Consider the following 57106-nt stretch of genomic DNA (forward strand, 5'->3'; position numbering starts at 1 on the left):
TACGTTACGCCTGGGGCTTTTTGACGATCCAGTTTTTCAGCGGTTGGACGTTGCCCTGCCACATCTCTGGCTGGGTAAACAATCGGCCTAAAGCAGGGTTCCCTAAAGAAGTCCTCGACTGGTCAAAACCTCTACCCGCCGACCAGCATGCTATGCCGAGTGAAGAACTGCTCAAAGAAAGCGCCGAGATCCGGAAGGCCTTCACCAAAGGTCAGAATCTGTTGGATTACTTCAAGGTGAAATTTGCCGAACCGAACCAAGAGACTGAGGCCACCACCTGATGAGCCGTTTTGTTGAAGCATAATTACGATCGACTACCTCATGCCGGACATGCATTTTATGGTTATCCGGCATGACACCTACTTCTCCACAGTACGACAAGTTCGATATTCGACAGCAGCGCCCCATCGCTGGTGAATATCGACGCTTTACTACTGGCGATGCGGTGTTTTTCTCGCCACTACCCGTTCCGACCGGACAAATCCCAATGGATCTCGGCGGAAGTTTTGTTGAAGTCAACGACACCTATCTGGACTTGGGTAGCAGCAATCTCACCAAGTCTTTCCAAGCACGATTAGCTGTGTCACTCCCAACAGTCGTAGTTATCGTTTGTCTATTTGTTCTCCCAACATTGATGGGCTTCGCAGCATTCATAAACCCATTCGGCAGAAGCTTCTGGTTTTACTTCAACGATTTTTTTGAGTTCGGAATATCACTAGCGCTCTGGTGTGGAGGGGGAGCAGCGCTGATTGGCCTGTACGCGATTATCAGCACCACAAGGAACAACGCCCGCGCCAGACCCATCCGATTTAACCGTCAACGCCGAGAGGTCTGTTTCTTCCCGAATGGCTCCGACGAAGCCGTGATCCAGCCTTGGGAAGACACGGTTGCGTGGATCTCAGTCAGCACCGGATTCACTGGAGTAGGCGTAATCAGTAGCTACACCTTTGGCATGGCCCTAGATAATCCCAAGGCCGATACGGTGCACTTTCTCACACAGGAGGTCATGACTCCTGTTCATGGACTAGGCAAATGGGAAGCCATACGTACCTACATGGAAAAAGGACCGGAGTTCTGCCCTGGTAAAGCACCCTACGAGGGTCGCCACACCTTCGATAAAGAACGACAAGACATGCACGAGGAATACCAGCACAACGAACGTTCCGCATTAGGAGTTGGTTGGTGGTACCTGACACACTTGATCACTTGGTGGCGTTTTCCGTACTGGGTAGCAGAATGGGACCATCGTTTCAGCATGAAATCTCTGCCGGACTCCATTGCTGAGTGGTCAAAACCCCTTCCGCCTAAGCAGTGGGCCAAGTCGAGCTCAGCTTTGAACGAGCAAAGTGCGAAGATCGAAAAAGCCTTTGCTCAAGGACAGGATTTCATGACGTACTTTAAGACTAACCTCAGCAAAAACGAGGAAAAGGCGCCGGTAGATAGTTCGGCATTATGAAGTCAAAGGGCGCGACGCAACGGCTGCGATTTGCTGGATGTCATAGGCTGACGTTTACAGGCACAGCTTTATATAAAAAAAAACGGGCAATCTTATGATCGCCCGTTTTTTATACATTCACCGCCAACAAACTCTCCCCAACCTCATACTTAACAACCACCCGCTTCCTATAAAGCCGCTCATTCTCCAACACCTCACTCCCCTGCCCTTTACTTCGCCGCCCCTGAACCGAATGGCAGTACCCGACCTTCATCAGGAAACCGATCGAAGCTGTGGTTTGACCGCTCCACCACTAAAAGCGGCGAATGAATGGCCACCAAATGACAGGTCCATGCCTTCGACGTAACCGCGTTTGCGGGTCGGGCGGCAGAAGGAAAAGTATTCACCCGACGCGATGGCTATGCCGTTATTGATGACACGGCCTGTTTGAGGTTGATGACTTTGTTGTGTTGCAGCGCAATTTCGGAGTTGCCGAGTTTACGAATGAGCTTGGAGGTGTGTTTGAGGTAGCGAAACGACATGCGGGATTCGGCGTTGACGTACTGCTGCAGGTGCATATCGCACCCGGGAGGTGTTCGCCCAGTGTAATGGCCTCGGCAATCCATGCACTGGTAAAGAGCCCTGCCACTGGGCGAACGGGAAGTATTTTAATAGAAGTTGGCGAAGTTGTCCGTACACATAATCATGAAATTTATCGATACAACATTAATTAAATGTCATCTTAAATATTATTTGTACGACAACAAAAACTCACCAGTTCGACCATTAAAACTGATTGTTCTTATACAAAAAAACTGTACGAGAACAATCAATATATAGAGCTAATACTCAACTTCAGTGTTTGCTGGTCACTGTGAGGATATCGGTGTAGGTCACGACGACACTCTGTCCAACTTTCAGGTCTTTCAATTTTGCTTGAACTTCGGGCCGTACAACGTCGATGGTTTTGGACTGACCAGCAGGGTTTTCGAAGGTCAGCTGGTTCTTCTTCAGGTCGATTTTGGTGATTTTCAGCTGAACCTGCACCTGACGGTAGGCTTCGCCGCCCGGGTTGTCGCTGCCGGGCGCGGCTCGGACTTCGCCGGTGCGCTCGACAGTGCCCGGCAGGCCTTTGTCGACATCGGTGTCGAGGTAGGCGGCGACAGCGCTGGTGACCTTCACGTCGACTTGATCGCCGACTTTCAGGTTATCGAGGTTTTTCGCCTTTTCAGTCAGTTGCACATGGACCTGGCGACCTTCCGGCCCTTCCAGGACGACCCGGTGATTCGCCGCATCGACCGATACGACTTTGGTGGTGACCTGATCCGCTTCCACAACGGCCGACAGCGGAATGTCCGCGGCCATGGCGCCAAGGCTGCCGGTGGAAAGCAAGGTGGCGAGGGTGATGGCTTTGGTCAGTGCGTGAAGTTTCATAGGCGGTACATTCCCTGTGATGAATGGCAGCAGACGGCTCTGGCTCGAGGGTCAGCGCCGACTGTGCAACTCAGCATAGACGCAGTTCAGGGAGTTTTTGCAGTTTCTTGCGCGGTGGATTCACCGCTTTGCGTGCCCTTGCCGCTTTCCTTGCGCCGGGTCGGATCGGTGGGGCGCAGGGCATCGTTGTCGCGCTCGACTTCGCCGGGTGGTCGTGGTTCGTCAGGGTGTTCGGCGGTGTCGGGGGATTGGGGTTTCATGGTGGTTCTCCTCAGGCTTGGGGATCATCGACCTCTTGGGCGACGTTCACCGCGGGCGAGTCTTTGTGGGATTGCTCGGCCTTGGCCTTCAAGGCCTGCCATTGTTCCAGGTCGATGGCGCCCTGCCCCAGCAAATCGTCGGCCACCCGCAGCAGTTCGCTGTAATGGGCGTCGGGGGATTGCTGCCAGTAGGCCTTGTCTTCGAACAGGCGTTGCCAGGAGTCGAGGTCGGGGGGTTTGAGGTCTTCGCTCATGACGGGCTCCATTGAACGGGCTTGTTAACTTAGGAGGCCGTCGCCGAACCGAGAGTTCCGACTCAATACCCGGTCATTTCGAGGTAGCCGGTGCCACCTTTGAATTGCACCGGGCCTTCCCAGTAAGGAATGCGCAGATCCATCCAGGCATTGGGATTGAGCGCGGTGATGGAGATGTCGAGGTGTTTGGCGGGAATCTTGATCGACCAGCGCACCGGCATATCACGCCCGGCGACTTTGGTGGTGTCTTGCGGTGTGAGGCTGATGTCGGAGGCATGCAATGACTGAGTCTGGCCTTGGGCATCGATCCACGTGCCCGTGAGGTAAGGCGCGCCGTCCTTTTGCCGCATGCGGTACAGCATGACCTGTTCGCCGCTGTCCAGGTGCAGCGAAAACCAGTCCCAACCCGTTTGGTTGGCCGTCAACGGCTGGCTGCTCCATTCCCGATCAAGCCAGGCCGGGCCGCTGACCTGATAAGTCTTGCCATCGATTTCCAGCGCGCCACTGGCCTGGAAAAACGGCTGGCTGTAGTAATACGACGCCTGCCCTTGTTCGGATTTCTGACTGAATCCCTTGTCACCCTGAAGCACCAGAGGTCGGGTGGACGTCAGCCGCAGTTGGTAGCTGAAGCCCTTGTCCCGCGCGCTGAGTTGCAGATCGGCCAAGGCATCGGCGCCTTGGCTGCTGAAACGCCAATCGTCGATCCAGGCAGTGAACGGTGCGAGGCTCACGCCCGCCTGACCCACGCCGCCACGGGCGTAGCGTTCGGCCGCGTGATGGGCGGTTGCCGACGTCACGGCCGCGTGCCCCAGCCAAATGGTCTGATTGCCCCAGCCAGGCTGCTCCGGAACAGCTTTCAACGCGCTGCGAAACAACGTCCATTGCACGCCAAACTCGCGGCCCTGATCGTCCTTGAGATTGGCGGTGACGTACCACCATTCGATGCGAAAGCCGTCGTGAGGACCGTGGTCTGCCGGAAAGCTGAATTCTCGCCCGGGCACTACCGGTGTGAATACGGAGGCGTCACCACCCAGACCTGCGAAGCCCTTCTCGTCAGGCGCCGAGTTGTCGCAGCCGCTCAACAAAACCAATAGCAACAAGCCGACCTTAATCCTCATGCGCAAACGTCCTCAGCAGGTCCGCCGGTCGCGTGCGGTACAGCGAATACAGCGGCCACGCCGATGCCAGCAAGGTCGCGAGCAACGCCAGTCCCATCAATTGCAATAGCTGGAGCGGGAACACCCGCAACGGCAAACGCCAGCCGAACGCCTGCACGTTGATCACCGTGTCCAGGCACCACGCCAGCGCGATCCCCAACGGCAACGCCAGCACCAGTGTCAGCACCGCCAGCAGCCAGGTTTGCCCGAGGTTGAGCAGCATCAATTGCCGGCGCGTCACGCCCAGCGCCCACAGCGGCGCGAGTTGGCCGAGACGGCTCTGGCTCTGGGTCAGCAGGCTGATGAACAGCGCCACACCGGCAACGGCCAGGGTCAGGCTGTTGAGCGCGGCGGTGGCGGCGAAGGTGCGTTCGAAGACTTGCGTGGACCAGCCCTTGAGCCGCGCCTGATCGACGATGCGGCTGTCGTCCAGGCTAAAACGGGCCTGCAGTGTTTTGAGGAACGGCGGAATCAGCGCCGGTTCGATGCGCAGGTTGAAACGATTGGGCGTGAGCTGTGGCCAGCCGCGCAGCAGATGGTTGGCGTTCACCAGAAGATGGCCCTTGGGATTGCCGTAGTCGGCGTAGATCCCGACGATCCGCGGCGACCACGGGCCGCCCGGCGTGGGGATGGTCAGGTGATCGCCGAGCCGCACCTTCAAGCGCCGGGCCAGTTGCTCGCTGAGCATCAGCGCATCGTCCTTGGCCAAGCGGTCCCAGGGGTTGTCGCCCAATGCTTCCAGCAATGGCCAATGCTGGCGATAGGTCGGGTGATCGATCACGCCGAAGATATCCGCCGGCCAGCCTTGTAGCTGGATCGACACTTGCCAGTTGGGCAGCACGGCGGTCAATGAAGGCTGCTGTTTGAGCCAGGTGTGCAGTTCTCGGGACTGGGCCGGATTTTGTGGATTGATGTAGAGCTCGGCGGTCAGGCGTTGTTCGAGCCAGTCGCTGAAGGTCTCGCGGAAACCGGCGGTCATGCTGCCGGCGCCGATGTTCGCCGCCAGTGCCAACAGCAGCGCCATCAGCGCCAGACTCAGCGCCGGCAATTGCTGACGGCAGTCGGCGAGAAACCATTGGCCGAGCACCGAATGACTGCGGCTCAACGCCAGGTTCAAGATCAGATTGAGCACCACCGGCAAGGCCAGCGCGGCGCCGACCAACAGCGCCGCCATCAGCACAAAACCACTGGCCAGGCTGTCACCCCAGAACAATGCGATAAGTGCGATGACCGCAGCCAGTGCCGCGACCCAACCCTGACGCCGCAACCAGCGCGCGTGCGCCTGATGCCAGGCTTGCGGATCGGCCAGGGCCAGCAACGGCAGACGCGCCGCCCGCAACAGACTGTTGGCACCAGCGAGCAGCGCGCCGAGCAGACTCAGGCCCACACCGCTGAACCACCACCACGGACTGAGGCTCAATTGCCCCGCCACTTCCGCGCCGTATAACCCTCGCAGGCTGGCGGCCACATCCGGCAACAGCACACTGGCCAGCAAGTAGCCGCTGGCGACGCCGGCAATCCCGCCGATCAGCGCCAATGCCCCAAGCTCAACCGCAAGACAGGTAATCAGCATACGAGCGCTGACCCCGCAGGCGCGCAGGGTTCTGAGCAATCCCCGGCGTTGCTCCAACGCCAGTCCGATCGCGGCGTGGACGATGAACAGGCCGACCACAAAGGACAGAAAGCCCAAAGCATCGAGGTTCAAATGAAAGCTTTCAGTCAGCCGCGAGAGATTGTTTTCTTCATCGCTGGTTTTGAGCTGCAACTGGCCTTTGTATTGATCGGGCAGTATCGCGCTGAAATCCTTGGGCAGCAGCAGGCGCGACAGTTGCTCCGGCAGGCCGAGAATCTGCTGCGCGAAGCCTATGTCCACCAGCAACATGCCAGGGGCCATGTCGGTCTGAACATGCAGCGGCGGCAATGCCACGCCGCTCACGCTCAGCGGTTGTTCACCTTCCTGCAGACCCAACGTCTGCAAGGTTTGCGGTGAAATCCAGGTGCGGCCCGGAGGGGTGAAAAATTCGACAATCTGCTCGATCGCCAACGACCGCCCCGCCACCGCCGAACCGGCCGGCAGCGACACCGGTTCGATGCCCATTAGCTGCAAACGTTGATCTTCATGGCCCTTGAGCGTCACCCGCCCTTGCAGCACGGGCGAGACCGGCCAGCCCGCGCGGCGCAGGTCGACAAACAGTTGCTGGGAGAAAGTCGCGCCACTCGGCGAGTTGAGGCTGGCCTGTGGTTCACCGCCGATCAACTGACTGGCTCGGGCATAGCTTTCCCGCGCCTGACTGTTCAGCGCCTCCACGCCGGTCAACAAACTGGTGGCGAGCCAGAGCCCGGTCAGCACACTGAAAAATTGCACCGGGTGCTGCCACCAATGGCTGAGCAGCGCCCGCAGCGTTTCGCGAAAGACTCGCACCTCAGTGCTCGCCCGCGCCAGCCAGACGGCCGCGGTGCAGCACCACTTTTTCCGCTAGGCGTGCGGCAACGCGGTGGCTATGCGTGACCATCAACAAAGTGGTCGGGCTGTCGTTGAGCAATTCCAACAGCAGCTTCAAGACCTCATCGCTGGTGGCCTCGTCGAGGCTGCCGGTGGGCTCGTCGGCCAGCAGCAATTTGGGCTGCGACGCCAGGGCGCGGCCCAACGCGACGCGCTGTTGCTGCCCGCCGGAGAGTTGCTCGGGATAACGCCGCAGCAAATCACTCAAGCCCAGCCGCTGCACCAGATGCGCCTGCCAGCGCGGGTCATGCCGCCCCGCCAGCCGCGCTTGAAACGCTAGATTGTCTTCGACGCGCAGGCTGCCGATCAGGTTGAACTGCTGGAACACCAGGCCGATTTCAGTCCGCCGCCAATTGGCCAGTTGCCCTTCGCTCATCTGATCCAGACGATGCTCGCCGCTTTGGATGCTGCCCTGATCGACCTTGTCCAGCCCGGCGATCAAGTGCAGCAACGTGCTCTTGCCGCTGCCCGACTCGCCCATCAATGCCAGGCTGCTGCCGGGTTTCAATGTCAGGTCGACACCTTGCAGCACCGGCAATGGACCTTGCGGAGTGGCGTAGCTTTTGAAGACGCCTTGGACCTGAAGCATGAAGGGAGGCTCGCTGAAGTCAGAGCGCCTAGGATAGCGGACGGTAGCGGCACCGCGTTATCGTTCTTCGCGGGCAAGCCACGCTCCCACAGGACCGCGTCGTTCACAATATTGGTGAACAACGCAGTCCTGTGGGAGTGAGCCTGCTCGCGATGAGGCCAGTTCAGACAACCCAAAACCTCACTGCCCCACCGCCACGCTCGTCGCCGCCTGCCCCGGTGTAACAATGCTGTTCAGATCAATGTGCTTCCACTCAGGTTTGGCCCCCAGCCGCGCATTGAACCGATAGTTGAACGTAAACTCGTCCGCCGTCGGCACGCTCAATGGCTTGCCATACACCGACTCGATCCCCGCCAGGTCATACCCCATCAACTGCAGCAGCGTCGGGAAGATGTTGTAGTGACTCGATCGGTCCTTGTTCCCGGCCAGCGCCTTCTGCCAATCCAGTGTGCGCAACTGATCCCCTTGAATCACCACCAGCGGCACCAGGCCCTCCTCCTGCACCGGATCACCGCCACAGTGCAAATTCAACCCCGGATTGCCCCGTTCATGCAGGTCCTGCCCATGGTCCGAGGTGTAGATCAGCAGCGCATTGCTCATGTCCGCCTGGGCAAACACCCGTGAGAAAAACTCCCCGACGTTCCACAGCAACGTGTTCTTGTAGGCATTGCGATAGAGCACCCAGTCATCCGGCTGACCGTTGAAACCATCGCGCTTTCCGGTGTCCGCGATCTCGACAAACTGGCCCCGAGGCAAGGTCGGACGATAGGCCATGAACGCATCCGGGTATTTGTCGTGCACCGGGAAATGCGCGCCCACCTTGTTGATCACCACCAGCTCGGGCTTGCCGTCGTTGAGCAGCTCGATCAGCTTCGCCGCAGCCGCCATGTCACGGTCACGCACGCTGGTCTGGTCGAATTGCACAAATTCGTCGATGTCCTTTTTCTCGGCTTCGTTCATCAGGTTCTGCAAGTTGCCAGCCGTACGCTGGGCATCGATGTAGACGGTGCGCAGGCCGGCCTTCTTCGCGTACTGCCAGATCGACGGCATCGTGCTGTTGATGCGCATGTAGTCGGCGCGGGTGCCGCCGTAGCGCAGGGTGATGTTGGTGTCGGCGCTGCAATTGGCAATGGACGCGGCGTAACCGTAGTTGAAGATCGCGACGCCCGGGCGCGGTTCCTTGAGGTTGCTGTGCACGCCAAACGGCGCGTTGATGTCCAGGTAATTGCCGGAAATGCTTTCGTCGATGATCAGCACGATGTCGTGCCCCGGCGATGAATCGTTGCGCGCCAGCTTCACCGGCTCGCGCGGGCCGACCGTGTTGTGCAGGGCTTCATAGGTGAACAGATTCAAATAGGCCAGCGGCGTGTACATGATCGGCAGGCCACGGGCGCCCTCGCCCGCTCGCACGAACAACACCGCACTGAGCAGCAGCACCCCAAGCACCGGCGCCGCCACCAGCAACGCGCCGGGCAGCGGCATGCGCCGACGCGGTTTGAGTCCGATGCCGAACAGCAGCAGCAAGCCGCCGAGCACCCCACTGATGATCGCGTCGCGATACTGGTACGCCGCCTCCTGGATAAATCCGCCGGAGTACACCATCGACACAAAGCTGCTGTAGGTCAGGTAATCGGCCGTGACGCGCGTATAGACATCGAAAAACACCGCCGAGAAAAACATCGCCAGGGCAAACACATGACGGATCAACGTCTGGCGGATGTACGCGGTCATGAAAAGCGCCACGGTCAGCGCGATAAACATCCCGCCAAAGAGCAGCACCGGGAAACCGATCCCCATTGCGCTCAGGCGTTCCAGGTAATAGTCGTAGTTCTTAACTAAATAGAGAACTAAGAGCAGTTCTTTGAGGTATCGAATCATAGTATTTCCGATTCTCGCGGCCGTTCGTTGGCCAATAGATTGTCGGCCATTTTTTGACACTAGCACCGGGCCATCAAAGCGCAAGAAATGTCGGGTTTTTACACAAAGCGTCAAAAAAACGTTGACTCAAATCTGACACACCCGACCGGCTGTAACCCCCGTGTTTCAAGCCCTACGACCGTTTATCGTTTTCTTCCAAATGTAAAAAACCCGTCAAAACCGCGGCAAATCCAGCAGCGGCAAGCACTTGATGGCAAAACGCCCCAAAAATGGGCCTGTTATAGCCACTTAACATGTCATTTTGCTGACACGTTTTCCCAACGCTGGGCTATACCCCTTTTGACAGTCTTATTTAAGTTCTTTCAACCGTCTTACGAGGCACGCCAATATGGACGTGAGCGTATTTGGTACGGGCTACGTCGGCCTGATACAAGCAGCGGCACTGGCCGATGTCGGACATCGTGTCTTATGTGTCGACATCGATCCTAACAAGATCAAGCAACTGCAACAGGCCGTCCCGCCAATCAGCGAACCGGGGTTATCCGGCACGCTGGAAGAAAACATCAAGGCCGGTCGTCTGCTGTTCACGACCCAGGCCAGCGATGCGGTCGAACACGCCGAGCTGATTTTCATCGCCGTCGGCACGCCCGCCGATGAAGACGGTTCCGCCGACCTCAGCCACGTGCTGAATGTGGCCCGCCAGATCGCCAGTTACATGGAGGCCGATCGCACCCTGATCATCAAGTCCACCGTGCCGGTCGGCACCGCAGACCAAGTGGCTGCCACCGCCAACGAAGAACTGCTTCGTCGCGGCAAGAGCGCCCTGAATGTGCGGGTGGTCTCCAACCCCGAATTTCTCAAGGAAGGCAGCGCCCTCGCCGATTGCATGCGCCCGGACCGGATCATCGTCGGCACCGACGACGAGGAAGCCCGCGGCCAGCTGAGCGAGCTCTACGCGCCGTTCTGCCGCAACCATGAAAAGATCATGTTCATGGACAACCGCAGTGCCGAGCTGACCAAGTACGCGGCCAACGCGATGCTCGCCACGCGCATCAGTTTCATGAACGAACTGGCCAACCTCACCGAACTGCTGGGGGCTGACATCGAAGCGGTGCGCAAAGGCATCGGTTCGGACCCGCGCATCGGTTATCACTTCATTTACCCGGGTTGCGGTTTTGGTGGCTCGTGCTTCCCCAAGGATCTGCGCGCCCTGCTGCACACCGCCGAACACAACGGCATGCCGTTGCGTCTGCTGCGTAGCGTCACTGACGTCAACGACAGCCAGCGCCACATCCTCTTCAGCAAACTGAAAGCGCAATTCCCCAACGGCCTGGCCGGCAAATCCATCGCGATCTGGGGCCTGGCGTTCAAGCCCAACACCGATGACATGCGCGAAGCCCCCAGCCGTTACCTGATGGAAGCGCTGTGGGCCGAAGGCGCAAGCGTGCAGGCCTATGACCCGGAAGCCATGTCTGAATGCCGGCGCATCTACGGCTACCGCAACAATTTGCACCTGTGCGCCACCCGCGATGACACCCTGGAAGATGCCGACGCCTTGGTGATCTGCACCGAGTGGAAGAACTTCCGCGTGGTCGACTTTGACTTGCTGGCGAGCAAACTGCGTTCGCGGGTGATCGTCGACGGTCGCAACCTCTACAACCCGGAACAGGTGGCGGCAGCAGGTTTGCACTACAGCGGCATCGGCCTTCGGCACATTGTTCCCGAGGCGCCGCGGCCATGAAGATTCTCGTCACCGGAGCGGCCGGTTTCATTGGTGCCCATTGCGTGTTGCGGCTGATCCGTGACGGGCACGATGTGTGCGGGCTGGACAACTTCAACGATTACTACGACCCGCAACTCAAACACGACCGCGTGGATTGGGTGCAGGAGCAGGTTGGCGCTTTCCAGCTCGCGACGGTTGACCTGGCCGACGGTCCGGCCATCGAGGCCCTGTTTGTCCGTGAACAACCCGAGGTGGTGATTCACCTCGCGGCCCAGGCCGGGGTGCGTTACTCGCTGGAAAACCCTCGGGCTTACCTCGACAGCAATTTGAGCGGGTTCCTCAACATCCTCGAAAGCTGCCGCAACCACCCGGTCAAACACCTGATCTACGCCTCGTCCAGTTCGGTGTACGGCGCCAACCAGCACACACCTTATTCGGTGAAGGATGGCGTCAACCATCCGCTGTCGCTGTATGCCGCGACCAAGAAAGCCAACGAGCTGATGGCTCACAGCTACAGCCACTTGTTCGGCATTCCCTGCACCGGTCTGCGCTTTTTCACCGTGTACGGGCCTTGGGGTCGGCCGGACATGTCGCCGATCCAGTTCGCCCGGGCAATTGCCGAAGGGCAGCCGCTGAAGTTGTTCAACTACGGCGAGCACCAGCGCGACTTCACGTACATCGACGACATCATCGAAAGCATCGCGCGCCTGATCGAACGTCCACCGCACGCCAACGCCGAATGGGACCGTGAACAACCGGACCCGGCCAGCAGCATGGCGCCGTGGCGGATCTTCAACATCGGCGGCCAACACCCGGTGGAGCTCAAGGATTACCTGGCGCTGCTGGAAAAACACCTTGGACAAAAAGCCCTCGTCGAGTTGCTGCCGCTGCAGCCGGGCGACGTGCTCAACACCTGCGCCGATGCCAGTGACCTGGCTCGGGCAACCGGATTTCAGCCTTGTATCGAGCTGGATGAGGGACTCGGGCGCTTCATCGCCTGGTTCCGTGATTACTACCCACTGCCTATCGCCCACGCGCCGCTAGCGGCTGAACTTCAGCGGAGGATTCTATGACTGGACATGAAAAAACGGTGCCCCTGCAACAGATGCGCCGGGACAAGCGCCTGGACCCGGAGCACCGAATGCGCCTCGATACCGCGATTCATATGCAGGGTCGTGGCTGGATGACCGGTCGTGACGGCGGTCGGCCATGGACACTGTCACGCACCAACCGCGTGGTCGCCTGCTTCGGTGCGTTGCTGATTCTGCTGCTGATCTCGCCCATCTTGGTGGGCCTGGCACTGGCGATCAAATTCAGCAGCCCGGGACCGGTGATGTTCGTGCAAAAACGCACGGGCTACCGCGGTCGCAAGTTCGGCATGTACAAGTTCCGCACCATGGTGGCCAACGCCGAGGAACTCAAAGAGTCCCTGCGGCACCTGAACAAGCATGGCGCGGACGCAATCGACTTCAAGATCGACAAGGACCCGCGCATCACCGGCATCGGCGGTTTCCTGCGGCGCAGCAGCCTGGATGAGCTGCCGAACCTGTTCAATGTGGTGATGGGCGACATGCGCCTGGTGGGCCCGCGCCCAACCTCGTTCAACGCCTACCGCTACAAGGACAACCACCTTGCACGCCTGAGCATCTACCCCGGCATGACCGGCCTGTGGCAGATCTCCGGGCGCAGCAATATCGACTTCGACCAGCGCGTTGAGTTGGACCTCAGCTATATCGCCGAGCAGAGCCTGTTGCTTGATCTGAAGATCCTGTTGAAAACCCCCTTCAAAGTATTCAGCGGCCACGGAGCGAGTTAAATGGACGGTTCATCAGCCAAAAGCCTAAGCATTGCCAACCCGAGCGAGTCCAACCTGACTTCGACCGTGCTCGATCAAGATCTGCGGATCCTATTTCTGACCGCCGCCAACCCCGGCGCAGGCACCACCACCAGTGCTCTGGCGCTGGCCAGTCAGCTGGCGCAAATGAGCAGCGGCGAGGTATTGCTGGTCGATGCCAGCCAGTCAGCGACCAACCTCACGCAGCAGCTGGGGCTGACCAAGGAGCGCGGTTTTCGCGACCTGCTGTTCAACACCCAGAGCCCGCCACTGTTGCAGGACTGCGTGGTGAACGTCTCCAGCCTGCCCTTCCACATCTTGCCTAACGGCCGGTATGTGCGCGGCACCGAACACCTGACACCCGAACGCCTGGGCCCGTTGCTCGATCAACTCGGCAGTCAGTATCGCTTTGTGGTGATCGATGGCGACGCGGTGTACTCCGCGTCCGACACCATGATCATCAGCACCCAGGTGGACGGCGTGATCATGGTCGTGCGCTCCGAAGACACGCGCTGGGAAGTGGCCCAGGCGGCGGTTCAGCGCCTGACCCAGGCCGGCGCGAAACTGGTCGGCAGCGTGTTCAACCGGCGCAAGTACTACATGCCGAAGTGGCTCTACAAAAACCTGTAAGCAATCGCCAAAGGATGACGACATGAACGCCAAAATGCTTGTCCTGCTGTTGCTGCCGCTTGCAGGTTGCTCCAGCACTTCCGAAACCCAGACCATGCCGGTGAATATCCTCACGGCCTCACCGGCCAACGCCCAGGCCACCGACATGCCCAAGATCGAACAGACCTTGCGGCCACAGGATGTGCTGGATGTGATCTTTCACATCAGCACCAGCGGCTCGGACGCCTACCGCATCCAGTCCGGTGACCAGATCGGCCTGAACTTCACCGCCGCCAGCCAGCTCAACGGCAATCAACTGGTGCTGCCCGATGGCACCATTGAACTGCCGGGCGCCAACACCTCGGTGAAAATCGCCGGGCTGACGTCCGAACAGGCGCGTGAGGAAATCCAGCGCGCCTACCAGCGCAAACAGCTGTTCCAGCCTAACCGCAACCAGTTGTCCGTGCAGGTCATCAGCCCGCTGAGCAACGAGTCGAACCTCAAAAGTGCCCTGAACCACCCCGCTACCGGCATGAGCCGGGAGATCACCGTGGGCACCGACGGCTACGCCAGCTTCCCGGAGATCGGCGCGGTGCCGCTGCAAGGCATGACCGTCAATCAACTGGAAACCTTCCTCAACCAACGCTACGCGAAGCTGCCAGGGCGGATGACCGTCGACGTGCTGCTGAAGTCCACCGCCGGCAACGAAATCTATGTGCTGGGCGAAGTGGCCCAACCGGGTTCCTACCCGATTCGCCGGCCAGTCTCGGTACTTGAAGCGCTGACCCTGGCCCGAGGCTCCAACGTCAAGGCGCGGCTCGATTCGGTGATGATCATGCGCCGCAATGGCAACCAGGTGCAGGCCGTGCGCTACGACGTCGAAAAGGCTTTGGCCGGCGATGCGTCGCAGATTGCGTACCTGCAACCGGACGACATGCTCTACGTGCCCAAGACCAAACTGGCCAGCGCCGGTGAACTCGCGCGGCAATTGGCAGACGTGGTGTTGTTCCAGGGCGTGGGCTTCAGCTTCGGCTACCGCGTCGACAACAAAGACAGTGACAGCAACTAACTCTCAGGTGACCGACCATGAATCCAAAGGAAAACTACCTGCACGAGTTCTTCAGGATCTTTTTCGCCAACAAGCAGTTGGTGAAACGAGTCTTCCTGATCTTTGCAGTGATCGCCCTGGTCTTGCCGCTGATGCTCAAACAGAGCTTCGATATCACCGCCCAGGTGATCGTGCAATCCAAAAAACTCTCACAGGGAGACGCCACCACATCCCTCAACCAGGAGAACGCCTCTTTCATTCCACCGTCCCTGGCGGACATGGAAACCGAGAGCAATATCCTGCGCTCGCCAGCCTTGATCCGGCAGACCATCAGCGAGTTGCGCGACAAGGGTGAGTACACGCCCACCCCTGGCGTCTTCAACAAACTGGTGACCCAGCCGTTCAAACAGTACGTGACCACGCCGCTGCGCGAATACGTGATCAACCCGATGAAAGACGCCCTGGGCCTGGAAACAGATCCGGTGCGCGACACGGCGCTGGATGCACTGACTCAACAGGCGATGGACAGTCTGAAAATCGAGACCCTGCCAGGCTCCAACGTGATCTCCATCATCTACAGCTTCGACAATCCGTCACAGGGCACCAAGTTTGTCGCCGCCTTACTGCAGAACTACCTGACCAGCCGTCAGGCACTGCAATCGATCGACTTGCCACAGTCGTTCTACGAAACCAAGAAGAAGCAATACCAGGTGCGTCTCGATGGCCTGGAAGGCACTCGGCTGGGCTTGCTTGAAGCGGTCGGCTCGTCCGATCCGAAGGAAGAAATCACTTTCCGCCTCAACGCCATCAACACCGAGGAGCAAGCGCTCAACCTGTACCGCGATCGCCTGCTGCAAAGCCAACGCTGGCTCGAATACCTGAAAACCAGCCTGGCCGCGGCGAGCAATTCGAAACTCAACGATTACACCTTCCCCTACACCTTCACCACCACCGTGGACAATGTGGCGTTCGAGGATCGTGAGATCAAACAGATGGGCGAGGCCCTGACCACGCAGGTCAGCCGCTACATGAACGACCTGGCAATCTTCCAGCCCGGCAGCGAACCGATGTTGCTGACCCGCGAGCAAATCGCCCGCACCCGTCAGCAGTTTCTGAAAGTGGTCAGCAACCGGATTCAGGAGCGCAACACTGACCTGGCGATTGTCAGCTCGGTGATCGACCAGAAAACCAAGCGCATTGCCGAGTTCAAGGAACGCATCCACCAGTTGCAGGAAACCCAGAGCAAGCTGCGGCAGATGGACACCGAGATCAACGCGTTGCACGCGGCGTTCTCGACGTATGCCCAGCGCTTCGCCGAAAGCAGCAGCGCACGCTCGCTGGACAACGACCTGTCCAACGCACGGGTGCTTAGCCCGCCGTATGAGCCTACCGAAGCGGCGTTCCCGAAACCGATGCTGATCATTCCGTTCGGCTTGTTCACCGGTCTCTTGCTGGCGATCGCCCTGGTCTACGTGCGTGAGTTCTTCGATCACCGTTTCAAACACCCAGCGCAAATCACCCACGAACTGGGCTTGCCGGTGCTGTTGGTGATCAACGATCAGAACGCGGATCCGACCAACCCGCACAGCAACTGGTCCGTGCCTGGCCTCGTGCATTGGGTGCGCAATTGAACGCGCCGCTCATCCCTTCCCTGCCGATCATTCATTTGCTCAGCAGCGGCGGCTTCTACGGGGCTGAGCGGATGCTGCTGGACCATTGCCTGGCGACGCCGGGGCAGCACCAAGTGCTGTTTCTCGATGCGCCGCCAGACTTGATCGCGCGGTTTCGCCAGGCGGGGGTCGACTGCCGGGGTTGCGCGGGGCTGGGGGAACTGCTGGCGCATTTGCGCCAGCGCCGGGCAGAACGGCCGTTGATCAATACGCACAACTTCAAGGGCCTGTTGTTTGGCTGGGTGGGCGCAACGCTATTGCGCCTGCCGCTGGTGATTACGCAGCACGGTTTCACACCGCGCAGTCGCAAGCAGAAGTTCTATACCTGGCTGAGCCTGCAACTGTGCCGCACTGCGTCGGTTAATCGCGTGGTTTGCGTCGCAGAAAGCATCGCCGTGCTGTGCCGCCAGGCCAGCGTCAGGGCGGAAAAGCTGCAAGTAATTCCCAATGGTTTACCGGCGGCTCCCGGACTGCCGCCGCACAACGTGGGCCGCCAGCGTTGGCTGGCGGGTTATGTCGGGCGGCTGAGCAGTGAAAAAGGCCCGGACTTTTTTCTCGATGCGCTGATTCCACTCTGCCGGCAACACCCGCAACTGGACGCCGTGATGCTCGGCGACGGCCCGGAACGGGAAACGCTGCTGGCGCGTATCAACGAAGCGGGTTTGCAGGACCGCATCACCCTGCCCGGTTATCAGACCGACATGAGTGTGTGGTGGCGACAACTCGATGCGCTGGTGATCAGCTCGCGCACCGAAGGCACGCCGATGATTCTGCTCGAAGCGATGCAAGCCGGCGTGCCGGTGGTGGCGTTCGGCGTCGGCGGGATTCCCGATGTGCTGCAAGACCGACACAACGGCCTGCTGGCGACACCCGCCGACAGCGCCGCCCTCGCCCGCCAGATCGGTTCGTTGCTGACTGAACCGACCATGGCTCGCGAACTGATCGACAACGCAAAACGTACGCAATTGGACCGTTACGACCTCAAGGCCCTGGCCGAACGCTGGTCGCAACTTTATCTCCGTACTGCACGGGAGGCACGCGCGTGATCTTTCCGCTCTCGATCGTCAGTTTGTTCGGCCTGGTCTCCCTCGGTTTGCTGGCCAGCCCTTATCCGTTTCTGGCGCCGGGGGCGGTGCTGGGCCTGGTCGGTGTCGCGCTGCTTTACCGAAAACCCACCTGGGGTTTGCTCGGGATTGCGGCGCTGGTGCCGTTCGAAGGTTTCTTCAAGGACAGTTCGCTGTCGGGCACCAAGTTCCTCGGCGCGTCACTGGCCGTGATCCTGATGCTGCAACTGGCCATCCACCAGATTCCCTCCGAACGCCTGCGCAGCAACATCTGGCGCTACCTGATCTGGTTCATGGTCTTGTACCTGCTGAGCGTGATCAACACCGATAACATGGGCATGTCGATGGCGCATCTGCGGGAGCTGAGTGTCGGCCTGGTGCTGTTTGTGATCACCCTGCTGATCGGCCGCGAGCTGAACATGGACCTGTTCGCCAAAATGGTCACCCTCAGCGTCACGGCGACCTGCGTGCTGGCGATGTTCTCCAGTAAATATCAGGACCAGGGGCGCGCCGCCGGCCTGCTGGAAGACCCGAACGCCTTTGCCATGCTGATCGCCTTTGCCGTGCCGCTCGCCTTGCTGCTGGTGGTGCGCAGTCCGCACTTTTTGCATCGGTTGTTCTGGGTCGCTTGCTGCATTCTGCTGCTGGGCGGCATGACCAAGACCGAATCCCGTTCGGGGCTGGTGGTGCTGTTCCTCAGCCTGATGATCGGCGTCTGGCACTACCGCCTCGAGCTCAAACGCATCCGTCCACGGCATCTGGGGTTTGCCATGCTGGGCCTGGTGATCGTGATTCCGCTGGCCCTTTATGCGATGCCGAAGGGGTACATCGAGCGCATTCAGTCCTTGAGCATCTTGAGCGCCGGCGCCAAGAGTCAGGACCAATCCCTCGGCCGTCGCGCCTCATACATTGTGGTCGGCGGCGAGATGATTCGCGAGAACCCGCTACTGGGCACCGGCCCCGGCACGTTCCCGCTGCACTACGCCACCACCGGTTACGCCAAGGCGTTTTCGGCCAACCGCAAAATCGGTGACCTGTACCGTCGCGCCCACAACACCTACCTGGAAATCTTCAGTGAGCTGGGGATTCCCGCCGGCCTGTTGTTCGTCGGCATGCTTGGCCTCGGCTTGTACAACCTGATCCGCGCCCGCCGTGCATGGATACAGCGAAGCAACCGCGAGCAAGCGGATCTGTTGACGCACCTGAGCATGAGTTTTCTGTCGCTGGCCCTGTTCCTGATGTTCCTCAGCGCACCCAACCAGAAGTACGTGTGGATCATGCTCGCCCTGACCAGCGTGCTGCGTTTGAAAGCCGAACAAAGCCCACTCGTGGAGGCCAAGGCATGAGCCGCGTCAGTATTGTCATCCCGATGTACAACGAAGCCCATCACATCGCCCGGACCTTGCTGGCTGCGCAACGCGCCGCCATCGCCGCCGGGCTGGAATGTGAACTGATCGTTGCCGACAACGGCTCCGAAGACCAAGGCCCGCACATTGCCCGGCAACTGGGCGCGCAAGTGCTGGTGCTGCCAGGCTTGCTGATCGGCGCCCTGCGCAATCGCGGCGCCGCTGTCGCCACCGGCGAATGGCTGGCCTTCATCGATGCCGATGTCGAGATGCCCGAGGACTGGCTCACGCTGTTGTTGAAAATCGAGCCTGCGGTTCAGGTCGACGTCCTGGGACTGGATTTGCACACGCCGGCCGAAGCCCCGTGGTATGCCAACGCCTGGCAACGTCGCACCTTGCGCCCGAACAACGAGACGGTGCAAACGGTGCGCTGGCTGCCCAGCTCCAACCTGTTGATGCGCCGCCCCTGGTTCGACAAGGTCGGTGGCTTTGATGAAAACCTGCGTACCGGCGAGGACAAGGATTTCACCATGCGCCTTTCCCACGCGGGGGCGCGGCTGCTGTCAGTCAACCAGACCGTCGCCCTGCATTGGGGGTATGAGTGCAGTTGGCGTGAATGGATGGGCAAGGAATTCTGGCGCCAGGGCAGTCATCTGCAGCTCCTGCGCAGCCACGGGATGAGTCTGCGGTTGCTGCGCTTCCCGTTGATGTCACTGGCTGCCTGGTTCCTGGATTTCCTGGCCATCTCCGCGCTGCTTGATGGCTTCCCTCATCATGCGGTGCTCATGGTGTTCCTGACCAGTATTCCGGCGCTCGCCTTGAGCATGCGCCAGACCCTCAAACACCGCGATCTGCTGTTGACCTTACAACTCTGGGGCCTGCACTGGTTGCGTCTGCACCTGGCCGGCGCCGCCTTCATCCTCAGTCTGTGTCATTGGAAAGCCAGGAGGCCTGCCCGTGGCTGAATTCATTTTCTGGTTGTGCCTGTTGTTGCCGGTCTACGCCTACCTGGGTTATCCGTTGCTGCTGACAGTGCTGGCGCCGTTGTTTGCGGCGCGGAGTCACGCAATAGCTGAACCGATGAACATCAGCATCGTGATTGCCGCGCACAACGAGGCGCGGCACATCGAACACAAGCTGCGCACCTTGCTCGCCCAGGATTATCAGCCGGCCTCGCTGCAGATCATTCTGGCCAGCGACGGTTCGACCGATGACACCGTGGCCTGTGCACGCAAGGTCATCGACCCGCGCATCACTATTCTCGACCTGCCCCGCCAGGGGAAGGCCGCGACCCTGAATGCCGGCGTTGCGTTGAGCACCTGCGATATTCTGGTGTTCACCGATGCCGACAACCAATGGTCCCGCGACACCCTCGGGCACCTGCTGGCGCCGCTGTGCGATCCGCAAGTCGGTGCCTGCGCCGGGCACATGGTGATCCCGGTCACCGGCGGTGGCCTGAGCATCGGCGACAGCCTCTATCGGCATTACGAAGGCTGGCTGCGCCGAGTGGAGAACCGCACCGGCTGCATGGTCTCCGCCGACGGCGCCCTGCTCGCCCTGCGCCGGGAGTTGTTCCAGGACGTGCCGGCCGAGGTCAACGATGACTTCTTCATCAGCACCTGCGCGCCAGTGGCGTTCAAGCGCATTGTCTATGTGCCCGAGGCACAGGTGATCGACCACGGCGTCGATGAAGCGGATAAACAATTCCGTCGTCGTCAGCGGGTCACCGTCGGGGGTCTGCAAAGCCTGGCCCAGCGCAGCGAGCTGCTCAATCCGCTGAAGCATGGCCTGTATTCGATTGCCTTGATCAGCCACAAGTTGATTCGCCGACTGGCGCCGATCCTGTTGCTGCCGCTGCTACTGAGCAATTTCTGGCTGTGGGAAGAGCACGGTTTCTATCGCCTGAGCCTGGTCGCGCAACTGCTCGGTTACACCGTGGCCATCGCCGGCCTGCTGGATTCGCAACACCGGTTGCCCAAACCCTTCCGCCTCGCCGCATTCCTTCTGGTGACCCTGGCCGGGATGAGTATCGGTCTGTGGCAGTTCCTGCGGGGGCAGCGGTACGCCCAGTGGAACCCTGAGCAAAACCGTTGAAAGGACTGAGCCATGGCGATCAAACAATTATTAAAACGTACCAGTGGCTGGCTTTACCTCAACTCGCCGGTGGGCCGCAATCAACTGCAAGGCGCCGGTGTGATCCTGATGCTGCACCGGGTGCTGGCCAGCGACCACGCCGCCGAACTGCCCCATCGCAATGAGCTGTGTGTCGGGCCGAAGGCCTTCGAACACTTGCTGATGTGGCTGAAAAAACACTTCGACTGCGTGTCGTTGATGGACATTTTGCAACCCGGCACGGTGAGATCGGATCGTCCGAAAATCACCCTGACCTTCGACGACGGCTGGCGCGACAATGCGCTGAATGCCTTCCCGTTGCTGCAAAAATACCAGGTGCCGGCGAGCATTTTCCTGTCCACAGACTTCATCGGCAGCCGCCAGCGGTTCTGGTGGGAAAGCATCGGCGAAACCCTTTGGGGCAGCTACGGTGAACGCGCCCGGATGCAATTGATCGACTGCCTGAAAGAGGTCGGTCGGCCATTGCCGGTGCCCTTTGATGAACTGGACATGGAGCGTCGCAGCCTGGCCTTGCTGCACTTTCTGCAAAGCCTGAAAACCCTCAGCCCTGCTGACCTGAATCGCCTGACCGATGAGTGCCCGGACGAGTCATTGCCCCAGGCACTGGACTGGCATCAGGTGCGCATGCTGGAAGCCTCGGGACTGGTGCGGTTCGGCCCGCACGGTGCCAGCCATTCGATTCTCACCGGCCTCGACGATCAGCGTTTGCATGAAGAACTGAGCCGCAGCCGCGATGCCTTGCACAATGGCTGCAACCGGCCGCTGCCGGTTTATTGCTACCCCAACGGCGACAACGATACGCGGGTGCGCGAACACGTGGCCGACCACGATTTCCCGTTTGCCCTGGGCACGGGCACCGGCATTTATCGGGGCAGCGACGATCCGTTGAACCTGCCACGCTTCGGCGTCAGCCAACGGGTGGCGCGTAATCCGCAGCTGCTTTCGTGGCGCCTGTACCGCGGGGCACGCGCATGAGCCGCAGCCATTACCTCAAGCATCTGGCCCTGAGCATGGGCACCAAACTGGCAATGATCGGTTTGCGGCTGATGCGCAACGTGTTGCTCGCACGAATCCTCGGGCCGAGCGAACGGGGCTTGTTTGCCCTGCTCAGCACCCTGCCCGACCTGATCAGCGCCGCCACCAGCGGCGGGCTGAATTCGGCGGTGGGTTTTCAGGCGGCCAAGCAACGGCCCATGGGGTTGCTGCTGAGTCAGGTGTTGGTGTTCGGTTGTTTGCTGGCCGGCCTTTTGACCTTGCTGGTGGTCGCTCTGGTGCGCGAGTTCGGCACTGAACTCGACATCACCACGCAACTGGGCCTGCTCGCCTGGCTGTTGCTGCTGGCGGTGCCGCTGACGGTGCTCAAAAGCGGGCTGTTGACCTTGCATAACGCGTCGGGCGGCGTGGTGGCATTCAACGCGTTGCGCCTGGTGGAATCCCTGGCGCCGCTGCTGCTGTTTCTCGCCTTGTTCTGGATGTGGAAAGACTCCGCGCTGGAAGCGGCGCTGATCAGTTGGCTGGCAGGCATCAGCCTGGTGGTGCTGGCGGGCTGGTTCTGGCTCAAACGCGCTCAGCCCCTGAAACTGCAATGGGACCGCGCCAGTCAGAACGAGCTGCTGCGCTACAGCGCCCGCAGCCATCCCGACCTGCTGTTCCAGCAAGTGATCCTGCGCTCCGATTACCTGTTCATCGGCGCCCTGCTCGGCAGCACCGCGCTCGGTCATTACGCCATGGCCAGCGCCGCCGCCGAATTGCTGCTGATCGTCCCGGAAGCGGTGACCACACCGTTGATGAAACGCCTGCTGCAACAGGAAGAAGGCATCGACAAAGTGACGCCATTGGCGTTGCGTCTGACCGCCACGGTGATGCTGGGCGCCTGTGTGACCATGGCCGTGATCGGCGAATGGCTGATCGTAACGCTGTTCGGCGTGGCCTATCAGCCTGCCTACCCCGCCTTGTTGGCGCTGCTGCCAGGCCTGCTGGGACTGTGCTACGCGAGCATCCTGCGCCTGGACCTGCTGGGCAAAAACCGTCCCGGCACGATCTCGCTGTTGATGGGCCTCGGCGCCTTGCTCAACCTTGCGCTGAACCTGGTGTTGATTCCGGCCTACGGGATCGTCGGCGCGGCGGCGGCATCGTCCATCGCCTACGTCGCAGTGACCCTCGCGCTGCTGGTGATGTACTGCCGATTGAGCGGCGTGCCGGTCTGGCAAACCCTGATCATCCTGCCCAGCGATGTAGCGCCGATGCTGCAGATGCTGCAACGGAAGTCGGCATGAAACGCCTGGCGCTGCTGTTGAGTCTGGGCCTCACGCTGAGCGCCCAGGCGGCGCCCATGCGTTGGGCCGACATTCGCGACGGCAGCCTGTACCTGCAACCGGATCGCCCCGACACCCTGACCATTCGCTGGGCGCCGGCGTGGCAGGCGGATGCCAACGAAGAACGCCTGTACCTGCTCGATGGCCAGGGCAAATTGCAGGGCGAGCGTCTGATCGCCGCCAGTGAATCGCGCGGCAGTCAGAGCTGGCCGTTGGCGCCGAGTGCCTCCAGCTATCAATTGGAAATTCCGGGTTACAGCTTCCGTCGCTACCGGGTTGAACACGACGAACGCACGGTAGCGCTGTTCGCCCCGGCCAAGGTGCATTTCAGCGCCGAAACCCACAACGGCGATGAGCTGTACTTCAAAGTGGCGCCGGGCGAACACGCGGTGCTGGCCGGCAAGTTCCACGGCGGCGTCAGCGCCCTGCAAGCGCAACGCGTGGGCGACGGCAAACAAGTGGCGCTGGCGCTGAAACCGTATCGAGGCTATTGGCAGTTCGACAAGGTCGAGTTGCCCGTCACCACCGAGCCACAGGTCTGGCGCCTGCGCCTGCAAGGCAGCGGCAAAGTGGCGTTCTGGCTCGACGGCACCGCCAACCTGTTCGCCCAGAACCCGCAGCAGCTCAAGCCCCTGCGCGAGGACGATGGCCAGGTCCGGTTGACGTTGCACAACAAAATGCTGGGGCCGACCCCGAACCTCGGCATCGCCCTGCCCTACGTCAAAGTGCCGGAATCGAGTTATGCAATGCTCGATGCACTCAAGCCACAGGCAGGGACTTACTACAGCTTCGTCGACATCACGGCGAAGAACCCGCAGTACGAAGATGATTTCCGCCGGCTGTATCAGGACCGCTTCGGCATCACCCAGGACATCACGCTGTTGGCCGGGAGCCAGCGCCAGGCGGACCTGCGCGCCGACACCCAGAGCAACGCCGGGCTCGACGCCTGGCTCGCCGCAACCCGGGCCCTGGGCGGCAAAGGCACGCATTACATCGGTTTTGCCGATGAGCCGAACCTCAACTACCCGGATTACGCCAACTACCAAAGCATCTTCAACAGCATGGCCCGGCAGGTGCGCAGCAACCCCGCCAATGCCAAGGCCGGCGTGCGCATTGCCATGCCCGCCAGTTCACGGCTGGTCAACGGCCCGTTCGCCGACAACGCCGCCGACAAGCGCGGCATCGATTGGGCCAAACGCTTGCTGGCCGAGTCCGGCGACAACATCGATGCCCTGGCCTGGCACGAATGGATGATTCGCGACCTGCTGGCGACACGGGTCTACCGTGACAGCGTGCGCCGCGCCGCCGAGCTGGTCGGCCTCGACGCCCAAGGCCGGCCGCGCAAAGCCTTGCTGCTGGACCAGACCAACATGTCCAGCGGTTCCAGCCTCAGTCCTTACGATCAGGAAACACACTTCGCGTCGATGTGGTGGGCGTCGGTCGTCATCAACTCGTCCCAGGACGGTTTGCTGGAAATGCTGAGCTGGTTCCAGGCCGCTGACGAGCCGAACTACCCCAAAGGCATGTTGCGCGTGCTCGGCGACGATCGCTTTGAGCTCAAGCCTGTGGGCCTGGCTCAGCAGTTCATCCGCGAGCATTGGCTGCACGACGTGATGCTCCTCGATAACGACGCCTTCGAGGTCGACGTGCTGGCCATGGCCGAGGAAAAGAAGCGCAGCCTTCTGGGTGTCAATAAAGCCACGCGCTTGCAGCGTGTGTCCCTGACCGGAGTCCAGTGTCCGCTGGCGAACGGTTCATTACGTTACTTCGGCGCCGACAACCGAGCTCGCGACGCGCCATTCAACTGTCAGGACGGTCGCGTCAGCTTCGAGCTGCCAGGACGGACCCTGTTCAATCTAAGCTGGAGCGCCTCATGAATTGCCAAGTATTGCATTGCGACCCCGGCCATTGGCCGCACCTCGCATCACTCCACTCACGGCACAGACCGTCAGGAGTCAATAACATGAGCGTATTGCAGAAACTCAGCCAACACATCAGACAAAAAGGTTGGCGTGCCACCCTCAGTAAAATCTGGAAGCACTATGTGTTTTCGCACCAGGAACTGTTGTGGATGGAGCGCGATCTGGTCAGCCCGGTGCCGCCTTACAAACTCAGGCCCTACCCGCCGCTGCAAGTCGTCGCCATCACCCCGGAGAACGCCGTGGCCTTCACCCGTTACTTCGGTGACCGCGTAGACACCATGGCCGAACTCGCCCGCGAAGGTTACACCGGGCAGATGCACCTGGACGATAAGGGCGACGCAGTGGCCTTCATCTGGGGCGCGGCACGCAACTATCACGACAAGCACTATTACGGTTGCTGGTTCCCGGTGAAAGAAGGTGAATTCTTCGAATTCGGCGGCGAGCTGACCCGCGCGTATTGGGGCACCGCGCTGTCGATGGACCTGCAAACGGAGTTGTGGAAAGCCATGTTGGCCCAGGGTTGCCACACGGTGGTGGATGTCTGTGAGTTCCACAATACCCCTGCCCTCAAACTGCACATACGTACCGGATACCAGGAACAAGGGCGGATCATGAACGTCTACGAGCTGTTTGGCCGTTGGCGCTTCTACCGCGAAACCCATTACAGCGGCTCACGCCTGGATGCCTTGCGCAAACCGGCGCGTGAACCCGCCACAGCAGCGGTGACCTGACCCTATGGCAGCACGATTCGAATGGCGCACTTCGCTGTGCGCCGCTGACTTCCCGGAAACGGCTTATGAAGCGTTGCGTCTGCGCGTGACGGACCACACGCCGTTCAACACCCTGGCCTGGATGCGCGCGTCCGAACAGGCACTGACCACCGGGCAACGCTTGCACGTGTTGCTCGGCTGGCAGGGTCATGAGCTGGTCTTGTGTTTGCCGTTGGTGGCCTCTGTCGAACGTTTCGCCAGGCTGCCGTTTCGCGTGCTGCATCACCTTGGCTACCCCCTCGCCGACCGTCTCGCGCTTCTTGCGAAAACGGACTCGGAAAATATCCGCAAGGCACTGATCGAGATCCGTCGACAACTGCCTCATGCGCTGCTGCAACTCAACGAATTGACGGAACCGGTCGGCGAAGAAAGCGCGCTGACCGAGTGGATGAGCCACAGTTCGACCGGTGAACGACGCCTCAGCTGCCGGGTGCCGGTGCACGTGATCAGCGACGCGGACCACCAGGAAGTCTCGGGTGACCCGCGCTACAAACTGCGCCGCGCACGCAAACGCATTGCGGCGTGTGGCGCTGTCGTTCGGCGGATCACCCCCGATGCGTCGACCATGGGCCCGTTGTTGCAGGCCATCAGTGAAGTCGAAGCGGTCAGTTGGAAAGGCGATGAAGGCGTCGGGATTTTCGCCGACGAACGCCACCGACAATGGATGGACCGAGCCTTCACTGCCCTCGCCGAACAGGGGCTGGTGCGGGTCGTTGTGCTGGAACTGGACGGGCGCTGCATCAGTTACCGCCTCGGGTTGCTGGAACAGGGCCGGCTGTACGATTACAACCTGGCGTTCCTGCCGCAATATGCCGATCTGGGCAGCGGCCGGGTGCTGCTCGAAGAGTGGATTCGCTGGGGACTGGACGAGCACTGGCGCTGGATCGACGCCTCGCGGGTGAGCCTCGACAACTCCAGTCATCAACTGCACGAACGCATGACCGGGCAACTGGAACACTGGCGCTGGAGTTTCTATTCCTGGCGCCCCAGCGGCCTGGCGTTGGGCCTGGCCTTGAGACTCTGGCAGCGGCTCAAACCCTTGTTGCAGAAACGGCGAGCCAAACGTGAGGCAGCGGCTATTGCCGCCAAACCGAACCCCGTCGCCCCGGTGGTCAAAGCGGCTGCACCAACCGACACAAACAGGGAGATCGACCATGCCTCGCCAAGTCATAGTCAACGCTGACGATTTCGGTCTCAGCCCGTGCGAAAACGCGGTGATCCTCGGTGCTTTCCAGGCCGGGGTGATCAGCTCCGCCACGGCCATGGCTAATATGCCGGCCTTCGAAGCGGCGTGCGTCATGGCCCAGCATCCGTTGCTCAAGGACCGGATCGGCCTGCATTTCAACCTCACGTACGGGCGTCCGTTGAGCCAGTCGATCCTGGGTCGAACGAACTTCTGCGACAGCAACGGGGTATTCGATCTCAACCTGCCCCGCCACCGCTTCTGGCTAAGCCGCCGGGACCGCGATGCGGTGTTGGAGGAGCTCAAGGCGCAATGGCAACGCTGCGTGGACAACGGCGTACGGCCGAGCCACATCGACTCTCATCAGCATGTCCACAACATCTGGCCCATCGGTGAAATCGTCGCCCGCTTCGCCGCCAGCCAAGGTGTGCCCGTGCGCGTTGCGCGCAATCTGGGGCATAACTTGAGCTTGCCCAAGCGTGTGTTCAAGACCTTGCTGAATAATCGTTTGCAGAGCCTGGCGGGTGCGACCGCGGATTATATGTGTAATCCGATGGACCTGCGCAATGAGGTCATGCCGACCGACGGTCTGCTGGAAATCATGGCTCATCCGACTCAATTGGGCGCGGATTTCGGTGATGCCTACTTGCCCGCGGAAGAGTCGCTAACCCTTGTTCTAGAGCGGCACCTGCACGGTGTACCGCGGGTTTCCTACGGCGCTGCAAACCGCCATCTGGTGACGGGTGAAGCCGCCCTCGAATGAGTTACATAAGTTGCAACATATTCCGAGCTGGCGCTTTGATATGAACTTTCAAGCTTGATCTATACACAACAAAAGCGTTTCCACCCACACCCTGGCTTAGGCTAAGGAGAGCGTCATGAGCATCATCGAAAAGCTTCGCGAACGCATAAAACAAAAGGGCTTGAGCCGTACGTTCAACACGCTGTGGAAACGCTACGTGTTCTTCCACTGGGAGCTTTTATGGATGGAACGCGACCTGGTCAGCCCGGTACAGCCGCACAAACTGCGTCCCTATTCGGGCCTGCGCATGGTGACCATCACCCCGGAAAACGCCAGCGCTTTCGGCAAGCATTTTGGTGACCGCGTCGAGACCATGGCCGAACTCGCCACCGAGGGTCACACCGGGCACATGTATCTGGACGAAGAAGGCCACGCGGTTGCGTTCATCTGGGGCAGCATTCGCGACTACCACGACCGTCACTATTACGGCTGCTGGTTCCCGGTCAAACCGGGTGAGTTCTTCGAGTTCGGCGGCGAAATGTCCCGCCCCTACTTCGGCACCAGCCTGTCGGTGGATGCTCAGGTAGACCTCTGGGCGGCAATGGCGGCCAAGGGCTGCAACAAGGTGGTGGACGTCTGCGAAACCCACAACATCCCGGCGCTGAAGCTGCACATCCGCATGGGCTATCACGAACAAGGTCGCGTCACCCACGTCTACGGCCTGTTCGGCCGCTGGCGCTTCTACCGCGAAACCCGCTACACCGGCTCACGGCTTGATCCGCTGCGCAAACCGGGACGGCCAGTGGTGACGGGGGCGGCCAGCGCCTGATTTCTGATAGACAGACCGAGTTGCGGCCTTCGCGGGCAAGCCTCGCTCCTACAGGAGATTTCCGGTGCACACAGAGTTTGTGTACGGCGGGATTCAAAGGTGGGAGCTAGCCTGCTAGCGATGGCGGTGGGTCATTCAGCATTGATGTGACTGACAGATAGCTATCGCGAGCAGGCTCGCTTCCACAGGAGATTTCCGGTGCACACAGAGTTTGTGTACGCGAGATTCAAATGTGGGAGCTAGCCTGCTAGCGATGGCGGTGGGTCATTCAGCATTGATGTGCCTGAAAGATAACTATCGCGAGCAGGCTCGCTCCCACAGTGGATCTTCAGCGCACACGGCATTTGTGTTCGGCGGGATTCAAAGGTGGGAGCTAGCCTGCTAGCGATGGCGGTGGGTCATTCAGCATTGATGTGACTGACAGATAGCTATCGCGAGCAGGCTCGCTCCCACAGTGGATCTCCAGCGCACACGGCATTTGTGTTCGACGGAACTCAAATGTGGGAGCTAGCCTGCTAGCGATGGCGGTGGGTCATTCAGCATTGATGTGACTGACAGATAGCTATCGCGAGCAGGCTCGCTCCCACAGTGGATCTCCAGCGCACACGGCATTTGTGTTCGGCGGGATTCAAAGGTGGGAGCTAGCCTGCTAGCGATGGCGGTGGGTCATTCAGCATTGATGTGACTGACAGATAGCTATCGCGAGCAGGCTCGCTCCCACAGTGGATCTCCAGCGCACACGGCATTTGTGTACGGCGGGATTCAAAGGTGGGAGCTAGCCTGCTAGCGATGGCGGTGGGTCATTCAGCATTGATGTGACTGACAGATAGCTATCGCGAGCAGGCTCGCTCCCACAGTAGATCTTCAGCGCACGCAGATTTTGTGTTCGACGACGTTCCGATGTGGGAGCTAGCCTGCTAGCGATGGCCGCGACTGGGTCTCAGCGCTTCACCCCCACCCACGTAAAACACAACGGCAACTGCGCCGTCTGCTTTTCATACCGATCATAGACTTCCTCACGGTTGGAATGTGGGTATTCCTTGAAGTGGCTGACCTGCAGCCCCGCCGCGATGGCACCGGTGAAGATGGCGCCCAGGGTGTGGACGAACCAGTAGGACGACGCGGCTTGCTGGTCGACTTTGCCTTCGTAGACGATCGGCTGGTCCTGCACGAATGGCTCGCTGCGAAAGTACGAGCTGTCCAGGCGATAGGGATCGGCGGCCTCGGGGTCAAACATTTCCAGGAACGGATGGGTTTCGTACACCACCAACGCACCGCCGGGCTTGAGGGTCTGCGCGACATGGCGGAAGAATTCGCCGATGTCGGGCATCCAGTTCAAGACGCCAATGGTGATCAGCGCCACGTCGAAGCGGTCATGAAGTTCGGTCGGCAGATGATGAATGTCGGCCTCGATGAACTCGGGCTCATGCGGTGAGAGGCCAGCCAGTTCTCTCGCCTGATCGAGAAACGCCCCGGACTGATCGACGCCCACCACGCTGCGAGCCCCCAGCGCAAACAGCGAAAGACTTTCCCGCCCGTTGTTGCAGCCCAGTTGCACCACGTCTTTGCCATCGACGCCGACCTGCTCCAGCACACCGCGGAGTGTGTCATCGATGCAGGAAAAATCGCGATGACTGACCGCCTTCACCAGGGCCTGCCAATCGGGGGAATCTTTGTGGTGTCGGGCGGAATCGTTCCAGGCATCGCGGTTGCTGGCGATGGCGTTTTCCTTGGTCGGCATTTCCATTGCACACTCCAGGCGTCGGGGCTTTGTTGACCGGCACGAGTCTAGATCAGGGTTCTGAAAAACCCCATTGAGCGTTTGTTGGAATGTTGTAATCCGGGCATCACGAACGCGTGCCCGTACGGCAGCTATAGTTAATGGCCTTGGGGAAGTGCGGGAAAACCGATTTCGCAGGTGCTGCCATGAAAAAAACTGATCTGACGCTGTTGATCACCCTCAGCCTGACTGCCATCACCGGCGCCCAGGCGGACGACACTCTGACACCCACTACTGACTACAGCAGTGACTTCAATTATTACGGGGCCGACCAGCCCTTCGCCCACCCGGTGCCGCCCTCCCTGAGCACCGTACCGCCTGGGTCATACATCCCGACAGCCCCTCAGGATTTCATCCCGATCGCCAGCCAGCATGAGTTCCACGACTCTGTATTACCGACCATCGCGGATGCCTCAGTCCGGGTATTCATCCGCTCCTACGATCCGGTACGTGGCGTCTACGTCAACCAGGAAGTCCTCGACCCCACCTGCGTACTCGAATGCCTCATCCGCCAGGGGGCGACGTTGCAATAAACCTCACCACTGACGTTTGTCCGGGCGCGCGAGGCCAAGTTTCTCGATCCGGTAACGCAGCATGTCGCGGCTCAGGCCCAGCAACCGGGCGGACTTGGTGACGTTCCAGTCGGTCTTGTCGAGCATCTTGCGCACCATGTCGCGCTCGACTTCCGGCAGGTTCATCGACTCGGTGCCGTTGTAGGCCGGTCGCGGTTCGTGGTGCTGGGGTTCTTGCAGCACGATCGGATCGTCCACCAGGCTCAGGCACACGTTGAGTTGATGGACGGCAATCGTATCGCTCTGCGCCAATAGCACGGTTTGCTCGAGCATGTTACGCAGTTCGCGCACGTTGCCCGGCCAGCTGTAGCTGAGCAGCAAGTCTTCAGCCTGATCGCTGAAATGCAGATTCGGTTTGCCATAGCGTTTGCCATGGATCGCCAGGAAGTGCCGGGCCAGCAGCAGGATGTCGGCGCCGCGGGCATACAGGCGCGGAACCTTGATTGAGATAATCCTCAAGCGAAAGAACAGGTCTCGACGAAACTTGCCCTGTTGCACCATTTGTTCGAGGTTGCAGTTGGTCGCGCTGATCACCCGCAAATCGACTTTGCGCTCCTTCACCGAGCCGACCCGGCGAATGGTCCGGTCTTCCAGCAGCTTCAGCAGTTTGGCTTGCAGCAGCAGGTCCATTTCCCCGACTTCATCGAGAAACAGCGTGCCGCCATCGGCCGCTTCCACCAGGCCGACACGACGGTCCTTGGCGTCGGTGAACGCGCCCTTCTCGTGGCCGAACAGTTCCGACTCCACCAGATTGGACGGGATCGATGCGCAGTTGAATTCAATGAACGGGCCTTTGGCGCGCGGACCGTCGAAGTGCAGGGCCCGGGCCACCAGTTCCTTGCCGGTCCCGGTCTCGCCTTCCACCAGCACCGGCGGCAGGTCGGTGTTGGCCATGCGCCGCTCGGCGTCGAGCAACTGGGCGATGGTGTTTTTCAAGTATTGCATCGGAGCCGATTCGCCAATCAACGCCTGTACGCCTGACTTCTGCGCCTCGCGTTCCTGATAAAACGACAGCGTGCGCTCCATTCGATCAGTGGCCAGGGCCTTGTCCAGCAACAGTTTGAGCTCCGGCAAAGCCACCGGTTTGGTGACGTAATGGAAAGCGCCCTCTTTCATCGCCACCACGGCATCTTCGACATTGCCGTAGCCGGTCATCATGATCACTTTCAGATCCGGCGCGCTGATGCGCAGCTTCTGGATCAAGTCGTGGCCGCTCATGCCCGGCAGCGAGTTGTCGGTCAATACCACATCAGGGGTGAACGTACCCAGTTTATCCAACGCCTCTTCAGCCGAGTGGCAGACCGTCACCTCGAAGTCTTTGCGCTCCAGGTAGGTCTGAATATTCTCGGCCAGGAGTTCATCATCCTCGACCAGCAGTATGCTGTGCTCCATATTCCCCTCCCGTTGCCACTTTGAAATTGAGACAGACGCGGGTTCCTTCCTGCTCCTGGCTGGTCAGTTCGACCGAGCCTTCAAAACGCTCCATTATTCGTTTGACGAGGGCCAGGCCAACGCCCAGCCCTCCCTGTTTGGTGGTGAAAAACGGCTTGAAGACCATCTGTTGCTGCTGCTGGGTCATGCCTTTGCCGGTATCGCTCAGGGTCATCCGCACCTGACCGGACCTGGGGTGCTCAATATCGATACTGAGCAAGCCGCCCTTGGGCATGGCCTCAAGGGCATTGGCAAACAGGCTATTAAGAATCTGGGTGAGCAGCACTTGTTGGCTGACGACCGGTGGACAGGTCTGCGGCGTGAAGCGCACCTCCACGTTCGAACGTTTGATCAGGGCATCGAAAGCGCTGAGCGTGTCATCGATGGCCAGCACCAGGTCCACGGTTTCGAAGTCGTCGTTCATCGGCCGCAACGACACCAGCAACTCCCGGACCCAGCGCGACATGCGATCGACCTGGTTGATGATGTCGCCGATGTTTTTCTGCGCATTCTGGCTGGCGATGTCCTGGGCCAGTTCGGCGCTGGAGCGAATGTTCGCCAGCGGATTGCGCAAGCTGTGGGCGACCGCCGAGGACATTTCCCCCAAAGCGACAAAGGTCTCGTTAGTGATCAGCTGTTTCTGCTGGCTCTGCAGCAACTTGGACGCACGCTGCACGATCCAGAACAGCCCGAGGTAGATCACCAGACCGCCGAGCAAGGTCGCCAGCCAGATCGCCTTGAAGCCGCGCTGTATGCGCGCCACCAGATCCGTCGGTTCCTTGTAGATCTCGACCATGGCGATGACTTTGCTTTTGTCGGCATTGAACATCGGGATGTAGTTCTCGATGAACAGATACTCAGGCTCACGCAGCAGTATCTGTTCAGGACGCTCGTCGTCAACCTCGTGGTAGCTGGTGGACACCAGTTCCTTCATTTCAAAAGATTCGTCCAGTTCTTCATCCCCGTCGATGCGCATGCCGATCATCTGTGGATTGGTCGACCAGACCACCGTGCGATCCAGTGCGTACACCACCGCCAACAGCGTGTCCGGCAAGTGCTCGACATGATCGAGAAACTCTATGCGGGCCGCGGCACGGGAGTCGGGATTTACGTCGGGATAGGCGTTGTCATCGCGCGGATCGAGCATCTCGCCCATGGTTCTTTTGCGGGTGATGCCGGCATGGCGAATTTCCGCATCACCAATGGCCTGAATGAACTGCGCCGTCAGCATCGAATCGCGCTCGATGCTCTCATCGACGACAAAACGCGTGGACACATAACCCAACCCCAGCGCCACGGCAGCGATGATGAGAAAACTGCCCAAGGAAAACCAGCGCAGCAGATTGAACTGTCCGCGCCGGCTTTGTCCCCCTGTTGCCGGCGTGTCCGGCGCAGGAATCTTTTGTTGTTCCAGCGTCTGCATGGGAGTGTCCTGGCTAAGTGCATCAAGCCTTTTCAGCCGTGTCTCGGATCAGTGTAGGTCGCATTGATCGTGGTCGACGGCTTCACTGATAGTATTTCGCCGCTATTGCGACTGCGCCGCTTGCAGCGGTTGTTGGCGATCGGTTTCTTCCTGCAAAAACCCCATAATTGACTGCGCAGCGTTCTCATCCAGACGCAGATTGGGCATCGGGATCTTGTCAAAACGTTCAAACAACTCCATCGCGATCGGGTCCTTTTCCGCGAGCATGCGGTCCGGCTCGCGAATCCAGCGACTGAGCCATACCGGGTCGCGCTGGCGAGTCACGCCAATCAGGTCCGGGCCGATGCTGCGCAGGCCGATACCCTGCCCGTCCAGCGGACCCAGGCTGTGGCACGACGCGCAGCGAGTGCGAAACAGTTCTTCGCCAGTGCTTGGCGGGCGAATCTCGGGCGCATTGGCGTAACTTTCGCCAACACTGGCTTTCTTCCAGTTCTGCAAGGTGTTGGCCAACTGATCGGCGAGGATCCACGGGTTCTCGAACGGCGAGGCTTTCATCCAGCGACCGGTGCTCTGGTTGCCGACGATCAGGCTCAGGTTGTGGTCCTTGTTGCGTCCGTTGTCGACGCCTTCGATGAACAGGCCGAGTTTTTTTCGCAGATCGGTAACCGCTTCGAATTCACCGGTCAGGAACTTCCAGCCCGGCCCGACCTTGAAGCGTTGTGCGTAAGCCTTCAGCACCTCGGGCGTGTCGCTGAGCGGGTCGATGCTGATGGAGTAAAAGAAGACGTCCTGGCCGACCCGGTCGCCGAGCAATTTTTGCACCTGACGCAGGCGCGCGGTTTCCAGGGGGCAGGAGTCGCTGCACGTAGTAAATATGAAGTTGATCACCACCACCTTGTCCTTGATCAAGTCATCGAAGAACCGCACCTGCCGACCGTCCTGATCGGTCAGCAGGGTGTTTGGGAAGTAATCGCTGCCCCAGGGTGTCGCCGATTCCGTCGGCGACAGCACCCCTTCGTGAGCGAGCAGTACCTGAAGAGCCAACAGACAGGTGACCAGGACTAAAATCAGGTGCATGCCCAAGGCGCGGGAACGCGGCGTATGCACGGGTGTGTCGGCTCTGCTGCGCTTCATTTTTTCACCGCCACTTGTGGGCCGAAGCCATCACCATTGCGGAAGGTTGGCAGCGCGGCGGAGTTGACGTAGCTCATGCCATCCCGGCTTGGCGGATCCTGGGCGTCGGTGTTGATGCTGTCGTAACCGGCTAGCTGGATCGGCCAGCGATAGTCGTAATACTGCCCGTGGAAGAAAAAGGCGTTGGCATGGCTGGGGAACGGTTGAGCGCCAAACAGCGAGCTCGGCTTGCCATTGGTGGGGTAGTTGAAACGGGTCTGCACGGCAGGCGGCAGGATGTGGACGGAAGGTTCTGGCTGTCGCTCGTCATCGATCAGGCTTGCACGCAGCGTCGCGGGGCCGAGCGTCATTGTCAGGAGATCGCTCAAAGGTGTCGGGGGATCGAACCACTTGAAGGGACGCCGCGCGATTATGTCCATCACCAGCCGCCTCGAAGATTTGAAGGGGGTAGTGATGGATCTGCAAGGACCTCGCCATACCTGCAACAGCTTTATACAAAATCATTAATGCGTTAAAAAATAATCGCTTATCAAAAAAATTTGCCATGACTGGTAAAAACGATTGGGTCCTGACACCCGCTAGCGGGGAAAGTTCGCACCCATTTTCAGGGAATCCGCTTGAACGACAGACGGACACTCGTGCCCTCACCTTCACGACTGCCCAGGCTCACCGCGCCGCCAAAACGCTCCATGATCCGCTTCACCAACACCAGCCCGACACCCAGCCCGCCTTGCTTGGTGGTGAAGAATGGGCGGAACACCATCCGGCGTTGTTCTTCGTTCATGCCTTTGCCGGTGTCGTTCACGACCACGCAAATCCCCCGGGTATCGGTCGGCTCCAGGGTGATGGTCAGCGTGCCGCCCCGATCCATCGCTTCCACGGCATTGGCCAGCAGACTGTTGAGGATCTGCGTGAGCTGCACCTGTTGGCTCAGCACCATCGGCGTCTCCTGCGGCTCGAACACCACCGTCACCCCGGCCTTGGCAATCTGATGCTCGAAAGCCATGAGGCTGTCATGCAGGGCCGCCACCAGGTTCACCGGCTCGGCTTCGTCGTTGAGCGGGCGTAACGACTGCAACAATTCCCTGACCCACTTCGACATGCGGTCCACCTGACCAATGATGTCGTTGATGTTCTTGTGGGCCGGGCCAGTGTCGAACTCCAAGGCCAGTTCGGCACTGGAGCGGATGGTCGCCAACGGGTTGCGCAGGCTGTGGGCAACCGCCGATGACATCTCCCCGAGCGCCACGAACGTTTCGTTGGTGATCAGTTGTTTTTGCTGGGTCGCCAGCAAATTCGCTGCCCGTCGCACGATCCAGTACAGCCCCAGATAAATCAGTCCGCCGCCCAGGGCCGTGGCCAGCCAGATCAGCACCAGGCCACGCTCCATGCGGTCGATCAGGTCCCTGGGCTCCTTGTAGATCTCGACCATCGCCGTCACGGTATTGCCGTCGGCATCGAACAAAGGAATGTAGTTCTCGATAAAGATGTAGTCCGGTGGCGTGACGAACTTTTGCTCCATGCGGCTTTTGTCGACGCTGTGATAACTGGCCGACACCGGGGTCTTGGAAGAGAAGGCCTGGTCGAGGTCTTCGTCAGCATGGATCGTGGTGCCCATCAGCGCCGGGTTGGTGGACCAGATCACCATGCGGTCCGGGGCATAAATGTTGGCCAGGATCACGTCGGGCAAATGCTCGATATGGTCGAGGAATTCCCCACGGGCACTGGCCCGGGCCATGGGGTCTACGTCGGGAAAGTCCTTGTCTTTACGCGGGTCAAGCAGCTCGCCCATGGTCCGCACGTTGGGGATCGAGACATGGCGCACCTCGGCCGAGGCAATCGCCTGAATGAACTGGGACGTGAGCAACGCATCGCGCTGCACGCTTTCGGTAATCACGAAGCGCGTCGACACCGCACCCAGCGCCACGGCCACCGTGCCGATCACCGCCATGCTGATAAGCGAGAACCAGCGCAGCAGATTGAACGGCTGTTTGCGCGAGCTCAAGTGGACATCGCCCTCTTCTTTCTGGAGGGCTGTGGTCTGACTGGTCATGGACGTTGTTCCCCGAAAGTCCCTATAGGGTTATAGCCCACTGTCTGGTCTTTGCCCGACATCGGGTTTTGTCCCCCTGTTTAGGGTCGCCCCCCAACCGGCCAAGCGAGATAAACGCGGTACATTTCGGGACAGGCTGGTAACGTTGGTAATACGGTCGCTGCACACGCAATAGAAAACGCCCCGATCAGCCAACAACTGATGAGGCGAACATATCGACTTAGTGGCGTGCAATCTCATCCGTGGCGAGGGGATTTATCCCCGTTGGGCTGCGGCCCCAGAAAGGAACCGCTTCTCAGCCCAACATCAATTACCGACTCACCACAACAGGCCGCACCTACTTGGGCAGATCAATCTTATCCAACACCCGATTCGCCGTGATCTCCGCCATCATGATGCTGTTGGAAATACCCAGCAGCGCGTAGCGCGACTCACCCTCCAGATGATCCACCAACTGGTGCACCATCACATCGACCGAGGCCAGTATTTCAACCAGATAAACCGCCAGGGTTTCGGCCGTAGCCTCTGGGTCCACAGAAAACAGGGTACTGCGTGTTCGCGCGGTGGCTTTGATGTCGGCATTCGACGGGAAGTGAAAGTCGAGCGCCCGCTCGGCGGCCTCATTGAGCTTCTTTGAATCGGGTTCGTACGGGGAGGCCGGATCGGTGTCCGGCGGATTGGGCGTTACTTTGAACATATGCTAGATCCATGTGTGGAGCGCCACCCCTCTTGCGACTAAACGTAAGGGGAGGCAGCTGTACGCAGGTTAGTCGACCGGGGATCTAGCAAACCGGCGCGCCCGAAGACGCCCTACGCACAGCTACCATCGAGCGCAGGCATGGAAATGACTGACTGATAGAGGATGTGCACACTAGAACCGCGGGCGACTAAACCCGATCACTGAAGGGCAGTGACGGGTATCAAGTTACCGAGCGGCCCCAAGGCGCACAAGCCGGCGGATTCTGGCGCAGCCGTAGGCAACGGCGCAAGGTTTTGTAGCTTTCAGGACGTAACCGTGCAAGCAGTTAAACAACCGCTCTCCAGAGATGTTTAAAACGCTGACACGCAGCTTCTACTCGCAATAGTGAAATGGGCGGGCTACGTCAAAGGCTAAGCGGTATGACAACTATAAATCGACCTGTAGTCGCTATTATTACCGTTGTACATCTAAGCTGGAACTGTGCACATTGCCCGTGCAACGAGCGTCCTCTACCACCTCAGTAAAGGTCACATCGCGTATGCATAATATTTCCAGAAAACTGGGCTGCGCGAATGGTTGCTCGTTCGTTAAAATCCGAGTCTCTCAACATGGAAGGCTCGTAGGAATAACGTAAGCCCGCGAGGTCGTACAACGCTCTATAGTTTTCAGCGCCCATCTCTTGGTTGCAACGCTCGCACAAAGTAACTAGATTTCTGAAGCTCGTTTCACCCCCTTTAGAAAAGGGTCTGACATGTTGAAGTGTTAACTGATTAACGTCCGAGCAGATAACGCATTGGTTATTATCGCGATCTAGAATTCGCTGTTTGAACTTGCCGCGGAAGGTGCGTTTTCTAACTGACGGGGATGCGATCTCAATATCCGTAAAGGATCCGTATGGTGAAATCAGGCATTCGCGCTTTTTCAACCAATGGCCCATGTGTTCTCTGGCAAAATCAGCATCCGCAATTGCCCAACCCTGAATGCAAGTCCAATCATAAAAAGCCCTTTCATCTTGAACAAACATATAGCTCAATCCCAACTCATCCAGAGCGACAGAGAATCCCTCCTTGTTAACTAGCGATGGAGTGCGGAACTCGAGTCCGGTAGGACCTGGTTTACTGCCGAGTGTATAGGTAGAGAAATAGCCGAATCCCCCACACACCAGCTTCAAATCAAATGCATAGGCGCTCATCTATATCTCGCTTAACTGTTTTGAGTAGCTTCAGGTGGGGCTCCGTGCAACCGATGGGATAAAAGGGTCACGGCACCACTGGTCAAACGGTAAAGACACCAGCTGAAGAATGAAAGCTTTTCTAAGTAGAGTCAAAGTGCCACTCATTGCCACCCCAAACCCCAGCTGTCACCCTGCGCCCCGTTCAAAGGATCAGGACAAGGAATCAAGGATTGAGTGGCTACGTACCCAACCCGCCCAAGGGTTATCGCAACAGCGGTGTCGAACCTGTCGATACCAGCGCTCAGCACTGGGCGCAATACAAAGAACTCCCGCCCAAGCCAGACTCAGCGCCCGACCCGCTAGGCTGTGTTTTCGCCAAGAGTTGCACCCTGCCAGACGGCGAAATCAATCACACCAACCCGGCAGGGTTTGTACCCGTCGAAAAGCTGGCCGATTACGGACTATGGGCAGTGTTGGGCACTGGGGCCGCAATCACCGCTCAAGGCACCTCACTCCAACTGGTAGCCGGCTCCGCAACCGGTAGCGCCATTGCCCAACGGCTGGGCGGCTCACTGGCACTCAATCTGTTGGCCGGGTCTGGCACTGTGGCGGCGGGGGCTGCCGTGGGCACCGTTGCACTGTTAATGCCCAACACCAGCCTTGCACCCGACAGTGCGTTCTACAAAGACGAACAGTACGCAACGCTTGAAGCGGGCCGTACACGCGTGCGCATCAACGTAAAGACCTTGCCCGATGGCTCCGTTAACGCTTACGGGTTCTACACTGGCGGCAAAAAGGATTGGGAACAGGTGCCTGTCATCAAGGCGGATAAGGACGGCGAGAATTACATTGCTGACTTAGGCAACGGCATTGGCCTGACCTGGACGCCCGCAGCAAGCCCAGACGGTGTCTTGGGTATTCCGGCACTCGAAGGCGCGCCACAATTGCCACCCGTGTGGGTGTACCCACCCACGCCGCAATCTGACACGCTGTTGGAGAACCCAGCGCATCCTCCAGAGTTCCAGGATGCAATCATCTGGTTCCCTCAGTCGGGTATTCCGCCGATTTACATCGTGCTCAGCACGCAGCTAGAGCAGAACAAAGCGGCAGGCGCTGCGTTTGAGGAAGAATCCTACGAAGGGTTTTCCGAAGAAATGGAAGAATCAGGACAACAGGTCACCATCAAAACAGAGAGCGGTACCCGAACCCGCCTCGATATGATCGGTAGAGACGCCAATGGCGATATCGCCTGCGTCGAATGTAAAGCCTCCGAAACGGCACCACTGACGCGCAATCAGAAGCGCGCATTCCCGGAAATTGAACACAGTGGTGGGCGCATTGTAGGCAAGGGTAAACCCGGTTTCCCCGGCGGCACAGAAATCCCGCCTACCCGAGTAGAAATCCTGCGACCGCCGCAAAACTAACGCAATAAAGGAACTGTCATGTCAGTAACAGACGCCAAAAACATTGATATGTGGGGCATCCCCAAATGGGACAACAGCAAGATCATTCTCGGCATCTCTGATCATCTCGAATGGGGCGACAAAACCCAACAAGGTGAGCACCTGCTGTTGCTACAAGAGAAAATCAATGCCTACGTCGCCTTCATCGAAAGCGGTGAAATCTACACCGAGATTCCCGGCGCACTAGGCAAATCGCCTGTCATCCGTGTTCAGGGCAAGTACGAACTACCCGAGCAAGGCGAAGTATTCATTGATCGCGTTGCCCAGACACTGAAAGAAGTGGGCATTGGATTCGAGTTCGTGCTTAAAACGGATAAAGAACAAAGCAACCAGTGACAGGGCGACAAGTCCCCGCCTGTCCAGCACTCTGGAAGGGTCGTTTGCACGCTGACCGTCCCTCTGAAGGAGCAGGCATGTCCATCGTAGAAACCAACGTCGTCGATATCATTGCAGTACCCGATTGGGAGCCCGACCAGGTGATCCTGGTCATCACCGACCACCTGGAATGGGGTAACAAAACCCAACAGGGTGAGCACCTGCTGTTACTCCAAGAGAAGATCAACACCTACGTGGCCTTCATTGAGAGCGGTGAATTGCTGGAAAGCTACCCACCGTCCAAAGGCAAAAAACCGAAGATCCGTATCAATGGCTTGTACGAACCACCCGAGCAAGGCGAGTTCTTCGTAGACCGCGTAACCGAGGTGCTGAAGGGCGTGGGCATTGGGATGGAGTACGTACTTGATGCCAACGAGGCAATACGCAACATGTGACCGAAGTAGCCGCACATACGCAGGGGCATCCATCGGCCTAGGTGTTTCAAGCATTGGGCACCAACAAAAAGCGGCCAATCTCTGAAGCGATCTAAAGCCTTCCAGACTCGTCTGGCTCCGCTTGCCGGGCTAACTAACCAACGCCCGCGATAAACGCTTTATAAAGTCGTTCAACCAGACTAAAACGTGCAGTCAGTCCGAGGTTGTGGATCTAAACGACATGACCGTCATCAAGGTCAGTCGAGTACAGCCGACACAAAGGGATCGAAAACGCTTCCTTGGTAAGGAAGCGACCACCAAACTACGGCTTGGCAAACAAGCGTCTGGCCTACAAGGAGCGTTACTCAATGCTAGACCTCATCTACATCGTGGAAGAACCAACCACATCCAACCCAACACAGGGCAGTGGCACCGACTCCTCAGTAAATTTCACAATGCCTGGTCGTGACAACAACATCGGTGGCATGACGGGTGGCGCGGCTCTTGCCGGTGTGACAGGCGCAGCAGCACTTGCAACCGGTGCGAGGTTTCTCGTCGGCCCTTTACTGCCAGCCACCTTGATAGCCTCCGCATTGATTAGTGTTCCGAGTTTGTTGCCTTCGCTCACAAAGGAGCGCAACGCAAAAAGCGAAGAGCTAGAAGCAGCGAAGCTAGAAGAAGCACGTTTACTCGCCGCGTATGTACAACAACACTCATTGTCCCGCAGCCAAGCTAAGGCCGCAGGCTACCGCTTCCAGCCGGGCCATCCTGTCGTTGGCAAGACTTACCGGAAACACCCGCTGACCGACTACCCGAATCCAGATAACGGAAGTCTCTACATCCCAAGCGATAGCTACGACGCCATCCTACTGGAAGAACGCGAGTCGGAACTGATCAAGCTACTTGTTCATCTCGGGGCCACCAAAATCAGCATCACTAAAAAAGCTTCCGATAAAACCCGCAGCACCGTCACCGCTGAAGCATCGGTTCAAGTCGGCCCTATGGGTGGTGGTGACGTCAATTACACCGGTAAAACCGAACGCGACACCGACACATTGGATACCCGTGAATTCTCGTTAACCGGCAGGCCTTGGAAAGCCGACAGCAAAGTCGAACGTGAAAACTTCTTTTGGCTCTCCTATGAGCCCTCCTGGAAAGCCGTAGTATTTGCCCGCGAAGTCGGCGGCTGCCTGACAGCCTCTCTGGAAATTAAAGAAAACACGTCGTTTTCGACGGACAAAAACCTGGAACTGTCGGTCAAGGCAAAACTAGTTGAGGTCGGCGCACAGGCAGGTATTTCGAATCTCGGGGCAGAAGAAAAAACATACTTCGTCAGGGCGGAATTCGCACCGGTAAACCATAGCGTTTGACCAAGAATCTAGCCGCTCAGGAGTGGCCTCGGTAGAAGCCACTTCTTTCTTTTGCTAGACAACCAGTAGCCCGGGTGGTTGCTCACTGCCACAACCTCCCTAAACCCGATTAAAAGCCCCGCCACAAATACCACCCCAAGCTGTGCGCACCATCTCCACCAAAGCGCATATCATGAAACCCCTCCACATCTTCAAACCCTGCACCCACACCGCCATGTGCGGCACCACCCTCAACATCACCGAAGCCGACCTAACCGCCGGCTGGGTCAAATCCCTGTCCGCCCCCCGAAGGCCTAATCGCTGAACCCCAACAAGTCGACGCCACCTTCGCCGAACACATCGCCAAGGGCAGCTACAAAAAAATCTCCGCCTCTTTCTACCGCCCAGACGCCGCCAACAACCCCGTGCCCGGCGTCTACTACTTACGCCACGTCGGCTTCCTCGGCGCACAACCTCCCTCGGTCAAAGGCCTGCGCCCCATCGAACTCGCTGACGGCGAACGAGGCGTCATCGAATTCAGCGACCACGGCCACTACCTCAGCGCCGACCTCTGGCGCCGCTTCCGCGAATGGCTCATCGCACAATTCAACGCCGATGGCTGAGCGGCAACGAGCGTCTGAAAATGATGGGCTTTGCCCTAGGACGGGATGCGTCCAACCTCGCTGAGGCTTTCGCTGCCGAAAACGCTGTCGTTACGCAAATCGCGCAATGGATTGCCGAAAAGCTAATCAAGGACAGCTAAAAAAACAAAGGCAGCGAAGACATCATCTCCGCTGCCTAACCCGCCCCCTCAGTTTCCGAAACTCCCTTGCACCACACGCAACAAACCTAAACTCCATTTACCTCGCACCCAAGCCCGAGTTTTTCGCGCTCGGCATCAGTTTGCCCGACATCGGGTTTTGTCCCCCCCACCGATTCCCCGCACACCCCACTGCCCCCACCTACCCCCAATGCTGGGGACAATCGCCCGCTCGCGCCCTCGGCGACGCGAAACCGTTTGCGCGCTACACGCCCTCGCTGCGGGCCTCTCCCGGCCGTTTTCAAAGATTGGTATGGAAGTTGCCGAAGCCCTCTCAACTGACCCATCCCTACGGGGCAGGTACTTCGATAGAGGGAATACTCATGCACCCTTTACTGTCCAAAACGGCGGCCGCTCTGGTCGTCAGCGCTCTCGCCCAAGGTGTTGCCCAGGCAGCGCTGTTTGCCGTAGACCCCGGCCCCTATGTGCCCGCCAACGGCTCGTTCGCCGCCTGGTATCAGGACTCCCATGGTCGAACCCTCGACCTGTGCCTGTCCAAGGCGCTCAGTTCGCGAGTCCCGAGTGCTCCCGGCGCTCCTTCGTACATGTGCTTGTTGGGTGCGACCCCCGGCGTTTTCGACGACACGCAGCCGATCGTTTTCCCGAGCAACTTTCCCGATGAGGCGTTCTGGTTCACCGGCGACGGCTCCATCGTCGATGCCGCACGGGGCATCGACCTGACCTATGTCAGCGCCGTGGAAGCCGCCTTCGCCGCTGAAGAACCGAAAGAAGGTGACCAAGTCAGTTTTGGCCGCATCCGCATTCGGGTGGATGTGCCCACCGCCGGCGTCTACACCATCACCCACCCCTACGGCGTCGATATCTTTGACGTTCCCGCCGGTGGAACTCGTGCCATCAACATGACCCGCGACATCGGCATCGGCACGCCGAAAACCTACGACGGCGCCCTCAAGAGTGACATCGGCCCGTTCCTGCGCAGCGTCAATGGCCCCTACACCGAGACCAACCCGGTCACCGGGTCGGCCGAGCAATTCGTAGGCGATCCGAACCTGGAAGAAGCCTTCACCGGCAGCCCTTTCAATACCAACTACATCCGCATCGAAGGGCCTAACGGTCTGGACTTGCGCACGACGGTCATGGCCATTTCCGGCAAGTTGTCGACGGTGGTTCGCCCCACCCCGATCATTGCCGAGCGCAGCACTTACTCGCGCAAGGCCGGTGAAAGCGCTCCGGTAGCGCAGCAGGACGTATTCGTCATGGCCCCGCCGCCACCGGCCACCGTGACCCTGGACAGCAACAGTCCGGTGCTGAACCTGACCGAAGCCGACACAACCGGCCACTGGTACGCCCAGTCCGCCACCAACCCGACATTGCCGAGCACCTTGCAGGTGACCGCCGACAACCACTTGGCCATCCCCACCAGCACGCCGACCACGATACCCATGGCGCTGACTGACCTGGTGGTGATCTCGCAGGCCCAGTACAGCCTGAGCACCGGACAGATCACGATCGTGGCTTCGACCAGCGATGAGACATCGCCGCCGGTCCTCACGGCCACCTCCGGAACGGGTGTTGCCATCGGCTCTCTCAGCGGCGACGGCGCAGTGAAATCCCTGGCGACCGGCATCTCGCCGATTCCACCGGCCAAGGTTCGAGTGACGTCATCCAATGGCGGCAGCGACACCGAAGAAGTGGTCATCGTGCAATGAACGCACTCATGCCCAGATCCTCATCAGGAGGCATCATGAACAAATTGCCACGCCTGGCGCTCAACGCCCTGGGACTGACTCTATCGCTGTCCGGCAGCGCTTTCGCGCAGCTCAACGCCGTCGACCCCGGCCCCTACACCTTCGCCACCGGGAAATTCCCGATGTGGTATCAGGACAACAATCTGCTGTCGCTGGAACTGTGCCAGTCGCGGGCGACCAGCTCGCGATCGCCTGGCGCACCGGGCGCGCCTTCCTACATGTGCATCCTCAATCCGGAACCCGGGGTTTTCGACGACACCCTGCCGATGGTGTTTCCGGATAACTGGCCACCGGAAACGTTCTGGTTCCTCGCCGAGACCAGCATCAATGATGTCGGAGGTTATGGCGTGGATGCCTACGTGGCCGGGATTGAAGCGGCATTCGCTGCGGAAAACCCTGTCGACGGCGACCAGGCAAGCTTCGCGCGGATTCGTCTGCGGGTGAACGTGCCTGTCGCCGGGACCTACACCATCACCCACCCGTACGGGGTGGAAACGGTCAACGTCACCACGCCGGGCCGTCGGGCGATCAACATCACCCGCGACATCGGCATTGGCGCACCGGGGAATTTCTCGGGAGCCCTCAACGGGGACGTCGGGCCCTTCCTGCGCAGCGTCAACGGCCCCTACACCGAAGTGAACCCGGACACCGGCGCCATCGAGACGTTCGTCGGCGATCCGAACCTTACCGAAGCGGTCACCGGCAGTCCGTTCAATAACAACTTCCTGCGTGTGCAAGGGCCGGCCGGGACCATCCAGACCACCCTCTTCACCGTGTCCGGCAAAGTCCTCGACAGCCGTGCGCAAACCCCGGTGGAAATCGGCCGCGCCACTTACCGCCGTACTTCGTCAGGCCCGGGCACCAGCAGTACCCGGGTAGAAGTGTTTGGCAAATCGACCAACGGCTCGAGCCTGTGCTTCCGCGAAACCGTGGCCCTGGTGGTCGGACCACCGCAGTCGCCCTGCCTGACCAACATGCTCGGCGACAACAATGGCCAGTTCTTCGGCCAGCGCCTGACGGGCTCCACCGTTCCTCCGGTGGTGGTGGTCACCGCCACCAACCCGGCCGGCACCACCCGGCCGACGGCAGTGTCGAGCAAGGTCACCGACGTAGTGAAAGTCCAGACCGCTCGCTACAACTGGAGCACTAACAGCCTGCTGATCGAGGCCTCCTCGTCCGACGAAGTGGCGGTGCCAGACATGGTCGTGCAGGGTTACGGACGTCTGTCGAAATCCGGCACCCTGCAACAACTGACCATTGCCGACCTGACTCAGCCACCGGCTACCGTCACGGTCAAATCCGCCTCGGGCGGCAGCGATACCGAGCCTGTCGTGGTGGTCGGGACTGCTCCGGAAAGCGGTGAGAACCAGGCACCACTCTCGGTCGCCGACACCGGCAGCACCAGCTTCGGTGTGCCGCTGACCCTCAACCTGCTGGCCAACGACAGTGACCCCGACGGCGACACGCCGCTGAGCATCACTGCGCTGACCCAGCCGGCTGCCGGGCAAGGCACCGTGGCATTGAGCGGCACGACGTCGGTGGTCTACACCCCACCAGCCGTGGTCACTGCACCGCTGACAACGACCTTCACCTACAAGGCTCAAGACGTCAAAGGCCTGGCCTCGACCGCTCCGGCGACCGTGACCATCACCGTGGCGCCTAACCAGTCTCCGGTGGCCGTCGCCGACAGCATCGCGACCCTGGGCGTGGCGATACCGATCAACGTGCTGGCCAACGACACCGATCCGGAAGGCAACGTGCCGCTCGCCGTCGCCAGCCTGACCCAACCGGCAACCAATCGCGGCAGCGTCAGCACCAACGGCACCGTCATCACCTACACCCCACCGGCCACGGTCACTACGGCCTTCACCACGACCTTCACCTACATCGCCCGGGACAGCTTCGGCGCCCTGTCGACTCCGGCGACGGTCACGGTGCAAGTCTCGCCACGGCCTGCTGCGGAAACCTTCACGGTGACCACGGCAGCGGTGTCGGCCCGCTCCAATAACCGCTTCACCTGGGACTTTTCGGGCACCTCATCGGTGATTACCGGCAACACCATCACCGTGCAGGTCACCACCCCGACCGGGCTGGTCACGCTGGGCAGCACCACGGTGCCGGTGACCGGTCGCTGGAGGCTGACGGTGAACAACAGCACCACGGTGATCCCGTCCGCTAATCCGACGGCGACCATCCGCTCATCCCAAGGCACCGTGCGTACCGTGACGGTTATCTCCAACTGAGCCCTCGCCCCACCCGCCGATGTCGGCAGGTGGGGCCAGCCTCTTCCCACAGGACAACGCCATGAAAACGCCGATCGCCGCCCTGCTCTGCCTGCTTCTGCTTTGCAGCAGCGCAGGCGCGCGCGCCGACGATTTGATGGAAAACGACGACCTGGCACCTTCCGCTGACCTCGGCGAGTTGCCTCCACCGGTGGGCCAGCACGCGCTGATCGACCAGAACGGCCAGGCCAACGTGGCGCTGATTCAACAGAACGGCCAATCGTTGCTCGGCACCATCGTCCAGTCAGGCAGTAACCAGGAAGCGTACATCCTGCAACAAGGCAGCGACCTCATGGCAATGATCACCCAGCAAGGTTCCGGCAACGCCGCCTCAATCACACAGAACGGCAGCCATAACCGCGCGCAGATTTCCCAGAACGGTAATAACAACGACGCCAGCATCAACCAGGCCGGTACGGGGCTTTCAAGCGCCGTGACCCAGTCGGGGAACGGCATGAGCGTTTCGGTCAAACAGTATCGCTAAAGCACTGCACCCCTTGGAGGTTTCATCATGTTCAAACTGACGCCCCTCACCGCCGCCATCCTGGTCATGGTCAGTGCCCAGGCGATGGCCGACGACAGCGTTTCCACCCAGGCCCAGGTCGGCACCGCCAACATTGCCGAAGTGAAACAGACCGCGGCCCCTTTCAGTACCGCAGCCCAACAGCAACTGGGTGAGGGTAACGATGCCATGGCGGTACAAGACACCGCCACCGGCACCATCACCCAGGATCAGGTCGGCGACTTCAACGCCGGTTACGGTGAGCAACTGTTCGAGAACGGCAGCACCATCGTCCAGCAACAGGTCGGCAGCCTCAACACCAGCCATGCCAGCCAGTCGATCGGCATGGGCGAAAACCAGGCACTGCAACAACAGACGGGCAGCGGCAACTTCTCGTTCCTCTATCAGGACAGCCAGGAAGCCACCAAAGGCCAGACCTTCCAGTTCGGTGACGCCAACGAGGCCAATATCGAGCAGATCCAACTGGGCATCGCCAACAACGCGACGATCATCCAGTACGGCACCGCCAACTACGGCACCGCCGAACAGATCGCGCACATGGGCGGCGAGATCGGCATCAACCAGGCCGGCGAAGGCAACTACGCCTATGGCGACCAGCGCGACGGCAACGGCGGCGTCATCACCATCAACCAGTTCGGTGATTTCAACGGCAGTGAGGTCTGGCAAGGCGCACAAACCGCGAGCGAGGCCACCGTCAACCAGTACGGGCAAACCAACGAAGCTGTGGTCGACCAGAGCTTCGGCCAAAACAACAACGCCCAGGTCCTGCAAGTCGGCGACGTCAACGCCATCTATGCTGACCAGTTCGACTCCGTCGGCTCGGTGCTCGCGCTGTACCAGCAAGGCACCGGCAACGTGCACTTCACCTATCAGAGCGGCGACAGCCATGTGCTGACCGCCACCTCCGTGGGCACCGAAAACAAGGTCTACGCCAGCAACTGGAAAGGCCCGCAACTGGGCGGCCAATTCGGCAGCAACCAGCGTGCGACCGTCACCCAGGCGGGCAACGGCAACATCGCCAGCTTTAACCAGGATGGCGTCGGCCACATCATGACCACCAACCAGACCGGTAGCGGCAACAAAACCACGGTCAGCCAGGCTGAAAACTACAACGAGCTGTACTTCGACCAGAACGGCAGCGACAACATCCTGATCGCCGACCAGCGCGGCACCACCAACCTGGCCCAAGGCACCACCAACGGCACCGGCAACACCACCGAGTTCGACCAGTCCGGTACCGGCAACCAGGCGTTCACCACACAGCTGTATGGCAGCGACAACATGATCACCGTCAAACAGGCTGACAGCATGAACGTCGCGTACGTGACCCAGGGCGGTACCGGCAACACTGCCAGTGTCGATCAGAGTGGCATGACCCAGATGGCGACGGTTCAACAGATGGGTGCTGACAACCGGGCGACCGTGCTGCAGCAATAATCGCAAGGCATAAAAAACCGCGGCCCTTGGGGGAGGGTCGCGGTTTTTTTTCGGTGAGTCTGTGGCGAACTGGATGCCTGACAAGCCCGCATTCACCGGTTTTACGACGGCTTCGCCGCCGAGCGGGAGCAAGCTCCCTCGCCACAGAAACTCTCTCACCACAGACTCAGCGTTTACGCCTGCGGAACGACGTTATCCAGCGCCCGATTCACCGCCAGCTCGCCCAGCATGATGATTTGCTGGAGGGCCAGCATCGTGTTGCGGTGCGGGCCTTCGAGAAACGCGGCGAAGTCGCTGGCCATGACACTGGCTGAAGCCAGGGATTCGCAGGCGTTGAACAACAGGGTTTCGGTGTCGACATCCGGGGCGATGAGGTAAATCGTGCTGGGCTTGCGTGCTGGGATCGCGCTTTTCAGCGGATTGAGATAGTGATCCAGCGCACGGTCGGCGGCTTCGTTCAGCTTTTTTGGATCGAGGGGATCGTAGGGGGAAACGTCGTCGGAGTGCGGGGGATTGGGTGTGGTTTTGAACATGGTGGATCTCCATTTATACCTGTTGGAACCACCAGCACCTGTCGCTAAACAAGTAAGGGTGGCAGCTGTACGCAGGTTAGCGAACCGAGAGGTATAAGACCCGGCAGACCCGAGGGTCTCCCGCGCACAGCCACCATATCGAAACTGCAGACATGCGCCTGCAATAAAGACGGAGCGTTGTTGCGCTTATACCTGATCAGGTCGCTAAACCCGATCGCTGATTGGCAGCGATGCGGAAACGATAAAGATCAGGCACAAAGCGCACAAGCCGGCGGATTCTGGCGCAGTCGTAGGCAACGGCGCAAGAATCTGTAGCTTTCAGGAAGTAACGCTAAACACTTTTAAACATAGCCCTCCAAATCAACACACATTCCCCCTGTGGGAGCGAGCCTGCTCGCGATGGCATTGGGTCAGCCGACATCAAAATTGAATGACACACCCCCATCGCGAGCAGGCTCGCTCCCACAGTGGATGGGTGTATGACTTGAGGATAATGGTCGGCTATCAGGCCGCCATCGCTGGCAAGCCAGCTCCCACAGGGTTCGGTGTACACCTGCAAGAGATTGGTCGGCCGTCAGGCCGCCATCGCTGGCAGGCCAGCTCCCACAGGGGGTCGGGGTGCATCAGCAAGAGATTGGTCGGCTGTCAGGCCGTCTTCGCGGGCAAGCCTCGCTCCTACAAAAACGGATTGGCGTACACCGTTTGCTTCTCACCACTCATCAGGCCGAGCGTTAGCTCGCCTGCAGCTTTTGATCTTGATCTGCCCGCCCCGTCGGGAGGCTGAGTGGAGGTGTTCATCCGGGGAGTGGCGCGCAGCGCCGTTCGACGCAGTCGAACACGCTGCATGTAGGTCGTCGCGAAGCAGACCGGAGGGCAGTGTCCCCGGATGGATACCGGAGCGAAGGAACGCCGAGCCTAAGCGAGGGGCCGGACGTTGGGGCGAAGCCTTTTGGTTCCTTTTTGGCGTTTGAAAAAGGGACTCGCCGTAAGGGCGAAACCATAAGTAGCCGTTACCGCAGCAATGGATATGTACTCAGTCAACAAGAACCAGGTCGGCCCGAAGGCCGCCTAGGCTCACTCTTCCTCACCCTCACCCTCAGGCACAACCTTGGCCTGAGTCAGATAACGATCCAGCGTCGCATTGTTATCAGGCGAAGAATTATCCCCGGCAACCTGCCACAAACGCCGCTCAATCCCCTGGGCCAAAAGATGCCCGACGGCCGCCTCGATCGCCGACAACACACACAATTGCGCCGGCTCGTTCGTGGTGTACCCGACCTCAGCCTCAAGCAACTTCTTGAACTCGATAAACTTGAACACCCCGGCACTGCGACCCACCGAGTAAATCGTCTTGCTGGTCATCACATTCGCCAGCACCTGCCCACTGCGCACATCCACCGCCCGCAGGTTGACCGTGACCTGATCTATCCGATACTCCCGGGAAATATCGATCCCCAGGTAGCGCGCCCCTTCCCCGCCACTGCGCACATTGGTGTCGTAGGCGATGATCCCGCCTTCGAGCATCATGTTCGCCGCCTGCAGCGGAGGCAGTTCACCCTGGATGTTCACCGGCGTATTGGGCTTCTTCTGCGAGGCGCGGATGATCTTGCGCTCGGTCAGCAGGTTCTGCAGCCCCTCACGTTCCAGCACCACAAACCAGCCACTGGCCTGCAACGCATCCATCAACATGCTCGCCGCGCCCTGGGTCACGCTGGTCGAAAACGAACTGGCCGGGGTCGGTTTGTACTGCCCGGTCTGGTCCCGGAAGCCGTACACCACCGCCATCAACCGGCCCTTGGGTCGTGGCATGTTGATCAAGTCGTAATAGGTCGACGCCCGGGGTGTCAGGGTCGGTGATTCGGTGTCCTGCTCGGCACCCACGTTCTCGCGCAAACTGCACCCTTGCAATGCCGCCAACATCAGCCCCAGCGCTATTATTTTTTTCATGTCCGTCTCTCCCCATCCGACCCGAATCCCCGTCAAGGGGCGAGGCCATTCACCTGGATTTCCGAAATTTCACCGGTCGCTCGGTCGGTCACCTCAATGGTCAGTGCACCGGAGTCGTCGACGACGTTAACGATAAAAGCGTCGGTGGACAGGCTCCCGGTATTGCCCGTGGAGATGTTGTCCAGCAACTGCCCCAGCAGCCGCGATTGCAACTGGCTGGTGAAGCGTTCGAGGGCCGAAGTCCCGGCCACCGACGTGCGGTTTTTCAGGTCTGGATCGTCGTAATCGTTTTGCGCCTGAGCGTTGTTCAGCAACCAGGTACCGTTCAACGGGTTACCGCCGAACGAGGGGTTGATGGGCGTGTAAACCAGCTCCGTGGCGTGCACCAGGCTGCAACTGCCCAGCCCGATCAACCAGAGCCCGAGGTTCCGTGAGACAGTTTTCGTTTTCATAATTCGTCCCTCTCAAGGTCCGTAGTGTCTTGCAACAAGGCTTCCAGCTTGCGCTGGACAATCTGTCCGCGAACCCAGTCGGCGGCTTCATAGGCCTCGTCCTTGAGTTCCACGGTGTTCGGCGGCAGGAAGCGCCGATAAACCAGTCGCTGCTGATATTCCACGGTCACCAGGCTGCCCCAGCGTGCCGAAGGTCGTTCGCGAACCACCAGGTTGAAATCCATCGGGCTGGTGGCACGCAGGCGTTCACTGAACGAGTAGTAAAAGTCGTGGCCGATGTGCGAGATCGTGTCATCGACGATAAAACCCTTCATTTCGTCCTCCTCGCTGGCGCTGGCGAACATCGCCACACCGGCAAGGATCAGGGCCGACAGCCACTGGCGGTTCATGGCGTCACCGCCTGCGGCGATCCGGCCTGGTTTTTCACCGGGCCCGAGGCGCCATCGAGGAAGGCTTTCTCGGCCACGAACTGCCAGTCCTTGTAGCTCGCCATGCCGGTGAAGTCCGACCACTGGCTGGGAAAATCCGACTGCTTGAGCGGCAGGTCGGTGGAAGGACTGCTGAGGCCGGTGATGCGCCCGTCGAAGCCGCGCATCAAGGTCCATTCACCGCCGCCAATCGGGTCCGGGTACAGCTGGCGAATGTGATGTTTGGGCGTTGGAAAACGCTCGTCCTGCAACAGGTCCTCAAGCTCTTTGGGGTACTGCGCCAGACCCGGCGAACTGCGGTAATAACTGCGCAATGCCTGGGCATATTGAGTGCCGACCCACAGCAACTGACGTTCGCGATCACGGCGCGAGGCGGTGGACCACAACTCGCCGGCACTGGCCAGGCCCATGCCCATCACCATGATCAGAAACAGCACGCCCAGGTAAGTGAACCCGGCCTCGTCGGCGGGCTTACCACTCGGAATAAAGGCTGCCATCACGCGCCCTCCCTGTGGCACCGCTTTTGATATCGGCCACCCCGCCCGGTACGCCGTCAGGCGGCGCGACCAGCACCCAGAGGTCCTTGCGTTCGGAAATCGGGTCCATCGGCGGGTTGCGCAAGTAACGCTGCTCCACCAGCTGTTCCAGGGAATCGGGATAGCGCCCGGTGTCGCCGTAGTAGTGATCCAGGGCTTCGCGCATGGCCGACAGGCTCTGGCGCAGCGTGGTTTCTTTCGAAGCCTCGAGGCTGTTGAAATAGCGTGGCAAGGCGATGGTCATCAGGGTTGCGATGATTGCCATGACCACCATCAGTTCCAGCAGGGTAAAACCCTTTTCCCGACGCATGATTCACCACTCCTTGTACGCGATGCCGTTGAGCCCCTTGCCGCGTGCATGGGAGTAAACGTCGAAGACGTCTTCGCCCTCCCGCGGGTTCTGAGCCGTACTGTCGTAAGAGCGCAAGCCCCAGCCACCTTCGTCGTCACGCTTGACCGGCGTCAGCGGGTCATGGGGCACGCGCCGCAGGAAGTAGAACTTGGCCCCCTTGGCGCTGCGCACATCACGCACCCCTTCCACCAGCACTTGCAGGCTCGGTGGATAGCCGCTGCTGTTCAGCGACTTCTCGATGTAACCGGCGTCGAAGGCGCGTTTGTAGGCGTCTATGGCGTCGCGGATCTGGTACAGCGCCGTGCGTAATTCCTGCTCTTTGCCCCGGCGCACCACGGTCTCGGTCAGTGGCGCGGCCATGCCGGCCAGCAGGCCGATCAGGGCCAGCGTCACCACGACTTCGATCAAGGTAAAACCACGTTGCGAGGCGTTCATGATCAAGGCTTCTCGACGACGACAGTGGTGGTATTGGACGCAACCGGCCGGTCGATGTGTTCGTTCTGAATCGGCGCCGGCATCCGACGGTCAGGCGCCTGGATGTGCATGCTGGTTTCGGTGCCTGTGGGGAACTCCATGTCCGACGGGCTCTGGTACGGCAGGTTGCGCACGATGCGCGGAGTGATGGAGAGCACCAGTTCCGACTTGCCGACGGTGTCCTTGTTGCTGCCGAACAACCGGCCAAGACCTGGGATGTCGCCAAGGCCCGGAATCTTGTTGCCCGTGGCGCCATGGTCATCGCGCATCAGGCCGGCCAGCACTTGGGTTTCGCCGTCATGCAGGCGCAGGGTGGTCTGGGCGTTGCGGGTGTCGACCTGCACCGGAATCGTGCCCTGGCGGGTCGGCTCCAGCGGCGTGGCGTTACTGACTTCCAGGGCGATCTTGATCGCCACTTCGTTGTTCAGGTGCACGGTTGGCTGCACTTCGAGCTTCAGACCGACGTCCAGGTAGGTGACGCTTTCGGTGATGACCGGGCCTTGGGTCGACGGCACCGAAGTGGCGCTGATGATCGGCACGCGCTGACCGATGTGGATGCGCGCCTGTTCACGGTTGCTGACGCGGATCACCGGGCTGGCCAGGGTGTTGATGTCGTTGTCCTGGGCGTTGATCTTGGCCTGCGGCGACGGCGAAATGCTGATCCGGCTGGAGTTGATGCCTTTGAGTTGATCGAGCAGGGTCACCGCCGACCCGTCGCTGTTGACCACGCCGAAGGTGTTCGGCCATTGCAGGCCAAGGTCGAGGATGCGTTGGGTGGCGACTTCCATCACTTCCACTTCCAGCACCACTTCCGGGTTGGACTGGTCTTGCGATTGCAGGAGTTTCTCGGCCATGCGCACAGCGTCTTCGCTGTCGCGCATGGTCAGGGTGTTGAGGCGTTCATCGACGAACACGTCACGGGTCTTGAGCATGGTCTTGATCATGTTCAGCGCGGTGTTGGCATCGATGCTGGTCAGGTAGAAGGTGCGCATCACCAGCTCTTGATAATCCTTGAGTTTCTGCGGCGAGTCCGGGTAGATCAGCAAGGTGTTTTCGTTCACCACTTTCTGGTGCAGCTGGTTCTGTTGCAGCAGCAGTTCCACGGCGTCTTCGATGCGCACGTCACGCACGAAGATGGTGGCTTTCATGTCGGGGCGCAGGTCTTTGTCGAAGATGAAGTTCAAACCGGCGACCTGGGACAGCACCTCGAAGATGGTTTTCAGGTTGGCGTCGCGAAATTCCAGGGTCACCGGCCGGTCGAGACGGGTGCGCAATTGTGGGTAAGGAATGACGTTGCGGCTTTGCACCAGACGGATATTGCTTTGCAACTCCAGGGCGCCTTCATTCTTGGGGTCCAGTTCGAGGATCTGTTTGACCTGGCGATCGGCACCGTAGATGTCGCCGCGACGCAGGTCGCCCCGGGCCAGTTCGAGTTTGTCATCGAGGCTGCGCATGTGTTCGAGTTGGCGCAGGGAATCCTGGGCACGGCGGTTGTTCGGTTCGAGGGTCAACACCCGGCTATACGCCATGCGTGCCGACGCGAAATCACGCTGGGCGCGATCCATGTCGCCCTGGGCCAACAACGCCGTCACCGCACGAGCGCGGCCGCTGGTCAGGGCGATGTGCAACTCAGTGTCGCGAGGGTTTTCCTTGAGCCCTTCCTCGATACGGGCCAGGCCGGCTTCGTACTGCCCCGACTCCATCAGGTCGGTCCCCTCCTCTTTGGCAACCTGCGCCGAGCTGCACGCGGCCAGCCCAACGCAAACGCAAAGGCTCATCATCAAACGGGATCTGTTCATTGCGTGCTCCCCACAGACAAGGTCTGGGACAAATGCAGAGGCAGGTAGACAAAGCTGAGTTCCACATCGGAAATCCCCTCGATCCGCCAGGTGTCGTCGATCACATCCCCTTTGCGTACGACGTATATTTTTTCGCCGTTCTGCAAAAACACTTGCAGGTCGGAACGGTCATGGAGCTTGCCGACGAACTGGAAAGGCATCGGCGGTACGCTGGGGACTGGCACCACCGGGGTCTGGTTGACGGGTTGTTCGGTGACGCTGGCCAGCGTGGGTGCAGCCTTCCAGCTGCGGGCGGCGAACAGGTCGCCGGACGGGCTCAGGTCCTTGATCACCGCTGGTTTGCCGCTGACTGAAGCAGCCGGCAGCGTGCCGCGGGTTTTGCTTTTGATCGGTTTAGTCGTGGTCGCAACCGACGCCTCGCCTTCGTCCGACGGCATGAAGTAATCAGGCCCCCAGGTCAGCGCCGCGGCCACACCGAAGAACGCCACCCAACCCACTACGCGTTTGGTATTCATCATGACCTCGACAGGTAAAGGGTCATGCGGATCCGCCCGGTCAGGTCGGTGTCGGCGATCTTTTTACGCTGGAACTCCACGTCCTCCACCACCACGGCCGGCAACTGGCCAAGCAACGCGTGCAGGAAGCGCCGCAGTTGCGGGTAGCTGCCACGCACCGGCAACAGAATCTGATAACGCGCCAGATGGGTCTTGGGGTCGATGCCCAGTGAATATTCGCCGCGGGCCAGGGTGATGTGCTCCTGAGCCGCCAGCGCGTAAATCTTGTCGATGGCCACGGTGGCTTGGGGCTGCGACGGCAACTTGCTGCGGAAGTCGTCGAGCTGACGTTGCGGGATCACCGGGGCGGCGACACTGCCGTCCTCGACCTTGGCCAGGTACTCGCCGGCTTCGCGGGTCTGCTGGCTGAGGGTTTGCAGCGAGTTCCAGTCCGGCATCAAGCCACCCAGGGCCCAGACCAGCGCCAGCAGCAACATCGCCAGCCCTGCCAGCCCCGGCACGCCCAGGCCTTGCAGGTATTCGTGGACGATCAATCTAGAGATTCGCATCGCCGATCTCCCAGCTAGCCGACAGGTTGAATTGCACCGGTTGTTCCGGCGATTTCACGACGATTTCGTGGCTGAGCAGCGACACATCGGAGAGCTCGTCGCTGGCTTCGAGGCGGCGGTGGAAGTCGAGCATCGCTTCCAGGTCCCGTGCCTCGGCGCTGATGCGCACCTGGCCTTTGCGGGCATCCGGGGTCAGGGTCAGCAAGGCGACGTTGTCGCGCGGCA

The 57106-nt window shown here is 59.8% G+C and carries 56 protein-coding genes and 1 pseudogene (2 of these 57 only partly in view); 30 read left to right on the plus strand and 27 right to left on the minus strand.

Annotated features, from left to right (window positions below):
• Both ACA053_RS18015 and ACA053_RS18020 read left to right on the plus strand, forming a co-directional pair.
• Positions 1–281 carry the final stretch of a DUF6708 domain-containing protein gene (locus ACA053_RS18015; RefSeq protein WP_497393303.1) on the plus strand. It extends 781 nt beyond the left edge of the window, so only the last 281 of its 1062 coding nucleotides appear in the window; its start codon lies beyond the left edge, outside the window; the stop codon is at positions 279–281.
• Positions 282–352: 71 nt separating this feature from the next.
• Positions 353–1456, plus strand: a complete 1104-nt coding sequence (locus tag ACA053_RS18020) for a DUF6708 domain-containing protein (protein ID WP_497393304.1) — start codon at positions 353–355, stop codon at positions 1454–1456.
• A 215-nt stretch (positions 1457–1671) separates the two neighbouring features.
• Here ACA053_RS18020 and ACA053_RS18025 read toward each other — a convergent pair.
• The 8 genes and pseudogenes from ACA053_RS18025 to ACA053_RS18060 form a co-directional block, all read right to left on the minus strand.
• Positions 1672–1986, minus strand: a pseudogene (locus tag ACA053_RS18025) (VanW family protein); the annotation flags it as partial.
• 304 nt (positions 1987–2290) lie between these two features.
• Positions 2291–2869, minus strand: a complete 579-nt coding sequence (locus ACA053_RS18030; RefSeq protein ID WP_497312135.1) for a hypothetical protein — start codon at positions 2867–2869, stop codon at positions 2291–2293.
• An 86-nt stretch (positions 2870–2955) separates the two neighbouring features.
• Complete coding sequence (locus tag ACA053_RS18035; protein WP_497329094.1) at positions 2956–3129, minus strand: hypothetical protein; 174 nt, start codon at positions 3127–3129, stop codon at positions 2956–2958.
• An 11-nt stretch (positions 3130–3140) separates the two neighbouring features.
• Entirely contained in the window at positions 3141–3383 is a 243-nt protein-coding gene (locus ACA053_RS18040) for a hypothetical protein (protein ID WP_497393305.1), read from the minus strand.
• A gap of 62 nt (positions 3384–3445) precedes the next feature.
• Positions 3446–4501 (minus strand): lipocalin-like domain-containing protein, encoded by a 1056-nt coding sequence (locus ACA053_RS18045; protein ID WP_497393306.1) that lies wholly within the window; start codon positions 4499–4501, stop codon positions 3446–3448.
• Positions 4491–6962, minus strand: coding sequence for an ABC transporter permease (locus tag ACA053_RS18050; protein ID WP_497393307.1), 2472 nt, complete (start codon positions 6960–6962; stop codon positions 4491–4493). Before ACA053_RS18050 ends, ACA053_RS18045 begins: the two co-directional genes overlap by 11 nt.
• Before the next feature lies 1 nt (position 6963).
• Positions 6964–7632 (minus strand): ABC transporter ATP-binding protein, encoded by a 669-nt coding sequence (locus tag ACA053_RS18055; protein WP_109632878.1) that lies wholly within the window; start codon positions 7630–7632, stop codon positions 6964–6966.
• A gap of 180 nt (positions 7633–7812) precedes the next feature.
• Positions 7813–9510, minus strand: a complete 1698-nt coding sequence (locus ACA053_RS18060; protein WP_497312143.1) for a sulfatase-like hydrolase/transferase — start codon at positions 9508–9510, stop codon at positions 7813–7815.
• 388 nt (positions 9511–9898) lie between these two features.
• Here ACA053_RS18060 and ACA053_RS18065 point away from each other — a divergent pair, with 388 nt between their 5' ends.
• From ACA053_RS18065 to ACA053_RS18145, 17 genes are all read left to right on the plus strand, one after another.
• Positions 9899–11251, plus strand: coding sequence for a UDP-glucose dehydrogenase family protein (locus ACA053_RS18065; protein WP_497312145.1), 1353 nt, complete (start codon positions 9899–9901; stop codon positions 11249–11251).
• Positions 11248–12306 (plus strand): NAD-dependent epimerase, encoded by a 1059-nt coding sequence (locus tag ACA053_RS18070; protein ID WP_109632883.1) that lies wholly within the window; start codon positions 11248–11250, stop codon positions 12304–12306. The genes ACA053_RS18065 and ACA053_RS18070 overlap by 4 nt, the downstream gene beginning before the upstream one ends.
• Positions 12303–13049: a sugar transferase gene (locus tag ACA053_RS18075; RefSeq protein ID WP_497393308.1), complete on the plus strand. Its 747-nt coding sequence runs from the start codon at positions 12303–12305 to the stop codon at positions 13047–13049. The genes ACA053_RS18070 and ACA053_RS18075 overlap by 4 nt, the downstream gene beginning before the upstream one ends.
• Positions 13050–13697 (plus strand): CpsD/CapB family tyrosine-protein kinase, encoded by a 648-nt coding sequence (locus ACA053_RS18080; protein WP_497312148.1) that lies wholly within the window; start codon positions 13050–13052, stop codon positions 13695–13697. It abuts the gene before it with no gap.
• A gap of 22 nt (positions 13698–13719) precedes the next feature.
• The gene (locus tag ACA053_RS18085; RefSeq protein ID WP_497312149.1) at positions 13720–14745 is read left to right on the plus strand and encodes a polysaccharide biosynthesis/export family protein; all 1026 of its coding nucleotides are present in this window, start codon (positions 13720–13722) and stop codon (positions 14743–14745) included.
• Positions 14746–14762: 17 nt separating this feature from the next.
• Positions 14763–16355, plus strand: a complete 1593-nt coding sequence (locus tag ACA053_RS18090) for a GumC family protein (RefSeq protein WP_497393309.1) — start codon at positions 14763–14765, stop codon at positions 16353–16355.
• The gene (locus ACA053_RS18095) at positions 16352–17440 is read left to right on the plus strand and encodes a glycosyltransferase family 4 protein (protein WP_256597444.1); all 1089 of its coding nucleotides are present in this window, start codon (positions 16352–16354) and stop codon (positions 17438–17440) included. The genes ACA053_RS18090 and ACA053_RS18095 overlap by 4 nt, the downstream gene beginning before the upstream one ends.
• Complete coding sequence (locus tag ACA053_RS18100; RefSeq protein ID WP_497393310.1) at positions 17437–18804, plus strand: O-antigen ligase family protein; 1368 nt, start codon at positions 17437–17439, stop codon at positions 18802–18804. The genes ACA053_RS18095 and ACA053_RS18100 overlap by 4 nt, the downstream gene beginning before the upstream one ends.
• A complete protein-coding gene (locus ACA053_RS18105) occupies positions 18801–19769 on the plus strand; it encodes a glycosyltransferase family 2 protein (protein ID WP_497312156.1) in 969 nt (322 codons plus the stop codon). The genes ACA053_RS18100 and ACA053_RS18105 overlap by 4 nt, the downstream gene beginning before the upstream one ends.
• Positions 19762–20898, plus strand: coding sequence for a glycosyltransferase (locus ACA053_RS18110; RefSeq protein ID WP_497393311.1), 1137 nt, complete (start codon positions 19762–19764; stop codon positions 20896–20898). The genes ACA053_RS18105 and ACA053_RS18110 overlap by 8 nt, the downstream gene beginning before the upstream one ends.
• A 12-nt stretch (positions 20899–20910) precedes the next feature.
• Positions 20911–21912, plus strand: coding sequence for a polysaccharide deacetylase family protein (locus ACA053_RS18115; protein WP_497393313.1), 1002 nt, complete (start codon positions 20911–20913; stop codon positions 21910–21912).
• Positions 21909–23213 (plus strand): lipopolysaccharide biosynthesis protein, encoded by a 1305-nt coding sequence (locus ACA053_RS18120; protein ID WP_497393314.1) that lies wholly within the window; start codon positions 21909–21911, stop codon positions 23211–23213. Before ACA053_RS18115 ends, ACA053_RS18120 begins: the two co-directional genes overlap by 4 nt.
• Positions 23210–25129: a hypothetical protein gene (locus ACA053_RS18125; RefSeq protein ID WP_497393315.1), complete on the plus strand. Its 1920-nt coding sequence runs from the start codon at positions 23210–23212 to the stop codon at positions 25127–25129. The genes ACA053_RS18120 and ACA053_RS18125 overlap by 4 nt, the downstream gene beginning before the upstream one ends.
• Before the next feature lie 86 nt (positions 25130–25215).
• The gene (locus tag ACA053_RS18130; RefSeq protein ID WP_497393316.1) at positions 25216–25905 is read left to right on the plus strand and encodes an N-acetyltransferase; all 690 of its coding nucleotides are present in this window, start codon (positions 25216–25218) and stop codon (positions 25903–25905) included.
• 4 nt (positions 25906–25909) lie between these two features.
• Positions 25910–27127 (plus strand): GNAT family N-acetyltransferase, encoded by a 1218-nt coding sequence (locus ACA053_RS18135; protein ID WP_497312166.1) that lies wholly within the window; start codon positions 25910–25912, stop codon positions 27125–27127.
• Positions 27099–27890, plus strand: a complete 792-nt coding sequence (locus ACA053_RS18140; RefSeq protein WP_497312168.1) for a ChbG/HpnK family deacetylase — start codon at positions 27099–27101, stop codon at positions 27888–27890. Before ACA053_RS18135 ends, ACA053_RS18140 begins: the two co-directional genes overlap by 29 nt.
• A 115-nt stretch (positions 27891–28005) precedes the next feature.
• Positions 28006–28698, plus strand: coding sequence for an N-acetyltransferase (locus tag ACA053_RS18145; protein ID WP_497312170.1), 693 nt, complete (start codon positions 28006–28008; stop codon positions 28696–28698).
• A gap of 940 nt (positions 28699–29638) precedes the next feature.
• Here ACA053_RS18145 and ACA053_RS18150 read toward each other — a convergent pair.
• Positions 29639–30445, minus strand: coding sequence for a class I SAM-dependent methyltransferase (locus ACA053_RS18150; protein WP_497393317.1), 807 nt, complete (start codon positions 30443–30445; stop codon positions 29639–29641).
• Positions 30446–30624: 179 nt separating this feature from the next.
• Here ACA053_RS18150 and ACA053_RS18155 point away from each other — a divergent pair, with 179 nt between their 5' ends.
• On the plus strand, positions 30625–31011 hold the full coding sequence (locus ACA053_RS18155) for a hypothetical protein (RefSeq protein ID WP_497393318.1): 387 nt from the start codon (positions 30625–30627) through the stop codon (positions 31009–31011).
• A gap of 3 nt (positions 31012–31014) precedes the next feature.
• Here the strand turns inward: ACA053_RS18155 and ACA053_RS18160 are convergent, their stop codons facing one another.
• The 7 genes from ACA053_RS18160 to ACA053_RS18190 all read right to left on the minus strand — a co-directional run bounded on the left by ACA053_RS18160 (position 31015) and on the right by ACA053_RS18190 (position 38983).
• A complete protein-coding gene (locus tag ACA053_RS18160; protein WP_109632913.1) occupies positions 31015–32442 on the minus strand; it encodes a sigma-54-dependent transcriptional regulator in 1428 nt (475 codons plus the stop codon).
• Entirely contained in the window at positions 32411–33904 is a 1494-nt protein-coding gene (locus tag ACA053_RS18165) for a sensor histidine kinase (RefSeq protein ID WP_497393320.1), read from the minus strand. The genes ACA053_RS18160 and ACA053_RS18165 overlap by 32 nt, the downstream gene beginning before the upstream one ends.
• A 102-nt stretch (positions 33905–34006) precedes the next feature.
• Entirely contained in the window at positions 34007–35038 is a 1032-nt protein-coding gene (locus ACA053_RS18170; protein WP_497393321.1) for an SCO family protein, read from the minus strand.
• A complete protein-coding gene (locus ACA053_RS18175; protein ID WP_497396261.1) occupies positions 35035–35388 on the minus strand; it encodes a hypothetical protein in 354 nt (117 codons plus the stop codon). The genes ACA053_RS18170 and ACA053_RS18175 overlap by 4 nt, the downstream gene beginning before the upstream one ends.
• A 254-nt stretch (positions 35389–35642) precedes the next feature.
• On the minus strand, positions 35643–37091 hold the full coding sequence (locus ACA053_RS18180; protein WP_109632921.1) for a sensor histidine kinase: 1449 nt from the start codon (positions 37089–37091) through the stop codon (positions 35643–35645).
• A gap of 337 nt (positions 37092–37428) precedes the next feature.
• Positions 37429–37788, minus strand: coding sequence for a DUF6124 family protein (locus ACA053_RS18185; protein WP_497393322.1), 360 nt, complete (start codon positions 37786–37788; stop codon positions 37429–37431).
• 520 nt (positions 37789–38308) lie between these two features.
• Positions 38309–38983, minus strand: coding sequence for an HNH endonuclease (locus tag ACA053_RS18190; RefSeq protein WP_497393323.1), 675 nt, complete (start codon positions 38981–38983; stop codon positions 38309–38311).
• Between the two features lie 212 nt (positions 38984–39195).
• On the opposite strand from ACA053_RS18190, the gene ACA053_RS18195 reads away from it, so the two are divergent.
• The 10 genes from ACA053_RS18195 to ACA053_RS18240 all read left to right on the plus strand — a co-directional run bounded on the left by ACA053_RS18195 (position 39196) and on the right by ACA053_RS18240 (position 49297).
• Complete coding sequence (locus ACA053_RS18195; protein ID WP_497393324.1) at positions 39196–40389, plus strand: S-type pyocin domain-containing protein; 1194 nt, start codon at positions 39196–39198, stop codon at positions 40387–40389.
• An 18-nt stretch (positions 40390–40407) separates the two neighbouring features.
• The gene (locus ACA053_RS18200) at positions 40408–40764 is read left to right on the plus strand and encodes a DUF6572 domain-containing protein (RefSeq protein ID WP_497393325.1); all 357 of its coding nucleotides are present in this window, start codon (positions 40408–40410) and stop codon (positions 40762–40764) included.
• Between the two features lie 77 nt (positions 40765–40841).
• Complete coding sequence (locus tag ACA053_RS18205; RefSeq protein ID WP_497393326.1) at positions 40842–41198, plus strand: DUF6572 domain-containing protein; 357 nt, start codon at positions 40842–40844, stop codon at positions 41196–41198.
• Between the two features lie 347 nt (positions 41199–41545).
• Positions 41546–42547, plus strand: coding sequence for a hypothetical protein (locus ACA053_RS18210; RefSeq protein ID WP_497393327.1), 1002 nt, complete (start codon positions 41546–41548; stop codon positions 42545–42547).
• A 172-nt stretch (positions 42548–42719) separates the two neighbouring features.
• On the plus strand, positions 42720–42851 hold the full coding sequence (locus tag ACA053_RS18215) for a hypothetical protein (RefSeq protein WP_497393328.1): 132 nt from the start codon (positions 42720–42722) through the stop codon (positions 42849–42851).
• 100 nt (positions 42852–42951) lie between these two features.
• The gene (locus tag ACA053_RS18220; protein ID WP_497393329.1) at positions 42952–43149 is read left to right on the plus strand and encodes a hypothetical protein; all 198 of its coding nucleotides are present in this window, start codon (positions 42952–42954) and stop codon (positions 43147–43149) included.
• Between the two features lie 520 nt (positions 43150–43669).
• The gene (locus tag ACA053_RS18225; RefSeq protein WP_497312184.1) at positions 43670–45016 is read left to right on the plus strand and encodes a hypothetical protein; all 1347 of its coding nucleotides are present in this window, start codon (positions 43670–43672) and stop codon (positions 45014–45016) included.
• A 35-nt stretch (positions 45017–45051) separates the two neighbouring features.
• Complete coding sequence (locus tag ACA053_RS18230) at positions 45052–47298, plus strand: Ig-like domain-containing protein (RefSeq protein ID WP_497393330.1); 2247 nt, start codon at positions 45052–45054, stop codon at positions 47296–47298.
• Positions 47299–47359: 61 nt separating this feature from the next.
• On the plus strand, positions 47360–47821 hold the full coding sequence (locus tag ACA053_RS18235; RefSeq protein ID WP_497393331.1) for a curlin: 462 nt from the start codon (positions 47360–47362) through the stop codon (positions 47819–47821).
• Between the two features lie 27 nt (positions 47822–47848).
• A complete protein-coding gene (locus ACA053_RS18240; RefSeq protein WP_497393332.1) occupies positions 47849–49297 on the plus strand; it encodes a curlin in 1449 nt (482 codons plus the stop codon).
• 173 nt (positions 49298–49470) lie between these two features.
• Here the strand turns inward: ACA053_RS18240 and ACA053_RS18245 are convergent, their stop codons facing one another.
• From ACA053_RS18245 to ACA053_RS18295, 11 genes are all read right to left on the minus strand, one after another.
• On the minus strand, positions 49471–49830 hold the full coding sequence (locus ACA053_RS18245; protein ID WP_497393333.1) for a DUF6124 family protein: 360 nt from the start codon (positions 49828–49830) through the stop codon (positions 49471–49473).
• A 1074-nt stretch (positions 49831–50904) separates the two neighbouring features.
• Positions 50905–51777 carry a CsgG/HfaB family protein gene (locus ACA053_RS18250; RefSeq protein ID WP_109632929.1) on the minus strand — a complete coding sequence of 291 codons (873 nt, stop codon included), beginning with the start codon at positions 51775–51777 and terminating at the stop codon, positions 50905–50907.
• A gap of 32 nt (positions 51778–51809) precedes the next feature.
• The gene (locus ACA053_RS18255) at positions 51810–52229 is read right to left on the minus strand and encodes a curli assembly protein CsgF (protein ID WP_109632931.1); all 420 of its coding nucleotides are present in this window, start codon (positions 52227–52229) and stop codon (positions 51810–51812) included.
• Positions 52226–52618 (minus strand): curli production assembly/transport protein CsgE, encoded by a 393-nt coding sequence (gene csgE, locus ACA053_RS18260; protein ID WP_109632933.1) that lies wholly within the window; start codon positions 52616–52618, stop codon positions 52226–52228. The genes ACA053_RS18255 and csgE overlap by 4 nt, the downstream gene beginning before the upstream one ends.
• Complete coding sequence (locus tag ACA053_RS18265; RefSeq protein ID WP_109632934.1) at positions 52615–53154, minus strand: type II secretion system protein; 540 nt, start codon at positions 53152–53154, stop codon at positions 52615–52617. Before ACA053_RS18265 ends, csgE begins: the two co-directional genes overlap by 4 nt.
• The gene (locus ACA053_RS18270; RefSeq protein WP_042932745.1) at positions 53129–53503 is read right to left on the minus strand and encodes a type II secretion system protein; all 375 of its coding nucleotides are present in this window, start codon (positions 53501–53503) and stop codon (positions 53129–53131) included. The genes ACA053_RS18265 and ACA053_RS18270 overlap by 26 nt, the downstream gene beginning before the upstream one ends.
• A 3-nt stretch (positions 53504–53506) precedes the next feature.
• Positions 53507–53980 (minus strand): type II secretion system protein, encoded by a 474-nt coding sequence (locus tag ACA053_RS18275; protein WP_497312196.1) that lies wholly within the window; start codon positions 53978–53980, stop codon positions 53507–53509.
• Between the two features lie 2 nt (positions 53981–53982).
• Positions 53983–55818, minus strand: coding sequence for a secretin GspD/PilQ domain-containing protein (locus ACA053_RS18280; RefSeq protein WP_497312198.1), 1836 nt, complete (start codon positions 55816–55818; stop codon positions 53983–53985).
• Positions 55815–56333 (minus strand): hypothetical protein, encoded by a 519-nt coding sequence (locus ACA053_RS18285; protein ID WP_497312200.1) that lies wholly within the window; start codon positions 56331–56333, stop codon positions 55815–55817. The genes ACA053_RS18280 and ACA053_RS18285 overlap by 4 nt, the downstream gene beginning before the upstream one ends.
• The gene (locus ACA053_RS18290; protein WP_109632942.1) at positions 56333–56881 is read right to left on the minus strand and encodes a GspMb/PilO family protein; all 549 of its coding nucleotides are present in this window, start codon (positions 56879–56881) and stop codon (positions 56333–56335) included. Before ACA053_RS18290 ends, ACA053_RS18285 begins: the two co-directional genes overlap by 1 nt.
• On the minus strand, positions 56868–57106 hold the final stretch of the coding sequence (locus ACA053_RS18295) for a PilN domain-containing protein (protein ID WP_162556228.1). It continues 307 nt past the right edge of the window; the window shows 239 of its 546 coding nt (coding positions 308–546); its start codon lies beyond the right edge, outside the window; its stop codon occupies positions 56868–56870. Before ACA053_RS18295 ends, ACA053_RS18290 begins: the two co-directional genes overlap by 14 nt.

This window comes from Pseudomonas sp. LBUM1672 (assembly GCF_059695655.1).

What these genes read in the sequence shown, in the direction of transcription:
- ACA053_RS18160 (WP_109632913.1), bottom strand. Translation starts at nt 32,442, where the DNA reads ATGGAGCACAGCATACTGCTGGTCGAGGATGATGAACTCCTGGCCGAG.
- ACA053_RS18290 (WP_109632942.1), bottom strand. Translation starts at nt 56,881, where the DNA reads ATGCGAATCTCTAGATTGATCGTCCACGAATACCTGCAAGGCCTGGGC.
- ACA053_RS18230 (WP_497393330.1), top strand. Translation starts at nt 45,052, where the DNA reads ATGAACAAATTGCCACGCCTGGCGCTCAACGCCCTGGGACTGACTCTA.
- ACA053_RS18165 (WP_497393320.1), bottom strand. Translation starts at nt 33,904, where the DNA reads ATGCAGACGCTGGAACAACAAAAGATTCCTGCGCCGGACACGCCGGCA.
- ACA053_RS18060 (WP_497312143.1), bottom strand. Translation starts at nt 9,510, where the DNA reads ATGATTCGATACCTCAAAGAACTGCTCTTAGTTCTCTATTTAGTTAAG.
- ACA053_RS18155 (WP_497393318.1), top strand. Translation starts at nt 30,625, where the DNA reads ATGAAAAAAACTGATCTGACGCTGTTGATCACCCTCAGCCTGACTGCC.
- ACA053_RS18040 (WP_497393305.1), bottom strand. Translation starts at nt 3,383, where the DNA reads ATGAGCGAAGACCTCAAACCCCCCGACCTCGACTCCTGGCAACGCCTG.
- ACA053_RS18105 (WP_497312156.1), top strand. Translation starts at nt 18,801, where the DNA reads ATGAGCCGCGTCAGTATTGTCATCCCGATGTACAACGAAGCCCATCAC.
- ACA053_RS18020 (WP_497393304.1), top strand. Translation starts at nt 353, where the DNA reads ATGACACCTACTTCTCCACAGTACGACAAGTTCGATATTCGACAGCAG.
- ACA053_RS18200 (WP_497393325.1), top strand. Translation starts at nt 40,408, where the DNA reads ATGTCAGTAACAGACGCCAAAAACATTGATATGTGGGGCATCCCCAAA.
- ACA053_RS18170 (WP_497393321.1), bottom strand. Translation starts at nt 35,038, where the DNA reads ATGAAGCGCAGCAGAGCCGACACACCCGTGCATACGCCGCGTTCCCGC.
- ACA053_RS18065 (WP_497312145.1), top strand. Translation starts at nt 9,899, where the DNA reads ATGGACGTGAGCGTATTTGGTACGGGCTACGTCGGCCTGATACAAGCA.
- ACA053_RS18225 (WP_497312184.1), top strand. Translation starts at nt 43,670, where the DNA reads ATGCACCCTTTACTGTCCAAAACGGCGGCCGCTCTGGTCGTCAGCGCT.
- csgE (WP_109632933.1), bottom strand. Translation starts at nt 52,618, where the DNA reads ATGAACCGCCAGTGGCTGTCGGCCCTGATCCTTGCCGGTGTGGCGATG.
- ACA053_RS18130 (WP_497393316.1), top strand. Translation starts at nt 25,216, where the DNA reads ATGAGCGTATTGCAGAAACTCAGCCAACACATCAGACAAAAAGGTTGG.
- ACA053_RS18215 (WP_497393328.1), top strand. Translation starts at nt 42,720, where the DNA reads ATGAAACCCCTCCACATCTTCAAACCCTGCACCCACACCGCCATGTGC.
- ACA053_RS18090 (WP_497393309.1), top strand. Translation starts at nt 14,763, where the DNA reads ATGAATCCAAAGGAAAACTACCTGCACGAGTTCTTCAGGATCTTTTTC.
- ACA053_RS18145 (WP_497312170.1), top strand. Translation starts at nt 28,006, where the DNA reads ATGAGCATCATCGAAAAGCTTCGCGAACGCATAAAACAAAAGGGCTTG.
- ACA053_RS18125 (WP_497393315.1), top strand. Translation starts at nt 23,210, where the DNA reads ATGAAACGCCTGGCGCTGCTGTTGAGTCTGGGCCTCACGCTGAGCGCC.
- ACA053_RS18055 (WP_109632878.1), bottom strand. Translation starts at nt 7,632, where the DNA reads ATGCTTCAGGTCCAAGGCGTCTTCAAAAGCTACGCCACTCCGCAAGGT.
- ACA053_RS18185 (WP_497393322.1), bottom strand. Translation starts at nt 37,788, where the DNA reads ATGTTCAAAGTAACGCCCAATCCGCCGGACACCGATCCGGCCTCCCCG.
- ACA053_RS18210 (WP_497393327.1), top strand. Translation starts at nt 41,546, where the DNA reads ATGCTAGACCTCATCTACATCGTGGAAGAACCAACCACATCCAACCCA.
- ACA053_RS18235 (WP_497393331.1), top strand. Translation starts at nt 47,360, where the DNA reads ATGAAAACGCCGATCGCCGCCCTGCTCTGCCTGCTTCTGCTTTGCAGC.
- ACA053_RS18270 (WP_042932745.1), bottom strand. Translation starts at nt 53,503, where the DNA reads ATGCGTCGGGAAAAGGGTTTTACCCTGCTGGAACTGATGGTGGTCATG.
- ACA053_RS18030 (WP_497312135.1), bottom strand. Translation starts at nt 2,869, where the DNA reads ATGAAACTTCACGCACTGACCAAAGCCATCACCCTCGCCACCTTGCTT.
- ACA053_RS18275 (WP_497312196.1), bottom strand. Translation starts at nt 53,980, where the DNA reads ATGAACGCCTCGCAACGTGGTTTTACCTTGATCGAAGTCGTGGTGACG.
- ACA053_RS18255 (WP_109632931.1), bottom strand. Translation starts at nt 52,229, where the DNA reads ATGAAAACGAAAACTGTCTCACGGAACCTCGGGCTCTGGTTGATCGGG.
- ACA053_RS18250 (WP_109632929.1), bottom strand. Translation starts at nt 51,777, where the DNA reads ATGAAAAAAATAATAGCGCTGGGGCTGATGTTGGCGGCATTGCAAGGG.
- ACA053_RS18245 (WP_497393333.1), bottom strand. Translation starts at nt 49,830, where the DNA reads ATGTTCAAAACCACACCCAATCCCCCGCACTCCGACGACGTTTCCCCC.
- ACA053_RS18115 (WP_497393313.1), top strand. Translation starts at nt 20,911, where the DNA reads ATGGCGATCAAACAATTATTAAAACGTACCAGTGGCTGGCTTTACCTC.
- ACA053_RS18175 (WP_497396261.1), bottom strand. Translation starts at nt 35,388, where the DNA reads ATGACGCTCGGCCCCGCGACGCTGCGTGCAAGCCTGATCGATGACGAG.
- ACA053_RS18190 (WP_497393323.1), bottom strand. Translation starts at nt 38,983, where the DNA reads ATGAGCGCCTATGCATTTGATTTGAAGCTGGTGTGTGGGGGATTCGGC.
- ACA053_RS18285 (WP_497312200.1), bottom strand. Translation starts at nt 56,333, where the DNA reads ATGAATACCAAACGCGTAGTGGGTTGGGTGGCGTTCTTCGGTGTGGCC.
- ACA053_RS18280 (WP_497312198.1), bottom strand. Translation starts at nt 55,818, where the DNA reads ATGAACAGATCCCGTTTGATGATGAGCCTTTGCGTTTGCGTTGGGCTG.
- ACA053_RS18135 (WP_497312166.1), top strand. Translation starts at nt 25,910, where the DNA reads ATGGCAGCACGATTCGAATGGCGCACTTCGCTGTGCGCCGCTGACTTC.
- ACA053_RS18070 (WP_109632883.1), top strand. Translation starts at nt 11,248, where the DNA reads ATGAAGATTCTCGTCACCGGAGCGGCCGGTTTCATTGGTGCCCATTGC.
- ACA053_RS18180 (WP_109632921.1), bottom strand. Translation starts at nt 37,091, where the DNA reads ATGACCAGTCAGACCACAGCCCTCCAGAAAGAAGAGGGCGATGTCCAC.
- ACA053_RS18045 (WP_497393306.1), bottom strand. Translation starts at nt 4,501, where the DNA reads ATGAGGATTAAGGTCGGCTTGTTGCTATTGGTTTTGTTGAGCGGCTGC.
- ACA053_RS18150 (WP_497393317.1), bottom strand. Translation starts at nt 30,445, where the DNA reads ATGGAAATGCCGACCAAGGAAAACGCCATCGCCAGCAACCGCGATGCC.
- ACA053_RS18080 (WP_497312148.1), top strand. Translation starts at nt 13,050, where the DNA reads ATGGACGGTTCATCAGCCAAAAGCCTAAGCATTGCCAACCCGAGCGAG.
- ACA053_RS18140 (WP_497312168.1), top strand. Translation starts at nt 27,099, where the DNA reads ATGCCTCGCCAAGTCATAGTCAACGCTGACGATTTCGGTCTCAGCCCG.
- ACA053_RS18265 (WP_109632934.1), bottom strand. Translation starts at nt 53,154, where the DNA reads ATGGCAGCCTTTATTCCGAGTGGTAAGCCCGCCGACGAGGCCGGGTTC.
- ACA053_RS18035 (WP_497329094.1), bottom strand. Translation starts at nt 3,129, where the DNA reads ATGAAACCCCAATCCCCCGACACCGCCGAACACCCTGACGAACCACGA.
- ACA053_RS18075 (WP_497393308.1), top strand. Translation starts at nt 12,303, where the DNA reads ATGACTGGACATGAAAAAACGGTGCCCCTGCAACAGATGCGCCGGGAC.
- ACA053_RS18205 (WP_497393326.1), top strand. Translation starts at nt 40,842, where the DNA reads ATGTCCATCGTAGAAACCAACGTCGTCGATATCATTGCAGTACCCGAT.
- ACA053_RS18085 (WP_497312149.1), top strand. Translation starts at nt 13,720, where the DNA reads ATGAACGCCAAAATGCTTGTCCTGCTGTTGCTGCCGCTTGCAGGTTGC.
- ACA053_RS18120 (WP_497393314.1), top strand. Translation starts at nt 21,909, where the DNA reads ATGAGCCGCAGCCATTACCTCAAGCATCTGGCCCTGAGCATGGGCACC.
- ACA053_RS18240 (WP_497393332.1), top strand. Translation starts at nt 47,849, where the DNA reads ATGTTCAAACTGACGCCCCTCACCGCCGCCATCCTGGTCATGGTCAGT.